General features: G+C 65.3%; 53 protein-coding genes and 1 riboswitch (2 of these 54 only partly in view). Of the genes, 9 read left to right on the top strand and 44 right to left on the bottom strand.

What is annotated here, in order from left to right; all coding sequences use genetic code 11:
• The 3 genes from ASD94_RS02915 to ASD94_RS02905 all read right to left on the bottom strand — a co-directional run.
• Nucleotides 1–863, bottom strand: the 5' portion of a protein-coding gene (locus ASD94_RS02915) for an ABC transporter permease (protein ID WP_056638335.1). Its footprint begins 52 nt before the window's first position; only the first 863 of its 915 coding nucleotides appear in the window; its start codon is at nucleotides 861–863; its stop codon lies off the left edge, out of view.
• 182 nt (nucleotides 864–1045) lie between these two features.
• On the bottom strand, nucleotides 1046–2338 hold the full coding sequence (locus ASD94_RS02910; protein ID WP_056638332.1) for a PotD/PotF family extracellular solute-binding protein: 1293 nt from the start codon (nucleotides 2336–2338) through the stop codon (nucleotides 1046–1048).
• 60 nt (nucleotides 2339–2398) lie between these two features.
• Complete coding sequence (locus tag ASD94_RS02905) at nucleotides 2399–3469, bottom strand: ABC transporter ATP-binding protein (RefSeq protein WP_056638328.1); 1071 nt, start codon at nucleotides 3467–3469, stop codon at nucleotides 2399–2401.
• Nucleotides 3470–3717: 248 nt separating this feature from the next.
• On the opposite strand from ASD94_RS02905, the gene ASD94_RS02900 reads away from it, so the two are divergent.
• Nucleotides 3718–4851, top strand: coding sequence for a GGDEF domain-containing protein (locus tag ASD94_RS02900; protein ID WP_233247160.1), 1134 nt, complete (start codon nucleotides 3718–3720; stop codon nucleotides 4849–4851).
• Between the two features lie 21 nt (nucleotides 4852–4872).
• Here the strand turns inward: ASD94_RS02900 and cobT are convergent, their stop codons facing one another.
• Nucleotides 4873–5937 (bottom strand): nicotinate-nucleotide--dimethylbenzimidazole phosphoribosyltransferase, encoded by a 1065-nt coding sequence (cobT, locus tag ASD94_RS02895; protein WP_056638325.1) that lies wholly within the window; start codon nucleotides 5935–5937, stop codon nucleotides 4873–4875.
• Between cobT and ASD94_RS02890 the strand changes: the two genes are divergently transcribed.
• Nucleotides 5936–6724, top strand: a complete 789-nt coding sequence (locus tag ASD94_RS02890; RefSeq protein ID WP_056638323.1) for a class I SAM-dependent methyltransferase — start codon at nucleotides 5936–5938, stop codon at nucleotides 6722–6724. The genes cobT and ASD94_RS02890 overlap by 2 nt on opposite strands.
• A gap of 28 nt (nucleotides 6725–6752) precedes the next feature.
• On the opposite strand, the gene ASD94_RS02885 is transcribed toward ASD94_RS02890, so the two are convergent.
• The 12 genes from ASD94_RS02885 to ASD94_RS02830 are packed head-to-tail and all read right to left on the bottom strand — an operon-like array spanning nucleotide 6753 to nucleotide 18764.
• Nucleotides 6753–8207 carry a cobyric acid synthase gene (locus ASD94_RS02885; protein WP_056638320.1) on the bottom strand — a complete coding sequence of 485 codons (1455 nt, stop codon included), beginning with the start codon at nucleotides 8205–8207 and terminating at the stop codon, nucleotides 6753–6755.
• Between the two features lie 35 nt (nucleotides 8208–8242).
• Entirely contained in the window at nucleotides 8243–8635 is a 393-nt protein-coding gene (locus ASD94_RS02880; protein WP_056638317.1) for a DUF3037 domain-containing protein, read from the bottom strand.
• Nucleotides 8622–9416, bottom strand: coding sequence for a HipA family kinase (locus ASD94_RS02875; RefSeq protein WP_056638473.1), 795 nt, complete (start codon nucleotides 9414–9416; stop codon nucleotides 8622–8624). The genes ASD94_RS02880 and ASD94_RS02875 overlap by 14 nt, the downstream gene beginning before the upstream one ends.
• Nucleotides 9413–10486 carry an aminotransferase class I/II-fold pyridoxal phosphate-dependent enzyme gene (locus tag ASD94_RS02870; RefSeq protein WP_056638314.1) on the bottom strand — a complete coding sequence of 358 codons (1074 nt, stop codon included), beginning with the start codon at nucleotides 10484–10486 and terminating at the stop codon, nucleotides 9413–9415. Before ASD94_RS02870 ends, ASD94_RS02875 begins: the two co-directional genes overlap by 4 nt.
• Nucleotides 10483–11460, bottom strand: a complete 978-nt coding sequence (gene cbiB, locus ASD94_RS02865) for an adenosylcobinamide-phosphate synthase CbiB (protein ID WP_056638470.1) — start codon at nucleotides 11458–11460, stop codon at nucleotides 10483–10485. The genes ASD94_RS02870 and cbiB overlap by 4 nt, the downstream gene beginning before the upstream one ends.
• Before the next feature lie 39 nt (nucleotides 11461–11499).
• Nucleotides 11500–12069: a cob(I)yrinic acid a,c-diamide adenosyltransferase gene (gene cobO, locus ASD94_RS02860; protein WP_056638310.1), complete on the bottom strand. Its 570-nt coding sequence runs from the start codon at nucleotides 12067–12069 to the stop codon at nucleotides 11500–11502.
• A gap of 21 nt (nucleotides 12070–12090) precedes the next feature.
• Entirely contained in the window at nucleotides 12091–12897 is an 807-nt protein-coding gene (locus ASD94_RS02855) for an ABC transporter ATP-binding protein (RefSeq protein ID WP_056638307.1), read from the bottom strand.
• Entirely contained in the window at nucleotides 12898–13980 is a 1083-nt protein-coding gene (locus ASD94_RS02850) for an iron ABC transporter permease (RefSeq protein ID WP_082576728.1), read from the bottom strand.
• Nucleotides 13980–14903, bottom strand: coding sequence for an ABC transporter substrate-binding protein (locus ASD94_RS02845; RefSeq protein WP_056638300.1), 924 nt, complete (start codon nucleotides 14901–14903; stop codon nucleotides 13980–13982). Before ASD94_RS02845 ends, ASD94_RS02850 begins: the two co-directional genes overlap by 1 nt.
• Entirely contained in the window at nucleotides 14903–15505 is a 603-nt protein-coding gene (locus ASD94_RS02840) for a bifunctional adenosylcobinamide kinase/adenosylcobinamide-phosphate guanylyltransferase (RefSeq protein ID WP_056638295.1), read from the bottom strand. Before ASD94_RS02840 ends, ASD94_RS02845 begins: the two co-directional genes overlap by 1 nt.
• Nucleotides 15502–16884 (bottom strand): cobyrinate a,c-diamide synthase, encoded by a 1383-nt coding sequence (locus ASD94_RS02835; RefSeq protein WP_056638467.1) that lies wholly within the window; start codon nucleotides 16882–16884, stop codon nucleotides 15502–15504. The genes ASD94_RS02840 and ASD94_RS02835 overlap by 4 nt, the downstream gene beginning before the upstream one ends.
• Nucleotides 16881–18764 (bottom strand): TonB-dependent receptor domain-containing protein, encoded by a 1884-nt coding sequence (locus ASD94_RS02830; protein ID WP_056638292.1) that lies wholly within the window; start codon nucleotides 18762–18764, stop codon nucleotides 16881–16883. Before ASD94_RS02830 ends, ASD94_RS02835 begins: the two co-directional genes overlap by 4 nt.
• An 84-nt stretch (nucleotides 18765–18848) precedes the next feature.
• A riboswitch (cobalamin riboswitch) is annotated at nucleotides 18849–19088 on the bottom strand.
• A 163-nt stretch (nucleotides 19089–19251) separates the two neighbouring features.
• On the opposite strand from ASD94_RS02830, the gene ASD94_RS02825 reads away from it, so the two are divergent.
• The 3 genes from ASD94_RS02825 to ASD94_RS02815 all read left to right on the top strand — a co-directional run bounded on the left by ASD94_RS02825 (nucleotide 19252) and on the right by ASD94_RS02815 (nucleotide 21068).
• Entirely contained in the window at nucleotides 19252–19476 is a 225-nt protein-coding gene (locus ASD94_RS02825) for a hypothetical protein (protein ID WP_056638289.1), read from the top strand.
• Nucleotides 19473–19847: a cell division protein ZapA gene (locus ASD94_RS02820; protein WP_056638286.1), complete on the top strand. Its 375-nt coding sequence runs from the start codon at nucleotides 19473–19475 to the stop codon at nucleotides 19845–19847. Before ASD94_RS02825 ends, ASD94_RS02820 begins: the two co-directional genes overlap by 4 nt.
• A 405-nt stretch (nucleotides 19848–20252) precedes the next feature.
• Entirely contained in the window at nucleotides 20253–21068 is an 816-nt protein-coding gene (locus tag ASD94_RS02815) for a sulfite exporter TauE/SafE family protein (protein WP_056638283.1), read from the top strand.
• 61 nt (nucleotides 21069–21129) lie between these two features.
• Here ASD94_RS02815 and ASD94_RS02810 read toward each other — a convergent pair whose 3' ends face one another.
• The 4 genes from ASD94_RS02810 to hemN all read right to left on the bottom strand — a co-directional run bounded on the left by ASD94_RS02810 (nucleotide 21130) and on the right by hemN (nucleotide 27235).
• Nucleotides 21130–23574 (bottom strand): EAL domain-containing protein, encoded by a 2445-nt coding sequence (locus ASD94_RS02810; protein ID WP_056638280.1) that lies wholly within the window; start codon nucleotides 23572–23574, stop codon nucleotides 21130–21132.
• The gene (locus ASD94_RS02805) at nucleotides 23571–24875 is read right to left on the bottom strand and encodes an HD-GYP domain-containing protein (RefSeq protein ID WP_056638276.1); all 1305 of its coding nucleotides are present in this window, start codon (nucleotides 24873–24875) and stop codon (nucleotides 23571–23573) included. Before ASD94_RS02805 ends, ASD94_RS02810 begins: the two co-directional genes overlap by 4 nt.
• Nucleotides 24876–25109: 234 nt before the next feature.
• Nucleotides 25110–25847: a sulfite exporter TauE/SafE family protein gene (locus ASD94_RS02800; RefSeq protein ID WP_056638272.1), complete on the bottom strand. Its 738-nt coding sequence runs from the start codon at nucleotides 25845–25847 to the stop codon at nucleotides 25110–25112.
• A gap of 5 nt (nucleotides 25848–25852) precedes the next feature.
• Nucleotides 25853–27235 (bottom strand): oxygen-independent coproporphyrinogen III oxidase, encoded by a 1383-nt coding sequence (gene hemN / locus ASD94_RS02795; RefSeq protein ID WP_056638269.1) that lies wholly within the window; start codon nucleotides 27233–27235, stop codon nucleotides 25853–25855.
• A gap of 189 nt (nucleotides 27236–27424) precedes the next feature.
• On the opposite strand from hemN, the gene fnr reads away from it, so the two are divergent.
• Complete coding sequence (gene fnr, locus ASD94_RS02790) at nucleotides 27425–28147, top strand: fumarate/nitrate reduction transcriptional regulator Fnr (RefSeq protein ID WP_015014806.1); 723 nt, start codon at nucleotides 27425–27427, stop codon at nucleotides 28145–28147.
• Nucleotides 28148–28253: 106 nt separating this feature from the next.
• Here the strand turns inward: fnr and ASD94_RS02785 are convergent, their stop codons facing one another.
• From ASD94_RS02785 to ASD94_RS02745, 9 genes are all read right to left on the bottom strand, one after another.
• Nucleotides 28254–28547 (bottom strand): hypothetical protein, encoded by a 294-nt coding sequence (locus ASD94_RS02785; RefSeq protein ID WP_056638267.1) that lies wholly within the window; start codon nucleotides 28545–28547, stop codon nucleotides 28254–28256.
• A 59-nt stretch (nucleotides 28548–28606) separates the two neighbouring features.
• Nucleotides 28607–28885 (bottom strand): FixH family protein, encoded by a 279-nt coding sequence (locus ASD94_RS02780; protein ID WP_056638263.1) that lies wholly within the window; start codon nucleotides 28883–28885, stop codon nucleotides 28607–28609.
• Between the two features lie 64 nt (nucleotides 28886–28949).
• The gene (gene ccoG / locus ASD94_RS02775; protein WP_056638260.1) at nucleotides 28950–30395 is read right to left on the bottom strand and encodes a cytochrome c oxidase accessory protein CcoG; all 1446 of its coding nucleotides are present in this window, start codon (nucleotides 30393–30395) and stop codon (nucleotides 28950–28952) included.
• An 83-nt stretch (nucleotides 30396–30478) separates the two neighbouring features.
• Nucleotides 30479–31393, bottom strand: a complete 915-nt coding sequence (ccoP, locus tag ASD94_RS02770) for a cytochrome-c oxidase, cbb3-type subunit III (protein WP_056638257.1) — start codon at nucleotides 31391–31393, stop codon at nucleotides 30479–30481.
• A gap of 24 nt (nucleotides 31394–31417) precedes the next feature.
• A complete protein-coding gene (locus ASD94_RS02765; protein ID WP_056638254.1) occupies nucleotides 31418–31555 on the bottom strand; it encodes a cbb3-type cytochrome c oxidase subunit 3 in 138 nt (45 codons plus the stop codon).
• A 16-nt stretch (nucleotides 31556–31571) separates the two neighbouring features.
• Nucleotides 31572–32204: a cytochrome-c oxidase, cbb3-type subunit II gene (ccoO, locus tag ASD94_RS02760; protein ID WP_056638251.1), complete on the bottom strand. Its 633-nt coding sequence runs from the start codon at nucleotides 32202–32204 to the stop codon at nucleotides 31572–31574.
• An 18-nt stretch (nucleotides 32205–32222) separates the two neighbouring features.
• Nucleotides 32223–33662, bottom strand: a complete 1440-nt coding sequence (gene ccoN, locus ASD94_RS02755) for a cytochrome-c oxidase, cbb3-type subunit I (RefSeq protein WP_056638247.1) — start codon at nucleotides 33660–33662, stop codon at nucleotides 32223–32225.
• A 64-nt stretch (nucleotides 33663–33726) separates the two neighbouring features.
• Nucleotides 33727–33864 carry a cbb3-type cytochrome oxidase assembly protein CcoS gene (gene ccoS, locus ASD94_RS02750; RefSeq protein WP_010460651.1) on the bottom strand — a complete coding sequence of 46 codons (138 nt, stop codon included), beginning with the start codon at nucleotides 33862–33864 and terminating at the stop codon, nucleotides 33727–33729.
• A complete protein-coding gene (locus tag ASD94_RS02745; protein WP_369818018.1) occupies nucleotides 33864–36368 on the bottom strand; it encodes a heavy metal translocating P-type ATPase in 2505 nt (834 codons plus the stop codon). Before ASD94_RS02745 ends, ccoS begins: the two co-directional genes overlap by 1 nt.
• Nucleotides 36369–36476: 108 nt before the next feature.
• On the opposite strand from ASD94_RS02745, the gene ASD94_RS02740 reads away from it, so the two are divergent.
• A complete protein-coding gene (locus tag ASD94_RS02740; protein WP_056638243.1) occupies nucleotides 36477–36920 on the top strand; it encodes a universal stress protein in 444 nt (147 codons plus the stop codon).
• Between the two features lie 122 nt (nucleotides 36921–37042).
• On the opposite strand, the gene ASD94_RS02735 is transcribed toward ASD94_RS02740, so the two are convergent.
• The 6 genes from ASD94_RS02735 to ASD94_RS02710 form a co-directional block, all read right to left on the bottom strand.
• On the bottom strand, nucleotides 37043–37756 hold the full coding sequence (locus tag ASD94_RS02735) for an ABC transporter ATP-binding protein (protein ID WP_056638240.1): 714 nt from the start codon (nucleotides 37754–37756) through the stop codon (nucleotides 37043–37045).
• Entirely contained in the window at nucleotides 37753–38523 is a 771-nt protein-coding gene (locus ASD94_RS02730) for an ABC transporter ATP-binding protein (protein ID WP_082576724.1), read from the bottom strand. The genes ASD94_RS02735 and ASD94_RS02730 overlap by 4 nt, the downstream gene beginning before the upstream one ends.
• Nucleotides 38520–39401, bottom strand: coding sequence for a branched-chain amino acid ABC transporter permease (locus tag ASD94_RS02725; protein ID WP_056638235.1), 882 nt, complete (start codon nucleotides 39399–39401; stop codon nucleotides 38520–38522). The genes ASD94_RS02730 and ASD94_RS02725 overlap by 4 nt, the downstream gene beginning before the upstream one ends.
• A gap of 12 nt (nucleotides 39402–39413) precedes the next feature.
• Nucleotides 39414–40289, bottom strand: a complete 876-nt coding sequence (locus ASD94_RS02720) for a branched-chain amino acid ABC transporter permease (protein ID WP_056638232.1) — start codon at nucleotides 40287–40289, stop codon at nucleotides 39414–39416.
• A gap of 87 nt (nucleotides 40290–40376) precedes the next feature.
• Nucleotides 40377–41597, bottom strand: coding sequence for an ABC transporter substrate-binding protein (locus tag ASD94_RS02715; protein WP_056638229.1), 1221 nt, complete (start codon nucleotides 41595–41597; stop codon nucleotides 40377–40379).
• Nucleotides 41598–41639: 42 nt separating this feature from the next.
• Nucleotides 41640–42872, bottom strand: a complete 1233-nt coding sequence (locus ASD94_RS02710) for an amidohydrolase family protein (RefSeq protein ID WP_056638226.1) — start codon at nucleotides 42870–42872, stop codon at nucleotides 41640–41642.
• A gap of 224 nt (nucleotides 42873–43096) precedes the next feature.
• On the opposite strand from ASD94_RS02710, the gene ASD94_RS02705 reads away from it, so the two are divergent.
• Nucleotides 43097–44071 carry a LysR substrate-binding domain-containing protein gene (locus ASD94_RS02705; RefSeq protein ID WP_056638223.1) on the top strand — a complete coding sequence of 325 codons (975 nt, stop codon included), beginning with the start codon at nucleotides 43097–43099 and terminating at the stop codon, nucleotides 44069–44071.
• A 45-nt stretch (nucleotides 44072–44116) separates the two neighbouring features.
• Here ASD94_RS02705 and ASD94_RS02700 read toward each other — a convergent pair whose 3' ends face one another.
• From ASD94_RS02700 to ASD94_RS02675, 6 genes are all read right to left on the bottom strand, one after another.
• Nucleotides 44117–45682, bottom strand: coding sequence for a malonyl-CoA synthase (locus tag ASD94_RS02700; RefSeq protein WP_056638220.1), 1566 nt, complete (start codon nucleotides 45680–45682; stop codon nucleotides 44117–44119).
• A gap of 82 nt (nucleotides 45683–45764) precedes the next feature.
• Complete coding sequence (locus ASD94_RS02695; RefSeq protein ID WP_056638464.1) at nucleotides 45765–46568, bottom strand: enoyl-CoA hydratase/isomerase family protein; 804 nt, start codon at nucleotides 46566–46568, stop codon at nucleotides 45765–45767.
• Between the two features lie 147 nt (nucleotides 46569–46715).
• On the bottom strand, nucleotides 46716–47705 hold the full coding sequence (locus tag ASD94_RS02690; protein WP_056638217.1) for a tripartite tricarboxylate transporter substrate binding protein: 990 nt from the start codon (nucleotides 47703–47705) through the stop codon (nucleotides 46716–46718).
• A gap of 67 nt (nucleotides 47706–47772) precedes the next feature.
• Nucleotides 47773–49272, bottom strand: coding sequence for a malonyl-CoA decarboxylase (locus ASD94_RS02685; RefSeq protein ID WP_082576723.1), 1500 nt, complete (start codon nucleotides 49270–49272; stop codon nucleotides 47773–47775).
• Nucleotides 49269–49937, bottom strand: coding sequence for a GntR family transcriptional regulator (locus ASD94_RS02680; RefSeq protein WP_056638214.1), 669 nt, complete (start codon nucleotides 49935–49937; stop codon nucleotides 49269–49271). Before ASD94_RS02680 ends, ASD94_RS02685 begins: the two co-directional genes overlap by 4 nt.
• A 375-nt stretch (nucleotides 49938–50312) precedes the next feature.
• Nucleotides 50313–51230 carry a LysR family transcriptional regulator gene (locus ASD94_RS02675; protein ID WP_056638458.1) on the bottom strand — a complete coding sequence of 306 codons (918 nt, stop codon included), beginning with the start codon at nucleotides 51228–51230 and terminating at the stop codon, nucleotides 50313–50315.
• A 123-nt stretch (nucleotides 51231–51353) separates the two neighbouring features.
• On the opposite strand from ASD94_RS02675, the gene ASD94_RS02670 reads away from it, so the two are divergent.
• Entirely contained in the window at nucleotides 51354–52271 is a 918-nt protein-coding gene (locus tag ASD94_RS02670) for a DMT family transporter (RefSeq protein ID WP_056638211.1), read from the top strand.
• A gap of 9 nt (nucleotides 52272–52280) precedes the next feature.
• Here the strand turns inward: ASD94_RS02670 and ASD94_RS02665 are convergent, their stop codons facing one another.
• The 3 genes from ASD94_RS02665 to ilvD form a co-directional block, all read right to left on the bottom strand.
• Nucleotides 52281–53771 (bottom strand): M20 family peptidase, encoded by a 1491-nt coding sequence (locus ASD94_RS02665; protein WP_056638455.1) that lies wholly within the window; start codon nucleotides 53769–53771, stop codon nucleotides 52281–52283.
• 299 nt (nucleotides 53772–54070) lie between these two features.
• Nucleotides 54071–54898, bottom strand: coding sequence for a prolipoprotein diacylglyceryl transferase (gene lgt, locus ASD94_RS02660; protein WP_056638452.1), 828 nt, complete (start codon nucleotides 54896–54898; stop codon nucleotides 54071–54073).
• A gap of 256 nt (nucleotides 54899–55154) precedes the next feature.
• Nucleotides 55155–56197, bottom strand: partial view of a dihydroxy-acid dehydratase gene (gene ilvD, locus ASD94_RS02655; RefSeq protein WP_056638208.1) — the 3' portion only. It continues 817 nt past the right edge of the window; 1043 of the gene's 1860 nt are visible here — the last part of the coding sequence; its start codon lies beyond the right edge, outside the window; it ends in the stop codon at nucleotides 55155–55157.

Below are 56197 nucleotides of genomic sequence, written 5' to 3'. Positions count from 1 at the left end.
AGCACCACGGCCAGCAGGATCACGGCATTGGCCGCTGCCAGCGGGAACTGCAGGTACGACGTCTGCACCTGGACGATCTTGCCGATGGACGCAATCTGCTGCCCGCCCATCACGCCGATGGTCACGAAGTCACCCATGACGATGGTGATCACAAAGATCGAGCCGATGATGATGCCGGTGCGCGACAGCGGCACGATCACGTTCCACAGCGTCTGCCAGCCACTCGCGCCACTGTCGCTGGCGGCTTCGATCAGGCTGCGGTCAATGCGCGTCATGCTGTTGAAGATGGGCACGATCATGAACATGGTGTAGAGGTGCACAAAGGCCAGCACCACCGAAAAGTCGGAGAACAGCAGCCACTCGATCGGCGTCTCGATGAGGTTCATGCCCATCAAGGTTTGGTTCACCAGCCCATTGCGCCCCAAGAGCGGCACCCACGAGATCATGCGGATCACGTTCGATGTCCAGAACGGAATGGTGCACAGGACGAACAGCAGCGTCTGCATGCCCGACGAGCGCACATGGAAGGCCAGGAAATAGGCCACGGTAAAGCCGATCACCAGCGTGATCAGCCACACCAAAAAACTGAACTTGAGCGTGGAGTAATACGTCTTGAGCGTGACGCACAGCCCCTCTGACGCATCACCACAGCCCGCAAAGATCGACACGTAGTTTTTGAACGTGAAGCCGGGCAACAGCTCGTACTCGTTGAAGTCCCAAAAGCTGACCATCACGATCAGCGCCAACGGGATGAGGAAGAACAGCGCGAACACCAGCGTGAACGGCGCGGCCTGCCACCAAGCGGCTATGGTGCGGCCAGGAACGGCGGCAGCGGGTAAGGACGGTGTGGTGGTCGTGCTCATGGTGTTTGCAATCAATGAATCCAACGGTCTGAAGTTCGGCGCTAATCGTTAAAACTGGCGCTGCCCCAGACCAGTGCTCCCGCGCAAGGGCCGCCCCGCCGCGCTGGGAGCGTCCCCCTCCCGACCCGCGCAGCGGGTCGAGAGAGGGGTGAAGGCGCGCAGCGCCTCAGGGGGTGCACTCCTTATGCAGCGACGAATTCATTCCATTTTTGAACCATGTAGTTGTTCTCATCCATCAGCGCATTCCAGCAAGCAATACCGCCCATGCGCGACTCGTAGCTGCCGCCGTCGCGCACGGCACCGGCCTTTGCCAGCACGTCGCCGTTCGGGCTCTTGATGTCTTGCGTGGCGGGCTTGCCTTCCATCCAGTAGGCCCACTCGTAGGCTTCCATCTTGGACTTGGCGGTCTCCAGCACGGCGCTGTAGTAGCCCTGGCGGTTCAGGTAGGCACCGGCCCAGCCGTCCAGGAACCAATTGATGAACTCGTATGCGCCATCGAGCTTGCGGCCGCTCAGCGTGGTGGGCAGGCCAAAGCCCGCAGCCCAGGCACGGTAGCCTTCCTTCAAGGGCTGGAAATTGCAGGCAATGCCCTTGGTGCGCACCGCCGTCACAGCCGGGCTCCACATCGACTGGATCACGACCTCGCCCGAGGCCATCAGATTCACCGACTCGTTGAAGTCCTTCCACAGCGCGCGGAACTGGCCCTGCTTCTTGGCCTCGATCAGGGTCTTGATCGTGAGATCAATTTCCTTCTTGGTCATGTTGCCCTTGTCGGGGTACTTGTAGATGCCCATGGCCTCCACCACCATCGCGGCGTCCATGATGCCGATGGAGGGGATGTTCAGGATGGCGGTCTTGCCCTTGAACTCGGGGTTGAGCAGCTCGGCCCAGGAGTTGATGGGGCGCTTGATCAAATCGGGGCGGATGCCCAGCGTGTCGGCGTTGTACGTCGTCGGAATCAGCGACATGAACTGCGTGGGCGCGGTGGCGAACTTCTTGGACTTTTCGCCTTCCAGGTAAATCACTTTCTTGGGCGCCGTACCCTGGTCGCCCACGGCCTTGCCCGCCACCATGCCGGTGGTGAACAGCGTGGTGATCTTGTCGGCGTTCTTGATGCGCTTGGTGTCAATGCCCTTCAGGTTGCCGGTGGGCACGATCTTCTTGAGCGAGAAGTATTCGGTGTCGATGAGGTCAAAGCTGTTGGGCGCCGTGACGGCGCGCTTGGTCACGTCGTCCGTGGTCACAGCCACGTACTGGATCTCGATGCCGGTGTCGGCCTTGAATTTCTCGGCAATCGCCTTGTCCTGGTTCACGGCCGTTCCCAGGTAGCGCAGCACGATTTTTTCCTGCGCATGCACGGCCGGAAACATGCCAGCGGCCAGGATGCCCGCTGTGCCCTTGAGCAGCGAGCGGCGCGCCACACCAGTGGCTTCGGGGACAACAGCAGGGGAATCAGCACGGAAAGCATCGGACATGGGAAAACTCCTTGGGTTGCGGAAGGGGACGGGTGAAAAAGGGGTTGCGTGGCGACACGGTCAGGCGGCTTGCGCCATGGCAGAAGCAGGCACGGACAACGGGTGCGCCTGGTCGGGCGTCCAGTGCAGTTGCACGCCCTGCCCCACTTGATAAGGGTGCGCGGCAAAGGCGGCTTCTGACACCATGACCGAATAGGCCGCCGTGGCGTTGGCCGACAAGGCCACGCCCTGCTTTTGCAGGCCCACCAGCACGTAGGTGCCTTGGTATTCCACATCGGTCACCACGGCCAACATGTGCTGGGCACCCCAGGGCAGCTCGGCCTGGGTAGGGGCGATCTGCAGGTGGTCGGTGCGCACGCCCACCTTGCCACCCTCGGTCTCGATCACGTTGTGGCCGCCCATGAAGCGCGCCACAAACTCGCTGGCGGGCCGGTTGTAGACCTCGTGTGGGCTGCCCACCTGTTCGATCACGCCGTGGTTCATCACCACCATGGTGTCGGCCAGGGCCATGGCTTCTTCCTGGCTGTGGGTGACGTGGATGAAGGTCAGGCCCAGCTCCTTTTGCCATCGGCGCAGCTCGGCGCGCATCTGGATGCGCAGGAAGGGGTCGAGCGCGGACAGTGGCTCGTCGAGCAGCAGCACGCGCGGCTGGGTGATGAGGGCGCGTGCCAGCGCCACGCGCTGCTGCTGCCCGCCCGAGAGCTCTGCCGGTTTGCGTTCGGCCAAATGACCCAGCGCCACGCGCTCCAGCAGGTCGCGCGCCTGGGCCTGGCGCTCGGCCTTGCCCACGCCTTTCATCTTCAGGCTGAAGGCCACGTTATCGAGTGCCGAGAGGTGCGGGAACAGCGCAAAGCTCTGGAACATCATGGCCGTGCCCCGCGCGGCGGCGGGCAGATCAGTGATGTTGCGGTTCTCCAGCAGGATGTCGCCGCTGGTCACCGACTCGTGCCCCGCAATCATGCGCAAGGTGGTGCTCTTGCCGCAACCCGAGGGCCCCAGCAAACAGCAGTAGCTGCCGCTGGCAATGCGCAGGTTGATCGCATCCACGGCGGGCTTGCCGCTGGCATAGCGCTTGGTGAGCGCGATGATTTCAATGGCGGCGGGGGTGGGCGCAGGGTGGGTGCTTTGCATGGGTATGCCCTACGCAAAGCCCATGCCAACTTTGTACACAATGTTTTATGTACTTTGCATACAAAATGCACCAACAAGGCGCACCTTGCCGCCCCATACCGGCCCACACCCGTCCTGCCCCCAACCCTACCCCGGGCAAACCATGCACCGAAACAGCGCTGTGCCCGCCAGGTGCGTGGCTATACTGGCTTCGCATCTGAAACAATTTATTACGTCAGCGCGTCCTTCCTCCTTCTCCTGCCTGCCGCATGACGAACCTCGACCCGCGCTCCATGATCGCCCTGGCGGGCTTCATGTCTGCCGTCATGGCCATGGTGCTGCTGTTCATGCGGCGGCACTACCCGCCCAGCATTCGCGGTGTGGGGGGCTGGGCGGCGGCGCCACTGCTGTGGCTGTTGTCCACCGTGCTGTTTGGCGCGCGCGGCGCCATCCCTGACTGGCTGGGCCTGGTGCTGGCCAATCAGCTGCTGGTGCTGGGCTCGGTCACCTACTACATGGGCACGCGACAGTTCATGGGCCAGCCCGCCACCTGGCGCACCTGGAACTGGGTGATGGCGGGCACCACGGTCGTGTTTGCCTGGCTGACCTACGGGTGGCCCAACTATGCGGTGCGGGTGGGGTTTTTCACCGTGGTGATGGGGGCGTTGTATGCCGCGCAGCTGCGCTTCATGCTGCACCACGGTGGGCGCAACTTCCCCGTGCGGCTGGTGGAGGTGATGCTGGGCCTGCACATGCTGGTGCTGGGCGTCAGGCTGGTTTCGATACTGGCTGGGCACGCAGGCAACGACCTGATGGAGCCATCGCTGTTCCAGACCCTGTACATCGGTGCCTATGCGCTCACCGTGCTCATGCTGTCCATCGGCGCGGTGCTGATGGCCACCGACCGCTTGCGCACCGAGCTGGAACACCTGGCCACCTACGACTCGCTGACCCAGGCCCTCAACCGCCGTGCCTTGCTGCAGCGCTGTGAGGACGAGCTGGAGCGCGCGCAGCGCTACGGCAACGGGCCGTCCATCATGATGGTGGACCTGGACAACTTCAAAGCAGTCAACGACACACGCGGCCACCAGCACGGCGATGCGGTGCTTGTGCACTTTGCCGAGCGCACCCGCCAGGTGCTGCGCCGCGCCGACCGCCTGGGCCGCTATGGGGGCGAGGAATTTATAGTGCTGCTGCCGGGAGCCGACGCCCAGGCCGCCCTGGGCGTGGCCCAGCGCATCCACGCCACACTGGCCACGGGCCACCCGCTGGACTGCGAGGTGAGCATCGGGCTGACCAGCTGGACCGGGCCACAGGAGACCCTCGACGCCATGCTCTCCCGCGCCGACGCCGCCCTCTACCGCGCCAAGGAAGAAGGCCGCAACCGCACCGTGGTGGGCTGAAACCTCTTCCAGTACGGCGACTCAGGCCGTCTGCGTGGCCACACCGGCCGATTCAAAACTCGCCATCTCGCGCAGCACGGCACAGGCCGACTGCAGCAACGGCCAGGCCAGCGCCGCACCCGACCCTTCGCCCAGGCGCAAGCCCAGGTCCAGCAGAGGCTCGGCCTGCATCTGCTCCAGCATCAGGGCGTGGCCCCGCTCGCCCGAACGGTGGGCGAACACGCAGCGCTGCAGCACCTGCGGCGCGATGCGGCTGGCCACCAGCACGGCCGCGCTGGTGATGAAGCCGTCCACCACAATCACGCGCCGCTCGGCCGCTGCCTGCAGCACCGCACCCACCAACGTAGCCACCTCGTAGCCGCCCAGGGCGGCCAGAGCATCCAGCGGGCTGGTGGCGCCGGCATTGGCGTCCAGCGCCTGCTGAAGCACCGCGCGCTTGCGTTCGATGCCCGCAGCATCCAGCCCTGTGCCCGCGCCCGTCACCTCGGCCAGCGGCAGCCCCGCCAGGCGCGCCAGCAGCAGCGATGCCACCGAGGTGTTGGCAATGCCCATCTCGCCCAGCAGCAAGGCGTTACCCGGCAGCTCACGCACGACCTCCACCCCGTTGGCCAGCGCCTGGGCGCATTGCTCGGCACTCATGGCCGGGCCGACGGAGGCATCCTTCGTGCCGGGTGCCACCTTGCGCAGCAACAAGCGGGGCTGGCCGGGACCCGCATCGCGCGCAGTAATGGGCTTGGCCACGCCACAGTCCACCACCGTGAGGCCCAGGCCGTGCTGGCGGGCCAGCACGCTCACGGCCGCGCCACCCGCCAGAAAGTTCTCCACCATCTGCCAGGTCACATCGCTCGGGAACGCCGAGACACCCCGCGCGGCCAGGCCATGGTCGCCCGCGCACACCAGCATCTGGGGGGCGTGCAACACAGGAGATTCGGTGCCCAGAATCACGCCCAGGCGCAGCGCCAGGCGCTCCAGCAGGCCCAGCGAGCCCAGGGGCTTGGTCTTGTGGTCAATGACGTGCTGCAGGCGGTTGGCCAACGCGGCATCATGCAGGTCAGCAACGGATGGAAGTACGAAAGATGAGGTCATGGTGATCGAGAACACAAAGAACGCCGTGCACAAAGCGGCACAGCAAGGTTTTGAAAAAGAAGCGCAGGCCTACGCGCGCGGCAGGCCGGACTACCCGGCGGCGCTGTCGGCCTGGCTGGCACAGGCCTTGGGCCTGGGCCCCGGCCGCGAGGTGGCCGACGTGGGTGCGGGCACCGGCAAGTTCACCGCCCTGCTCGCAACCACCGGGGCCACGGTGGTGGGCGTGGAGCCCGTGGACGCCATGCGCGCCAAGATCGATGCCTTGCAACTGCCTAAGGTGCGTGCCGTGGCGGGCACGGCGCAGGCCATTCCGCTGCCATCCGGCACACTCGATGCCGTGGTCTGTGCGCAGGCCTTTCACTGGTTTGCCACCCGCGACGCCCTGGACGAATTTCACCGCGTGCTGCGCCCGGGCGGCACGCTGGGCCTGGTGTGGAACGTACGCGATGAATCGGTGGACTGGGTGGCAGAGCTCACCACCATCATCACGCCCTACGAGGGCGATGCCCCGCGCTTCTACAAGGGCGACTGGCGCAAGCCCTTTCCGCACCCCGGCTTCAGCCCATTGGTCGAGACCCGGCTGACCCATGAGCATGTGGGGCCACCCCAACAGGTCATCGTGGACCGCTTCATGTCGATCAGCTTCATCGCGGCCCTCCCCGATGCCGAACGCACCGCAGTGCGCGCGCAGATCGAGGCCTTGATAGAGCGGCACCCCGCACTGCACGGACAAGACACCGTGCGCTTTCCGTACACCACCCTCGCCTGCCATTGCGAACGACTGTGAGGCGTTGAGACGCACGGTGGCCGGTTCCCTACCGCGCCACCAGCGCATCCAGCACGCCCGGTGTGAAGCTGCTGCCCAGAAAACCCGCCAGGCCGTCAAACACGCTGTCCAGCGTGGGCACCTGCGCACCAAACAGCGCGTGCAGCACCGCCGCGTCCTCGAACAGGCCGTGCAGGTACACGCCCAGCACATTGCCCGCCGGGTTCTGCCAGGCGATGCCGGGGATGACCTCGCGCGCCACATCGCCCTTGGCGGCCATGGCCGGGTGCTGGGCCGTCTGGCCATGGTGGATTTCGTAGCCGGTGGCGGGCACACCGGCCAACGCAGCCCAGGCGCCCTGCATGGCACTAAACTGCGCCTGTGTGCGTTGCACGGTTTTGGCGACCTCGAAGGTGGTGACCAGGGGCAGCAGGCCCAGGCCCGGCGCATTGCCGTCGATGCCTGCGGTGTCAATGAGTGCCTCGCCCAGCATCTGCAGGCCGCCACACACGCCCAGCACCGTGCCGCCCTGCCCCGCGTGATGGGCAATGGCCTGGTCCAGGCCCTGCGTGCGCAGCCAGGCCAGGTCGGCGGCGGTGGACTTGGAGCCGGGCAGCACCACCCAGTCGGTGGACTTGAGCCCCGCCAGATCGGCCGGGCTGCGGGCCCACAGCAGGCGCACGCCGGGCACGTTCTTGAGCGGCTGGAACTCGTCCAGGTTGCTGATGCGCGGGTAGGCCAACACGGCCACGGTGGTATGCACAGCGCCTGCGGACAAGGTGCGGTCGTCAAACACGCCGTCTTCTTCGGGCAGTCCGTGGCGCCACTGCATGGGGATGGTGGCCACGGTGGGCACGCCGGTCAGCTCTTGCAGCATCTGCGGCGCAGGCGCCAGCAGACTGGCATCGCCTCGAAACTTGTTGAGCACAAAGCCTTGGATAAGCGCGCGCTCATCCTCGGGCAGCAGTGCCCAGGTGCCATACAGGTGGGCAAACGCGCCGCCCCGGTCAATGTCCGTCACCAGCAGGCAGCGTGCATCGGCATGGCGCGCCACGCGCATGTTGACGATGTCGCTGGCGTGCAGGTTGATTTCGGCGGGCGAGCCTGCGCCCTCGATCACGACCACGTCGTTCTCGGCCCGCAGCGCATCGAGCGCTGCGGCGATCTGCGGCCACACCTTTTCGCTGCGGCCGCGCCAGGGCATGGCCGTGAGTTCGGCACTCACCTGCCCCATCAGCACGACCTGGCTGTGCGTGTCGGCCTCGGGCTTGAGCAGCAAAGGGTTCACGCGCACTTCAGGCTTGGCACGCGCAGCCAGCGCCTGGAAATACTGCGCGCTGCCGATTTCGCCCATCACGCCAGCCGGGCCCGGCACCACGCGTGCGTTGTTGCTCATGTTCTGCGCCTTGAACGGCGCAACCTTGAGGCCCTGGTTGCTGTAGTAGCGGCACAGCGCGGTGGTGAGCCAGCTTTTGCCGGCGCCGCTGGTGGTGCCCAGCACCATCACGCAGCGGGCCAGTGGGGAGGATGTGGTCGAAGTCACGGCAGTGGGCGGACCATGCGGTTCATGATGTGTTCGAGGGCTGCCGCTGCATCGGTACAGCGGCCGGTGTGCACGGGCGATGTCTGGATGATGGCGCTGCGCTTGGCGGTGAGCCAGTGAAAGCGCTGGCGGTACGGCAGGCGGGCAATCGGGCCACAGGCTTCGTCGCCCGCACAGATGGCCACGATGGCGGCCAGGTGGCGGTGCACGGTGTCGATGTCGGCGTGCGGGTCCATGGCCAGCAGGCGCGCTTCGTCGAGCGCGATGGCGGCTTGCAGAAAGCCGGTGCGCTGGCACGACAGGATCACGCCCGCGTTGATGAACTCCTCGCGCTCCACGCGCGGCACCACGCGCACGATGGCGTAGTCGTACACCTCAGGCGCGTGCATTGACGGCCTCCTTCAACGCATTCACCCAGGTGGCGCGCCCGGCCAGGCGGGCGCAGAAGTAGTCCACATAGGCCTGGCGGTGGGTGGCGGCGGCGGTCAGCAGACTTTCTTCGTGGTCGGCACCGGCCAGCAACAAGAACTCGTCGGGCACCTCGGCCAGGATGCTAACCACCACTTCGGGCGTGAGGCGTGCGGCCAGCTCCGCATCCACCTGCGCGAGCTGCGTGGCCCGGGCCAGCAGCACATGGTCGGCAATCGGTGCAAAGGGTTTCGCGGGCTGCGCCACCGTGCCGTTCCACGCATGGTGAAAGGTCAGCGCCGCGCCATGGTCGATGAGCCAGGGCTGGCGGTGCCACATGAGCAGATTGGTGTTGCGCGCGGTGCGGTCCACATTGCCCACCAGCGCGTCGAACCACACCAGGCGCGACGCGAAGTCATCCGACACCACATCCACCGCCGGGTCGAAATTGAGCGCGCCCGAGAGGTAGTCCAGCCCCACGTTCAGGCCACCGCTGGCGCGCACCAGGTCCTGGATCTCCGGGTCGGGCTCGGTCTGCGCCAGCGCGGGGTCGAGCTGGGCCAGCACGATCTCGGGCACGGGCAGGCCCAGCGCACGGGCGATGCCGCCCGCGATCATCTCGGCCAGCAGCGCACGCACGCCCTGCCCGGCGCCACGGAACTTGAGCACATAGGTACCCAGGTCGTCGCCTTCGACGATGGCAGGCATGGAGCCACCTTCACGCAGCGGCGTGACGTAGCGGTTGACGGTGATGGTTCTCACAAGGTCTCCCATGAACCGGTTGAAACGCAGCTCGGGATGGTACGACCCGGCAGAGCCTGCCATGCAGCCCGCAGCGCGTCTTGTGCGGCGGGCGCCAGCACCCCCAGGCGCACGGTGCCGGGCAGGCCGAACGAAGTGGTGTCGCGCAGCTTGATGCCACTGGCGCGCAGCGCCGCCAGGTTGCTTTGCAATGTGGTGGTGGCGGGCTGCGCGCAGAAATAGTTGGCTAGGCTGCCCGCATGCACGGCCCAGCCCAGGTCGGTGCACAAGTCCAGCTGGCGCGCCTTCCAGTCGCTCAGCGTGCGCAGGCTGTGCACCAGCCATTGCTGCACGGTGGCTTGCATCCACGCCTGCAGCAGGGCCACGCCATGAGCACCCACGGGCCAGGATGGCGCCAGGGCTGTGAGCGCACGCGCCTGCTCCTCGCAGTCCGGAGGCGCAATCGCATAGGCGGCGCGCACGCCGGTGAGCCCCAGGGCCTTGTTGGGGGTCCAGAGTTGCCAGCAGGCCGAGGGCGTGCGCCGCGAAGGCGCGCCCGTCCATGTGCCCTCAGGGTCCAGCCGCAGGGGGACATACGCGCAGTCGAGCACACGCCATACGGCATCCACATCCCCCTGCCGCCAGGCGTGCAGGCGGGGATCCTCCAGGCCCAGCGGGCTGGACGGCTCACACGCCCACTGCAAACCCACCGCACCATCACCCCGCAGCACTTCCAGCCCACGCACCTGCGCGGCCTGGGCGTAGTCGCCATAGCTGTGTGGCGGCACGGCCACCTGCACGGCGCCCTGCTGTGCGGCCAGCGCGGTGATGCGGTGGATGAACTCGCTGGCACTGGCCGCCAGCACGATGCGGCCGGGGTCTACGCCGTGGAAGGCGCCCAGGGCCTCGCGCAGCGCTGTGTAGGCCGGGTCGGGGTAACGCGTGGCGTCGGCCGCCTGCACGGCGTGCAGCGCCTCCGGGCATGGCCCACAGGCATTGCTGTTGGTCGAGAAATCCAACAGCGGGATGCCCGCCGCGTCTGGGCCACCATGCAATGGTGCGGACGTGGAGAAACAACTCGGGGAGGTCATGGGTGCGCCCAAGCGACTGCAACCAGGACCAGCAACTGCAGGCACGCCACCACGGGCACCATGGTCAGCACCACCTGCGTGCCCAGGCGCGCAGCGCGCCGCGTATCCAGCGGCCCCGCCCTGCGGCCCTTGCTGTGCAGCGTGTACACACCGGGCTTGGCCAGGCGCACATTCAACGCCAGCGCCATGGCCGCCATGGGCCAGCCGCTGTTGGGGGATGGCGTCTTGCGCGCCTGGCGGGCCAGGGCAGAAAACGGCAGGCCCTTGGCCACCACGGCCAACAACAGGGCCGTAATGCGGGCAGGCACCCAAGACAGCACATCGTCCGCCCGCGCCGCCCATTTGCCCGCCCATTGCCAGTAGCGCCCGCTGCGCATACCGGGGTAACCCCACATGGCATCGGCCGTATTGGCCAGGCGGTAGAGCGCAGCCCCCGGCAGGCCCAGCAGCGCAAACCAGAACAGCGGCGCCACCACGGAATCATTCAGGTTCTCGGCCAGTGACTCGATGGCCGACTCGCGCACCTGCACGGCGGTGAGTGCGCTCACGTCACGGCTCACCAGCCGGGCCAGCTGCGCGCGCCCGGCGGGCAGCGACTGGCCCAGCGCCACCTCCACCGCCAGCACCTCGTCGTGCAGCATGCGCCAGGCCAGCAAGGGCTTGAGCAAAAACGCCAGCATCATCACGGCCAGCCAGGCCATCAGCATCAAGGCCGCATGCTGCAGCCACCAGGAAACTATCAAAACAATAGCAGCCAGGGCAATCCACACTAGCGCCCCCAGCCAAAAACGCCGAAAGTCCCGTGCCACAGGCTGTAGCGGGGCCACCCACTCGCCCCCCCGGTGCAAGGCCGAGCCCATCCACACCACCGGATGCCAGCGCGCCGACGGCTCGCCCAGCCACCAGTCGATGGCCAGCGCCAGCAGCGGCACGCCCAGGCCCACCGCCGCAGCGGGCCAGGCCCAGGTAGGCATCAGCAGGAAAAGCCAGGGGGTGGACACGAGGGCCAGGCCCTAGTCTTCAATGCCGCGCTGCGCGGGAATGCCCGCCTTGAACGCGTGCTTGACCATCTGCATCTCGGTCACGGTGTCGGCCAGCTCGATGATCTCGGGCGGGCAGCGGCGGCCGGTGAGGCACACATGCACGTCCTTGGGCCGCTCGCGCAGGGTCTGCAGCACGCCATCGAGCGGCAGCCAGCCGTAGATCAGTGGGTAGGTGATCTCGTCCAGCACCACCAGAAAATGCTCGCCCGACAGGATGGCGGCGCGCGCCTTTTCCCAGCCGTCGCGTGCGAGTTTGGCAGAGTGCTCCAGGTCCTTGCTCTTCCAGCTGAAGCCGTCGCCCAGGCCCTCGATGGGCAGGCCGATCTGCTCGAACATGCGGTGCTCGCCAAAGCGCGCGGTGGGCACCTTCATGAACTGGAAAATCTTCACGGCCTTGCCCCGGCCATGGGCGCGCAGCGCCAAGCCAAAGGCGGCCGTGCTTTTGCCCTTGCCGTCGCCGGTGTTGACGATGATGAGCCCCCGGCGTTCGCCTTCGGCCTTCTCGTAGCGTTTTTCGGTGGGGGCGGCTTCGATCTGCATAGCTTGTCTTTCAATCAGAGGTCATTGCTCCGCCGGGGGGCGGCGGGGCAGCAAACGGGGCAAGGCCAGCCACTGGCCCTCCACCGGGTGGATGGCAATGCGGTCGTCAAACACCTGCTCCAGCGCGCGGTGGGTGTGGGTGTCTTGGGTGGAGCCATGGTGGCGCAGGCGGCCGGCTGCAACGATAGCCACATCATCCGCCTGCAGCGCAAACGAGACTTCGTGCAGCACGCTGACCACCGTCTTGCCTTGGGCCACCAGGTCGCGCACCAGCAGCAGCCAGTCGGACTGGTGGGGCGGGTCGAGGTTGGCCAGCGGCTCGTCCATCAACAGCACCTGCGCCTGCACGGCCAGCGCGCGGGCCAGCAGCACGCGCTGGCGCTCGCCGCCCGAGAGCTGCGAGAGCGCGCGGCGGCGCCAGTCCCAGGCCTGGGTGGCGCGCAGGGCCTGCTCCACGGCGGCGTGGTCGGCCTCGCTGGGGGGAGACAGCCAGGGCTGGTGCGGCAGGCGGCCCAGCATGGCCACGTCGTACACCAGCAGGTCGTCGGCGGCCACCTCGTTCTGGCCCAGCCACGACAGGGCCCGCGCCCGGTCGCTGCGGTGCCAGGCGGCCAGCGGCCGGCCCAGCAACTGCACGCTGCCAGTGCAAGGCAGCAGGCCCGCCAGTGCCCGCAGCAGCGTGGACTTGCCGGCGCCGTTGGGGCCGACGATGCTCGTCCACCGGCCCGCCGCCAGGTGCAGCGTGATGCCGTGCAATATGGGGTGTTTTCCGATGCTGGCGCTTATTAAATCTGCGCTGACAGCTATGTTTTCAGGAGCATTGCGCATTTACAGCACGCCTCCCGGTCCGGTGCGCCGGTGCATCAGCCACAGCAGGTAGCCGCCACCCAGCACGGCGGTGAGCACGCCCACAGGCAGCTCTTGCGGCGCGATCAGCCCGCGCGCCAGCAGGTCTGCGCCGGCCAGCAGCACACCACCCATCAGGCTGGCCAGCCCCATCAGACGGCCATGCGGCACCTTGACCGCGGCGCGCACCAGATGGGGCGCGGCCAGGCCCACAAAAGCGATCAGCCCCGTCTGCGCCACAGCCGTGCCGGTGGCAAGGGCCAGCACCGCCACCAGCGCGGCGCGCAGCGGCGCCAGCGGCAAGCCCAGGCTGTGGGCCGTGGACTCGCCCAGCGCCAGGCCATCCAGCACCCGCGACAGCGCCCAGGCGGCCACCACGCACAGCAGCCACACCCCGGCCATCAACAGGCACGAGGTCCAGCCCACAAAGCCGGTGGAGCCGAGCAGAAACGCCTGCATGGCCTGCAGGGAATCGGGCGACAGCAGCAGAATGAGCGAGGTGAACGCGCCCAGCACCACGCCCACGATGACCCCGGCCAGCAGCAGGCGCAATGTGTGCTGCACGCCGCGCGCCAGCGCGAGCGTGAGCAGCACCGCCAGCACGGCCCCGGCAAACGCCGCGCCGGTCAGGCCCAGGCGCACCAGCCAGTGGCCCGAGAACACCATGGCCACGGCCGCGCCCTTGGCGCTGCCCACCATGCCCGCAGCGCCGCCCATCATCGCCAGGGCCGTGGCCACGCCCAGAGAGGCGCCCGAGGCGCTGCCCAGCAGGTACGGGTCGGCCAGCGGGTTGCGAAACAGGCCTTGCGCCACGGCACCGGCCAGGCCCAGCAGCGCACCGGCGCACCACGCGCCCAGCGTGCGCGGCAGCCGGATCTCCCACACGATCTGCCAGGCCATGTCCCGTGCGGCATTCCCGGCGGGGTCGACGCTGCGATCCCACAGCGCGGGCCACAGGTTCTCCAGCCCCACGCTGCCCACGCCGGTGCCCAGCGGCACCAGCAGCGCACTGGCCAGCAGCAGCAGGCCCGCCAGCCAGCGACCGCGCTGCACCACCGATCCCATCATGGGCGCACCGCCGCAGGCGCCTTGGCACCGGGCGCGGCCTTGCTGGCGAGGCAGCGTGCCATGATGCGCGCGCCTTCCGCCATGCGCGGGCCGGGCCGCACCAGCACGTCAGCATCGTCGGGCGGGAACACGCACAGCCGCTGCTCGCGCAGGGCGCGCAGGCTGCTCCAGCCCGGCCGCTCGGTCAGGCCCTCCACGCTGCGCGCGCCCACCATGATCAGATCGGGGTCGGCACGCACCACAAACTCGGGGTTGAGCTTGGGAAACGGCCCGAGCGACGCGGGCAGGATGTTGCGCGCGCCCAGCCGGGTCAGTGTCTCGCCGATGAACGACGAGGCCCCTGCCCCGTACGGCCCCCGGTTCACCTCGAAGTACACGCGCACGCCCCGTGCCGCTGGCGGCACGGACTGCGCGGCGGCCTCGACCGCTGCGTCGATATGGCGCCACACGCGCTGGGCATCGGGCACGGCCAGCACCTGGCCCAGCTTGCCCATCACGCGCTGCACGTCGGCGTGGGTCTTGGGCTCCAGCGCCACCACAGCCAGGCCCAGCTGCTCCAGCCTGGCCGAGGCGCGGGACGATGTCGCCATCAGCACCACATCGGGCCGCAGGGCGACGATGGCCTCGATGTTGGGGTCCAGCCCACCGCCCACCTGCGGCAGGCGGGTGACGGACTCGGGCCAGTTGGAATAACGGTCCACTCCCACCAGGCGGTGGCATTGGTCCAGCGCACAAATCGTTTCGGTGAGCGAAGGCAGCAGGCTCACGATGCGCTGGGGCGGGCGCGGCAGCGTCACCGCGCGGCCCCGGTCGTCGGTAACCTGCACCGGCTGCGCCCGCGCCAGCCCGGCCATGAGCAGGCCCAGCACGATGAGGATGGCGATCACCCAGAGGATGCGGCGCACGGGGGTGGGTTTCATCAACGGGGTTCTTTCAAGGTAAGCGGCAGGCCTGCGGCCATGAGCGTAACGCGGGGGCAGACCTGCGCCACCTGCTGGTTGAGGGCGCCCAGCGCATCCACAAAGGCGCGCACCTCGCGCCCCATCGGGATGACCCCCAGGCCTATTTCGTTGCCCACCAGAACAACGGGCCCGGGGGATTGCCGAATCGCTTCTAAAAACATAGCAGCTTGGGCATGCCACTCTAGCGCTTGCGCCTGTTTTTGCTCTGAATTCATGGTTTCGAACCCCAGCGGCATGGTCCAGGAGGTGAGCCACAGCGTGAGGCAGTCCACCACCACCAGGGTCTGCGGCGTGCTGAGCCGCGTGAGAGCCGCCGCTACATCGCGCGGCTCTTCCACCGTCCGCAGGCCGGGCACGCGCTCGGCGCGGTCGCGCTGGTGGCGGGCGATGCGCTCGCGCATTTCGTCGTCCCAGGCTTGGCCCGTGGCGATCAGCACGGCGCGGCGGTCGGCAGACTGCGCCAGCCAGTCGCGTGCCAGCAGTTCGGCGCGGCGGGATTTGCCGCTCTTCTGGCCGCCCAGGATCAGCTCGGTGGTGATGGGGTGCGGGGCCAAAGTCATGCGTGGCCCTCGCCGCCCAGCAGGTGCGCCACCGCCTCGGGGCTGGACGGGAACCAGGCGTGGAAGTAGCTGGCGTGGAAGCTGCCCTGCTGGTACAGCGCCTCGCCCGCGTCGGGCGCCACGGCCTCGTGGGGGCGCGCCGTGCGGGCCACCACGGGGGCGCTGCTGTCGCTGGTCGAATAGTGAAAGGTGTGGCCGCGCAGCGTGTGCCCGGCCACCGTCAGGTGCTGTGGGCCCAGCGCTGCCAGGCGCTTGTGCATGGTCACGCGTCCGGGCAGCAGGCCCCACAGCGGGGCTGCGCTGCCGTCCGCGAGGGTGATGGATTCAAACAGCGCCATCATGCCGCCGCACTCGGCCCACAGCGGCTTGCCCGCCTCCGCATGGGCCCGCAGGCTGGCCTGCATGCCGGTGTTGGCCGCGATCTGCGCAGTGTGCAGCTCGGGGTAGCCGCCGGGCAGCCACACGGCATCGCACTCAGGCAATGCGGCATCGTGCAGCGGCGAGAAGAACACCACGCGCGCGCCCATCTGCTCCAGGCACTGCACATTGGCGGCGTAGATGAAGCAGAACGCCGCATCGCGCCCCACGGCCACTGTGCGGCCTGCGAGCAGCGCAGGCACTGCAATCTTCGACGCGGGCGCCGGAAAGTCCACGGTCCAGCCCTGCAGGTCATCCAGCGTCATCTGACCCAGCGGCGTGGCGGCCAACGCGTCGGCCGCTGCATCCAGCCGCTGCAGGCTGTCGTCCAGCTCGTGTGCGGCCACCAGACCCAGGTGGCGTTCGGGCAGCAGTGCCGCACCGGCCTTGGCGGCTGCTGGTGCGTTGCCGGGCTGCACCCGCATCAGCGCGCCCATCCAGTCATCGGCATCGTGCAGGCCGTCCCGCAGCATGTCGGCATGGCGCGCGCTGCCCACGCGGTTGGCCAACACACCGGCCCAGGGCAGGCCCGGCCGGTAGTGGCGCAGGCCATAGGCCAGCGCGCCAAAGGTGCCCGCCATCGCCGAGGCATCGACCACCGCCAGCACCGGCACGCCAAAGTGCCGCGCCAGGTCGGCCGCGCTGGGGCTGCCGTCAAACAGGCCCATCACGCCCTCGATGAGGATCAGGTCCGAATCACGCGCAGCATCGTGCAGGCGCTGCGCGCAGTCGGCCTCGCCGTTCATCCACAGGTCGAGCTGGTGCACGGGTGCGCCGCTGGCCAGCTGATGCCAGTGCGGGTCCAGAAAGTCCGGCCCGCACTTGAACACCCGCACACGCCGCCCCTGACGCGCATGCAGGCGTGCCAGGGCGGCAGTGACGGTGGTCTTGCCCTGCCCGGAGGCCGGGGCCGCAATCAGCAGCGCCGGGCAGCGGGCAGCAGTGGCCGTCGCCAGGGTCACTGCGGTGCCCACTTCACACCCACGTAGACCGTGCGGCCTGCGGTGGCGTAGGTGCGGGCCAACTGGTAGTCCTTGTCGGCCAGGTTGTCGATGCGGGCCAGCAGCGTGTAGTCGCGCGCAAGGCGCGTGCTGGCGTACAGGTTGACCAAGGTGTAGCCGCCCAGCACGGTGGTATTGGCCGCAGTGTCGAAGCGGCGGCCCGAGGCCTGCACCTCGGCGCCCACGGTCCAGCCTGCCAAGCGCGTGTCGGCGCCAAAGGTGGCGTGCTGCTTGGCGCGGCGCGCCAGCTGCTTGCCGGTGTCCAGGTCGCGCGGGCGCTGCAGGTCGATGGAGCCATGCAACTGCACGTCGCCCACGCGGTGCGAACCGGCGAACGTCACGCCCTTGTATTCAGCCCGGGCGGTGTTGGCATAGCAACCAAAGCTGGAGGCACAAGTGCCCGCGCCGCCAAAGGAGATCAGGTTACTCACACGGTTGCGAAACAGCGTGGCCGAGAAGGTGCTGTTGCCCTGTGCGTAGCGCAGTGCCACTTCGGCGTTGCGGCTGCTTTCGGGACGCAGCGTGGCCACGCCGTATTCGCTGAAGCGGTGGTACAGCGTGGGCGCTCGGAAGGCCGTGCCCACCGAGGCCGTGGCACGCCACTGCGGGGTGATCGCATAGCCATAGGCCACGCTGCCGGTGCCCTTGCCCCCGAACTCGCTGTCGGAATCGTGGCGCAGGTTGAGCTGCACGGTGTGGCCTGCGGCGTTGTAACCGTAGCCCAGCGCCAGCGCGTCTTGCGAGCGCTTGGCGTCGATGGGCTGGTTCTCCAGGCGGTCTTCGCGGCGCTCCAGCGCGGCCGTGACCAGGTGCGCGCCCTGGCGCCATTCGTTCTGGAACAAGTAGCCGCGCAGACGCGTTTCGCTCAGGTAGGGCGAGGGGCGGGTTTCGTATTCGTCGCGCGAGTCGGTGATGGAAAAGCGCGTTTTGTAGGCACTGTTCCACTGGGCTGTCCAGTTGAGGCCCAGCGCGTGCAGGGTGTGCAGGTTCCGGTCGTCCTTGCCCAGGCCGCTGTCGTAGCCGCTGTTGGTGTCGTTGACCATCAGCGTGCCCTCGAGGCGGTGCACGGCGTTCACCTGCAGGCCTACCCGCGCGTGCCCCGCCGTGTTGCGGTAACCATCACGGTCGGGGTTCTGCCCGGCGATGGGGCGGGCGTTGAAGCCCTGGCTGTTCTCTCGGGCCAGGCCCAATGCGTAGTCCACAGTACCGCTGGCACCGCTGATCCCGGCTTCCACCTTGGTGGTGTTGTGGCTGCCCACGCCCACACCCACGTAGGGTGCCGTGCCGTTTTCACCGCGCTTGGTGAAGATCTGCACCACGCCACCGAGGGCATCCGAGCCGTACACGGCACCCGCCGGGCCGCGCAGGACTTCAATGCGGTCGATAAGGCCGAGCGGAATGCTCTCCCAGGGTGCGCCGCCCGTGGACTGCGAATCGATGCGCACCCCGTCGATGTACACCGCTGTGAAGCGGGACTCGGCGCCACGCAGGAACACACCGGTCGTTGTGCCGGGGCCGCCATTGCGCGAAAACTCGACGCCGGGCAGGCGGGCCAGCAGGTCGGCCAGGCCGGTGGCGCCACTGCTTTCGATGGTTTCGCGGTCCACGATGGAGATGTCGGCCACCAGATCGGCCAGCGGCTGCGGCGTGCGCGTGGCGGCCACCACGGTTTCAGACAACGACGGGGCGCGCAGGTTTTGCGCCACCAACTCACCGGAGGCCGGAGCGCTCTGGGCCAAAGCGCTGCAGGCGCTGCCCGCAACCAGGGACAGCATTGCCAAGCGGGGTACGGACAGGCGCAACGACGCCACAGGGCGCGCACGAAGGGTACGGATTTTCATGGGGATCAACGTCAACAAACAACCCGGGCCGGCCTCCCGCCAGCATGTGGGTGATACAGCTGCGCAGCGCCGGACCAAGCGGGCGCACGCAGCCACCGTGTTGGCCGGTATCCGGGCTGGCGGAACACCCCCCCAATACCTTCCCATGCGCTTGTTCAAGGCGCTCAGTGGCTTATGGATGGAGAGAGAATCAGACGATTCGTCCGCTGACCGTTGCGGGGGCAGCGCAGGCTGGGCAAGTACCGGTGGTACGGAGCCTTCCTGCTTCCCGTTGAACTGCGGCATGTGAACCACGCCGCGAGCACCAACAGCGGGATTTTACGACCGTTTACAAGCGTCTTTTTTGCGGCAGAACAGGCAAGCAACTCGGCAGCGCACCCGCGCGGCCGGTGATGCACTTTGATCTGTTTTGTGTTGCGTTATGCACACCACCGCAAACTGGGGCCAGGGGCCGCTCGGTGTCACACCGCCTACAATCCGAGGCTGTATGGCAATACCGTCCCCCACCGACCAGATCGCCGAACGCGTAGAGCGCCTGCTGCTGCGACACGCGGAGTTGCAGCGCACCAATGCCCTGCTGACTGACCAGGTAGCGGCACTGACCCAAGAGCGCGATTCGCTCAAATCCCGCTTGAGCGCAGCACGCGCCCGGGTGGATGCCCTGCTCGAACGCCTGCCCGCCGCCGCGCCGCTCACGAAAGAAGCCGAATGAAGCAAATCGAGGTGCAGATCCTGCAGCAAAGCTATCTGCTGACCTGCCCCGAGGGGCACGAAAGCCGCCTGCTGGATGCCGTTGAGCGCGTAGACACTGCCATGACGCGCATCCGCGATGCGGGCAAGGTTCGCGCACGGGAACGCATCGCCGTGCTGGCGGCCCTGAACCTGGCTTTCGAGATCGCCGATCGCGAAGCGGCAGACCTTGCGGCCGCAGCCCTTCCGGTTGCAAGCCCCTCCCCCAGTGCCAGCCCCAACACAACCGCAGGGCACCAGGAAAGCCTTCTGCCCGACAGCGACCAACAGCGCCTGCAAAGCCTGGTGCATCGCCTGGACGATGCGCTGGGCGACGACGGGCGCCTGCTCTAGGTCTCGCCTTTTCGGCGCCTCCCTCTCACCGGGGGATGCTCAGCAATCCCGCTGGTCACAGTCGCTTGCGGGCTTTACATGGCCCCATGCCCACCGAGCACGCAGGCAGCCCCTACAATCAACAGGTCTGCGAAGCTGTCGGGCTTTATATTTCCTTGAACCAATGCTCATTGAGCTCGGGCTTGGTACATCGTCCGGTGAGCGTGATCATCTCGCGTCAGATGAACCCAACGCCAGGCTGCCCTCGCCCACCTGAACCCCCGGTTCAGGATGAGGGTCCGGTGGCATTCGCAGACACCCTCTTTCTCGTGCCCCTGTCACCGCAACCACCCGCTGCTGCGCCTGTGACTGGGCATTTCCTCGCGGCCCTCCGCGTGCTCCGTCCCTCTTGACTGACATCCCACCATGCTGGACCCCCTGCTGATTGTTGAACTCGGTGTGCTCGGCCTGGCCACAGGTTTTCTCGCCGGGCTGCTGGGGATTGGGGGCGGCATGCTGCTGGTGCCGTTTCTGACCTATATCCTGGGCGCGCGGCAAGTAGCGCCCGACCTGGCCGTGAAGATGGCGATTGCCACGTCAATGGCCACCATCATGTTCACTTCCATCTCCAGCGTGCGGGCTCACCACCGGCGGGGTGCAGTGCGATGGGACATCGTCAAGCGCCTGGCGCCTGGCATTGTGCTGGGCGGCTTCATCGCCAGCCTGGGCGTGTTTGCGCTGCTCAAGGGCTCGTTCCTCGCTATCTTCTTCGCGCTGTTCGTGAGCTTCTCGGCCACGCAGATGTTTCTGGACAAAAAGCCTGCACCCACCCGCCAGATGCCGAGTGGCGCAGGCCAGGTGGCAGCCGGCGGTGTGATCGGCTTCCTGTCGGGCCTGGTTGGCGCGGGCGGCGGCTTTGTGAGCGTGCCCTTCATGACCTGGTGCAATGTACCCATCCACAATGCCGTCGCCACCAGCGCAGCGTTGGGATTTCCGATCGCGCTGGCGAATGTGATTGGCTACGCCATTGGCGGCCAGAACGTGAGCGGCCTGCCGTCTGCGTCCCTGGGCTACATCTGGCTACCAGCATTGGGGGTGATTGCCAGTTGCAGCGTACTGACGGCCCCACTGGGAGCCAAAGCGGCGCACAACCTTCCCGTCAAGCAACTCAAGCGCGTGTTTGCATCGCTGCTGTTTGGCCTGGCAGCCTACATGCTGTGGAAAGGCGTATCGGCCGCCTGAGGCTGACGCAGAGGCATACTCCCGGCAGTCCGCCTCGTCGCAATATCTGAGCGCTGGCGCTTCAGGTGTTCAGAGGTCGGTGACGACCCTGGGCCTTGAGCGGCAGGGGCTTGCTCAACATCGCGCGGAACTGGTCTGCCGGCAACCCGGGCGCGCACAGAAAGCCCTGGTAGTGCTCGCACTGCATTTGTTGCAGCACGGCCTGCTGGGTTTCAGTTTCCACCCCCTCGGCCACCACTTCGATGTGCATGGCGCGGCCCATGCTGATGATGGCGCTGACGATGGCCCGGTCGCCGTCATCGTCGGGCAAACCACGCACAAAAGACTGGTCGATCTTGAGCTTGTGAATGGGGAGCTTCTTGAGATAGGCCAGGCTCGAATAGCCCGTGCCGAAATCATCGATGGCCAGCCCAATGCCCAGGTCAGCCAACACGCGCAGACGCTGCTCCATCTCCTGCGCGTCCTGCAGCAGGATGGTTTCCGTCAGCTCCAGCTCCAGCAAGGTGGGCGGCAACTGGTGCACCGCCAGCAGCCTGGTAATGCGGTCCACAAAGTCGGGCTGGCGAAACTCCAGCGCCGACACGTTCACCGAAATCATGATGGGCGTGCCGCCGTGCATCCAGAGTGCGGCCTCTCGCACCGCCTGCTCCATCACCCAGGCGCCCAGGGTCACGATGTAGCCTGACTCTTCGGCCAACGGGATGAACACGGCGGGCGACACTGCTCCGAACTCGGCGTCCGTCCACCGCAGCAGTGCCTCCGCCCCAGTAATGCGCCCGGTCGCCATGTTGACCTGGGGCTGGTAGTGCACGGCCATGCGCTGCAGGCCCAGCGCCTGGCGCATCGCATGCTCCATCTGCATGCGCGCCAGCAGGTTGGCGTTCATCTGGGGCTGGTAGAAGCCATAGCTGCCACGCCCCCGCTCCTTCACACGATACATCGCAGTGTCGGACTGCTTGATGAGGTCGTCGAGGGTGGTGCCATCTTGCGGATACAGCGCGATGCCAATGCTGCACTGGATCGAAAAACCCATGCTGTCGAGCATGAAGGGCTTGAGCATGTCGTCCAGGATCCGGCGTGCCACGCTCTCGGCCACGGATGCGTCTCCACCGTGCAGATAGATGACAAATTCATCACCCCCCAGGCGGCACAGCATGTCGGTCTGCCGCAAGCAGGTCTGCAGACGCTCGGCCACGAGCTGCAGGACCCGGTCACCGAACGGATGCCCCAGGGAATCGTTGATGATCTTGAAGCGATCCATGTCGAGGAACAGGATGGCAAAGCCCGTGTCGCTCTGGCGCGCCCCCTGGATGGCCGTATCCACGCGTTGCGACAGCAGCAAGCGGTTGGGAAGACCGGTGAGCACATCGCTGTAGGCCAGCTCTTCAATGCGTTTTTGCGCAGCATGCTGCAGCGTGAGATCGCGCATGAAGCCAATGCTCTGCACCAGCCGCCCTTCGTCGTCGCGCAGGGCGACCCAGGACAACTGGACCGCGCAGTACGCGCCGTTGTCACGGGGCAACCACAGCTCGCCCTCCCAGAAACCATCCTGGCCCCAACCTTGCAGTACCTGCTCCATGAACGAGGCATCCGAGCCGCCGCCAAACAGCGAGGCCGCCACACAGCCTTCAAAATCCTTGGCGGTAGGCCCCACCAGGCGCTCGCACCCGGGGTTCATGCGCATGATGTGGTGTTGACTGTCTGCGATGAAGATCGCATCCAGGCTGGACTCGAACACACGCGCCGCCAGTCGCAGGCTGGCCTGGATCTCCGTCTGGCGGGTAATGTCCCGGAACGAATACACCCGCCCCACCGCACGGCCCTGGCTGAACTGCGGCACCGTGCGCATCTCCAGCACCACGCCATTGCGCAGTGCGACGATGTCAGTGCTCTCTTGCATGGGCTCTCGGTCGATAGCGGCCAAGCGCTCCGCATACAAGCGGGCGTCAGCCACCTGGCCCGCCATGAAGGCGTACACCGCAGCATCGTCACGCTCGAGCAGCAGTTGGCGCGGCAGGCTCCACAGTTGTGCCAGACGCTGGTTGAAGGCGCGCACCTCGCGGTCGAGCCCACACACCAGCATGCCGTCAGCGGCGGAATCGAGGGTAGCGCGCAGCTCCGAAAGCAGCGTCTCCAACTCACGCTCCGTGGTCTCCTGGCGGCTGCGGTCCAGCATGGTCAGCAGCAGCGCGCTTCTGCCCTCGCTCCCCCACGGCACGCGCCTGACACAGCGCTGCACCGGCACCAAGGTGCCGTCGGCACGCAGCAAGCTGGTGTGGGCAGTAATGCCCTGGGCAATCACGTCGGCAGGCTCGGACCAAAAAGCCAGCTCTTGGGGCGTGCTGGCCAGATCAAGCACAGACCGTCCCTGCATGGCGGCTACGGAGAGGCCTGTCAGGCGCTCCGCGCCCGCATTGGCCTGCAGAATGTGCAGGCTCTCCTCGTCCAGCAGCCAGACAGCCTCTTGGAGGCCATCGAGCCAACCATGCGCTTGCAAATCGCTCACGCCGCAGCCTCGTCAGAGCCCGGACTGACCGCTCGCTCAAAGAAGTAACAGATCCGCTGCCGGGGAGATAGGTAGTCGAGCGCGTCGCGCGGCAGCTGCGCAGGCTTCAGGCTGCGCCGTATGCCCAGTTCAGGTACGGTTTCCAGGTCCAGTATCGGCGCCTCATCCTTGGGAATCCGGGGATCGTGCACGATGACCTTGGGCCGCAGCGGTCGCGACGAGTTGACCGACGCCACGATGGCATAACGATCATTGACCAACTGCACGATGGAGCCGGGCGGGTAGACACCCATCATGCGAATGAAAGCCCCCAGAACCACCGAATCGAACCGCGCCTTGAGCTGGGCAAAGATCACGGAGAGCGCCTCATGCGGCGTGAGCGCCGTCACGCCCATGGCGGGGTTGCACATCCGGTCGTATTGGTTAACCAAGGCCAGAACCTGGCTCGTGCGCCCCAGATCAGGCCCCTTCAGGCGCAGGGGAAACCCGCTGCCGTCACACATCTCATGGTGCCGGGCAACCGCAGTCAACACCGCTTCGGTAAACCCCATGCGTTTGGCCAAGGCTACGGACTCCGCCACATGGGTCTCATAGCGTGTGCGCTCCATCGGGATCATGGAAGGAGTAGGCTGTCGCAGGTTGGGCGGCAGCTTGAGCTTGCCGATGTCGTGGATCAAGGCAGCGACACCCAGATCGTGCAGCTCCTCGCTTTTCATGCCCAGAGAGCGTCCTAGCAACAGCGAGATCACCATCACGTTGATCGGGTGCAAACCGTTGCGTTCGCCCACACCTTCGGACAGCAGCCGGATGACGGAGTCACCGTTCTCCAGCAGTTCCGTGACACAGCCCGAAACCAGTGCCTCACCCTTGGCCCTGGCCTGGTCCGGGTGCTCGGACACCGTACGCTCCATGGACTGGTACTGCCGTGTGGCCTCTGAAAAACGCTGGTTGCAGGCAGCCAGCGCCCGGTTTTGTGCCTCCAGCAGGTCCCGGCGCCGCTGCGCTTCGGGGTCCACGGCGCCGGCCGTACCAGCGCCAGGTGAATCCAGACCATTGGGAGGAGATTCCGTCATCTCTGGCACGCTCCACGCGGCTGGCACCAGCTCCTGCAGCTCAGGATCGCTCTTTTTGGGCACATAACGCACCTCTGTCAGCCCCAGTTGCCGCAGGGTGGATATCTGCTCCATCGTCGCCACCCGGAAACTGCTGGTCGGGAACGGATGGTGCATCCAACCCACATCGAGCTGGATGTACATGCCGACACGCAGTTGGCTGATGTCGATGAGGATGGATGAGTTCACTTCAGGCGCACGCGATACAAGGTGACATCAATGCCACCAATAGTTACGCAGATTATCACCAGTTCCAGCTGCGCGACGAAGAACCGGCTGGCACCGCAGCGATAAGGCAACACTTTGCGAACACCGGCCCCTCAAAGGCAACTGCAGTCTCCCGTCGGAGGGGCCGCCCGGTCTTGAACTGCCGCGTTGATCACTCCTGCCGACGCAGCCAATGACCGCTGCGTTACGCCGCAGTCAACGGCACCAGAGCGATGGCTTGTAAATGAGATCCATCCACAGCGCCCAGGCGGCCACTGCGCACAGCATGCCACCTGCAGCTCGCGTCCCCCAATCGGACCGCACCAGGTTCAAACGGCTGCGAAGCCTGCTCCATGCCCAGGGACCACTCACCAGCCATACCCCGCTGCCCACGGCAAACAACGCCATGGTCAGCGCGCCCTCCAAGGCTCCACCGCTGAGCGCCGCCACCAACAAGGCCGAATACAGCAGTCCGCAAGGCATCAGGGCCCACAAAGCACCGGCCGCCAGCACCCCGCCTGGAGCACCCACCAGCGGACGAACACGGCCCCACACCAACCGGCCGGCCTGCTCCACCCAGGCAGGCTGACGCGACTGCACCATCATCATGAGACCCCAGGCCATCACCGCCACATGCATGAGCGTCCAGGCAGGACGCAGGGCCGTGGTCTGCTGGGTCAGCCATGCCAGGCTGCCCATAGCCAAGGCAGCCGCTGCCCCCGCACCCGCATACCCCAGAATGCGCCCCGCATGAAAAGCCACGGTGCGATGCACCACGCCGCCACGCGGCGCCCAGCGCACCACCTGTTCAGCTCCCTCCGGTGACTGCCCCGCACCTGCAATCGCCCCACCCTGCCCCACCAACGCCCCACAGGGTGCGGAGCACATGGCCAAGCAGTGGGACCCTCCAGCGAGTCCCATGAACAATGCAGTCCAGCCAACCGTTGCAAGCATAGGTGTCAGATGATGCGCGAAAACCGAGCCCGGTTGCGGTCTGCCTGTAGATAGCGATCAAACACCATGGCTATGCCGCGCACGAAGAACCAGCCGGTAGCGGTCACTTCAATACCCTCTGGCCCCACCCGCACCAGCCCTTGCTCCTGCATGCCCTCCAGCTGAGCCAACTCCGCTGCGAAGTACTGACGAAAATCGATCAGCCACGCTTGCTCCATCGGCTCGAACAGCAACTCGCCCTGGCACATCAAGGCCATGATGGCTGCACGACGCACCAAGTCGTCCCGCGTCAGGGCCAGCCCGCGAACCACGGGCAAGCGCCCTTGGTCCAGGAAGTCGTAGTACTCGTCCAGTGTCTTCGAGTTCTGGCTGTAGGTGGCACCGACCCGGCCGATGGCCGATACACCGAGGCCAATCAGGTCGCAGTCTGGCTGCGTGCTATAGCCCTGGAAGTTACGGTGCAGACGCCCCTGGCGCTTGGCCACGGCCAGCGCGTCCGTAGGGAGAGCAAAGTGGTCCATGCCCACATACACATACCCAGCGTCCATGAACGCATCCAGCGAACGTGACAGCATGGCCAGCTTGCTCCCGCCAGTGGGAAGCTCGGCGGAGACAATGCGCCGCTGTGGCTTGAAGCGCTCCGGCAAGTGGGCATAGGCATACAAGGCAATGCGGTCAGGCCGCAACTGCGCAACCTGTGCCAGCGTGCGGTCAAAAGACTCGGGTGTCTGGCGCGGCAAGCCGTAGATCAGGTCGACGTTCACCGAATCAAAACCCAGCGAACGAGCGGAGTCCACCAGCGCAAAGACCTGTTCGGCCGGCTGGATGCGATGAACGGCCTTTTGCACTTCGGCGTCAAAGTCCTGCACACCAAAACTCAAGCGATTGAACCCCAGTTCGGCCAGCAGCGCCAATCGATCCGCGTTGACAGTACGCGGATCCACTTCGATCGAGTATTCCCCTCCCGGCGCAAGCGTGAAACTGCGTTTGAGCATGGCCATCAGCTCTCGCAAGCCAGCGTCCGAGAGAAAGGTGGGCGTTCCGCCGCCAAAGTGCAACTGACTGACCACCTGCCCCACCCCGCAGTGGGCCGTGTGCAGGTCAATCTCACGGCTCAGATAGCGCAAGTAGACGTCAGCACGGTCATGGTGCTTGGTAATGATCTTGTTACAAGCGCAGTAGTAACACAGCGATTCGCAAAACGGAATGTGCACGTACAAAGACAGCGGCATGGCCTTGGCCACCGTGCCTGAACGGCGTTGCTCCAGCGCCAGCACATAGTCTTCCTCACCGAACGCCTCCACAAAACGGTCGGCCGTTGGATACGATGTATAACGGGGCCCTGGCACGTCAAAACGGCGCAGAAGATCTTGCGAAACAGCAGTCATGGGAGAATTTCCTTGCGTACACCTTGACTGTGCCGTAGGCTCCAGGACACGTCCTTGACCTGCATCAAGTGAACCCATCGGCCATACGGCGACAATTTGATGAAGGTCAGCCGCTGGCCCGCGCCATGCTCAAATGTCCATGCGCGGCAAGCGCGATATGCCCGGCCACCAACCCAAGTCCAAGTGCTTATGAATCCGCTCACCATCAAAGTCGCCTGCTCCAACTGCAACCTTCGGGAGTTGTGCATGCCTGTGGGCCTGAATGAAGAACAGCTGCAGCGTATCGACGAGGTCGTTGCTGTGCGTCGCAAGGTCAAGCGTGGCGGCACCTTGTTCCGCAATGGCGAATCCTTCACATCCCTTTATGCGATCCGCACAGGATTCTTCAAGACCTGCGTGGCCACCGAAGATGGTCGCGACCAAGTCACGGGGTTTCAGATGGCGGGCGAGATCATCGGGCTGGACGGCATCGTCAATGACCACCACACCTGCGATGCGGTGGCACTGGAAGACGCCGAGGTCTGTGTCATGCCTTTCGACCGTATCGAAGAGCTGTCACGTGAAGTCACGGCCCTGCAGCACCATGTGCACAAGATCATGAGCCGCGAGATTGTGCGCGAGCATGGCGTGATGCTGCTGCTCGGCAGCATGCGCGCAGAAGAGCGTCTGGCAGCCTTCTTGCTGAACCTCGTACAGCGCCTGCATGCGCGGGGCTTCTCGCAGTCCGAGCTGGTGCTGCGCATGACGCGAGAAGAGATTGGCAGCTACCTAGGCCTCAAGCTCGAAACGGTCAGCCGCACGTTCTCCAAGTTTGTGGAGGAAGGTATCGTGGAGGTCAAGCAGCGCCATGTCCGCATCCTCGACACCGATGCCCTGCGGCGCATTGTGAATAGCCAGCAAACCTGCCACTGAGCAACGGCGGCACTCGCCCAGAGCCGGGCACTACACCAGGTTCGTGCAGTGCTGGCTCATTGCCGCCGGGCACGCAACGCGAGCCCAGACAGGCAACCGACAAAGTTCAGGAGCAAGAAGATGTCTTGCGGCAATCGTCGGGCCGCTCCGCATTGGGCACCGGACACCGGTTGACCTCAAAGGGTGACATGGACAGCAGTGTCGTCAGTGCGCTGGTGGCCATGGTGATGGCCCAGAACGCAAAAAAAGCAAGGGTGTAGACACCCTCCCTCGAAAACGCCAGAGGCTGCCCGAACCAGTGCAGGTCCTGGGGGTCCACCATGGCAAAAACAAGCATCTCCAGCACGCCCGCCATCAAGAAGGCGGGCCAGGCAATCCACATCAGGCGTTGCGTCCACATATCGATTTTGTCTCCTGGTGCTGCATGCGGTCACGCTCAGGCGTGAGACCGCAGGGTTGTCAGCGTGGTTGGTCCTGGACCGGGGTGGCCGCATGGTTGCGGGCCTTGAGGGCCGGCGCCAGACTCTTACCTGGAGCGACCAGGGTCTTGTTGATCTCGATACCCTGGCGGTAGTAGTCCTCGGCCACCACGGGATCGGGCCGCGAAATCGCGAGCCACAGGGTTACAAAGCCGGCCACGATCACGATCGCAGGCCCGGCAATCACCAGCCACACGTGGCCAAACTTCCACCAGGGCGGGGAAACTGCCGGCGTAGCGATGGCAGGGTTTGAAGGCATGGCGCTCTACTCCTCAACAAATTCGATCAAAGTGCGGTCCTGACGGGCCGCTCCGGGACGCCGCTCAGCGCGGCACGAGAAATACGGATTTTTCCGTCACATGGGTGGCAGCCCCTACGGCCTGCACGTCAAACTGGACCGCGTGCGATCCCGGCGTGGCCGAGCCATACGGAATCTGCAGGCGCACAGCCACCCAGCGGGACTCTGCAGGCCCAATATCCACATCGGCCTCAGAGGCTACCTCCAGCCCCTCCAACCCACGCGCGCTGATGCGATAGCGCTGCTCGCCCTCGGTGGCATTCATGATCTGCAACCGGTAAATGTTCTCCAGCTTGCCGCCCGACACAATGCGCGAGAGTGCAGCGCGGTCACGCACAACGTCCACTTTCAGCGGCGTACGCACCACCAGACTGGCCAGCATGGCCACGCAGAGGGCCACCAGAACTGCGCTGTAAATCAGTACCCTGGGGCGCAGCACTCGGCGGAAGATCTGAGATTGCGTCCAGCGCTTGGCCACCCCGTTCTGGGTGGAATAGCGGATCAGTCCGCGTGGATACTGCATCTTGTCCATCACTGTGTTGCAGGCATCCACGCACAGGCCGCAGCCAATACATTCGTATTGCAGGCCGTTGCGGATATCAATGCCCACCGGACAGACCTGCACACACAGGGAACAGTCAATGCAGTCGCCCAGCCCCTGGGCTTTGTAATCGACGTTCTTCTTGCGCGGACCTCGCTGCTCGCCCCGCTCTGGATCGTACGTGACGATCAGGGTGTCCCTGTCAAACATCGCACTCTGAAAGCGCGCGTAAGGGCACATGTACTTGCAGACCTGCTCACGCATGAAGCCTGCGTTGCCATAGGTAGCAAAACCGTAGAACAGGACCCAAAAAATCTGCCAGCCGCCCTGGAACGCCAGCAGTTCGCTGCCCAGTTCGCGGATAGGCACAAAGTACCCGACGAAGGTGAACCCAGTCCACAAAGCCACGGCAATCCATACGACCTGCTTGAAAAACTTCTTGCGAATTTTCTCGAACGTCCAGGGACCGTTGTCCAGACGAAGGCGTGCGCTGCGCTCCCCTTCGATCTTGTGCTCGATCCACATGAACATTTCGGTATACACCGTTTGCGGACACGCAAAGCCGCACCACAGACGCCCCGCCACGGCTGTGAACAGGAACAGCGACAACGCCGAAATGATCAAAAGGCCGGTGAGGTAGATGAAATCCTGCGGGTACAGCACCAAGCCGAAGATGTAGAACCTGCGAGCCCCCAGGTCAAACAGCACCATCTGGCGCTGCCCCCATTCGAACCAGGGCAATCCATAAAACACCAACTGGGTAAGAAACACCATGCCCCAGCGCCAGCGCGCAAACAAACCGCTGATGGAGCGCGGATAGATCTTTTTCTGCGCTTCGTACAACGAAATGATCTCCCCCGCGGAAGATGCATCGGGGGCGACTGGCGTGATCGGGATGACCTTGCGAGCGGGCTCGCTGGGTGTACTCATGGTGTCGCTTTATGGATAGGGAAGCAGGATGGGTCGCTCAGAAAAACACCGGAAGGCACCTACAGTGCCGTCCGGTTGCCAGGTCAACGCGCTGCCACCTGCTTGTTCGACAGACCCCAGACATAGGCAGAGAGTACGCCGATCTGTGCCTCAGTCAACTTTTCGGCCTGGGCAGGCATCTGGTTGACCTTGCCGTTGTTGATCATGGCAGTAATGGCCGCCTCACCCCAGCCATGCAGCCAGATGTCATCGGTCAGATTGGGAGCGCCGAGCGCCTGGTTGCCCTTGCCGTCCATGCCATGGCAGGCTGCGCAGGCTGCAAACTTGGGCTTGCCCAGCGAAGCACGCAGCGAGTCATGCGGGCTGCCCGACAGGCTCAGCACGTAGTGCGACAGATTGCGCACGTCTTCCGGGCTACCCACAGCAGCCGCCATGGGAGGCATGTTGCCGATGCGGCCCTTCTCCAGGGTCTCGCGGATCTTCTCGGGGGTGCCACCATGCAGCCAGTCGTTGTCCGTCAGGTTCGGGAAGCCCTTGCTGCCGCGAGCATCCGAGCCGTGGCACTGTGCGCAGTTGTTCATGAACAAGCGCTCGCCGATCGCATGGGCCTGGGGGTCTCCGGCCACGTCCTCGGGCTTCATGGAAGCAAAGCGGGCATACAGCGGCTCCAACTCCGTCTTGGCCTTGGCCATCTCGGCTTCGTACTCGCCCTTTTGCGTCCAGTTGAGCTTACCGGTGAAGCTGCCTAGGCCCGGGTAAGCGGCCAGGTAGCCGAGGCCAAAGACAATGGTGATGACGAACAGCCACACCCACCAGCGCGGCAGGGGGTTGTTCATCTCGACCAGATCCTCGTCCCAGACGTGGCCTGTGGTGTTATCGGAGGTGGCTGCCACCTTCTTGCGGCCTGCCATCCAAAGCAGAATGCCGCAGGCGATGATGCCGGCCAGGGTTATCGTGGTCACAAAGACCGACCAGAAATTGCTGGTGAAGTCACTCATGGGGTGTTCTCGTTCTGGTGAAGGTCAATCTTGGTCGAACGGCAGCTGGGCCGCCTCGTCAAACCGGGACTGGTTACGGCCCCGGTAGGCCCAGACCCAGATGCCAATGAAGCAGGCCATCGATGCCAGGGTGGCGACGATGCGCATGGTGGTGATGTCCATGGGATATCTCCTTCGCTTACTTGAGCGCACGGCCCATGACTTGCAGGTAGGCGATGAGCGCGTCCTGCTCCGTCTTGCCCTTGACCTCGCCCGCCGCAGCAGTGATCTGCTCGTCGGTGTAAGGCACACCCACGGTGCGCAGCGCTTTCATGCGAGGCGCCATGACGGCAGGGTCCACCTGGTTCTTTTCGAGCCAGGGGTACGCAGGCATGTTGGACTCGGGAACCACATCACGGGGGTTGTTCAGGTGGATGCGATGCCATTCGTCGCTGTACTTGCCGCCCACACGGTGCAGGTCAGGACCCGTGCGCTTGCTGCCCCACTGGAAGGGATGGTCATACACAAACTCGCCCGCCACCGAGTAGTGGCCGTACCGCAGCGTCTCGGCGCGGAAGGGGCGGATCATCTGCGAGTGGCAGTTGTAGCAACCCTCGCGGATGTAAATGTCGCGGCCAGCCAGTTGCAGCGCGTTGTAGGGCTCCACGCCCTTGACCGCCTCGGTAGTGGACTTCTGGAAGAACAGGGGCACGATCTCGACCAGCCCGCCAATGGCGATCACGATCAGGATCAGCACGATCATCAGAAAGTTGTTGGTCTCCACCTTTTCATGGGAGAAGCCGGTCGAAGCAGATGGGTTGTTATTGGACATGAATGATCTCCTTCGGACTCAAGCGTGGGCCGTATTCACTGCAGGAATGGCGACCTTGACCGAACGGCCCGAGATGGCAGTCAGCCACACGTTCCAGGCCATGACCAGCATGCCGCCCAGGTACAGCAAGCCACCCGCCACACGAATCACATAGAAGGGATAGGTGGCCTTCACGCTTTCCACAAAGGTGTAGGTGAGCGTGCCGTCGGGGTTGACCGCGCGCCACATCAGGCCTTGCATCACACCGGCGATCCACATGGCGGCGATATACAGCACGATGCCAATAGTGGCCATCCAGAAGTGCAGCTCGATCGCCTTGACGGAGTGCATCTTGTCCTTGCCGAACAGGCGCGGCACCAGGTAATACAGCGAGCCCATCGAGATCAGACCCACCCAGCCCAAGGCACCCGAGTGCACGTGGCCAATGGTCCAGTCGGTGTAGTGGCTCAGGGCATTGACGGTCTTGATGGACATCATGGGTCCTTCGAACGTGGACATGCCGTAGAACGACAGCGACACGATCAGGAAGCGCAGGATGGGATCGTCACGCAGCTTGTGCCATGCGCCCGACAGGGTCATGATGCCGTTGATCATGCCGCCCCAGCTGGGGGCCAGCAGGATGAGCGAGAACACCATACCCACCGATTGCGTCCAGTCGGGCAGCGCGGTGTAGTGCAGGTGGTGTGGGCCGGCCCACATGTAGGTGAAGATCAGCGCCCAGAAGTGGACGATGGACAGGCGATAGCTGTACACCGGACGGCCTGCCTGCTTGGGGATGAAGTAGTACATCATGCCCAGGAAGCCAGCGGTCAGGAAGAAGCCCACCGCATTGTGGCCGTACCACCATTGCACCATGGCATCCTGCACACCGGCATAGGCCGAGTAGCTCTTCATAAAGCCCGCAGGAATGGCTGCGCTGTTCACCAGGTGCAGCAGAGCCACGGCCAGAATGAAGGCACCAAAGAACCAGTTGGCCACGTAGATGTGCTTGACCTTGCGGGTTCCAATGGTTCCAAAGAACACGATGGCATAGGACACCCAGACCAGCGTGATCAGGATGTCGATGGGCCATTCGAGCTCGGCGTATTCCTTGCCTTGGGTATAACCCATGGGCAGGCTGACTACCGCGGCGGCAATGACCAGCACCCAGCCCCAGAAGGTGAAGGCAGCCAAAGGACCAGCAAAGAGCCGGACCTGGCTGGTGCGCTGGACCACGTAGTAGCTGGTGGCAAACAGCGCGCTACCGCCAAAACCAAAGATCACCGCATTGGTGTGCAAAGGTCGCAAGCGGCCATAGCTGAGCCAGGGAATGCCAAAGTTGAGTTCTGGCCAGGCGAGCTGGGCGGCGATGATGACGCCTACCAGCATACCAACCACCCCCACCACCACGGCCAGTATAGAGAACTGCCGCACTACCGTATCGTTGTAGTGCGCAGCATTTGTTTTTGGAAAATCCATCGGGCACCTCTTTATATTGCAGTAAGAGTTTGTTGCAGTCGCGGCTATCGGGCATTGACACAAGTCAACCGTCTCGGAGAATGCGCTCCCCCTCTTGTTCGACGCTTTCGAACTGCCCGTGGTACACCGCCCACCACAGTCCTCCCAGGATCAGAAGCACCAACATCACGGACAACGGAATCAGCAAATACAGGATGTCCATCAGACGGGCTCCAGTGGGTTTTTGGAAAGATCGAGAGGCTGCGGCGGCGGGCTGCCAGCCAAGGAGTCTGGGCGCACAGGCACCGTGCCCTCCCTCGGCTGCGATCCCTGCCATCCTGGCAGCGAAGGCAGGTCGCGCGCCAGGCGCGCTGCATTGAGCACGACCAGCAGCGAACTGAGCGCCATGCCCAGCCCGGCCAACCAGGCGGGCATCCAGCCCACCACCGCCAGTGGCACACACAGCGCGTTGTAGCCCGCAGCCCACCACAGATTCTGCCGGACCACGCGTAAGGTGCGGCGTGCCAGCAACACGGTCTGCGGCACCAACGCCAGGCTGTCACCCAGCACCACAAAGTCCGCCCGCGACTGTGCCAGCGGCACGGAACGCCCAAAGGCAAACGACACATGGGCACCTGCGAGCACGGGGCCATCATTGAGGCCGTCGCCCACCATGGCCACATGGTGGCCCTGCACCTGCAGCGCCTGCAAGGCAGCCAGCTTGCCCTGAGGCGTGCACTCGCCCTGGACGCGGGCAATGCCCGCCTGCGCGGCCACCCGCTGCACCGCCCCGCGGCGGTCACCCGAGAGCAGTTGCACGGCGACGCCGTCTTGCTGCAACGTCTGGACCACGGCCGAGGCCTCGGCCCGCAAGTCTTCCATCAGATCGAAGCGGGCCAGCTCACGCAGGGCTCCATCCGACGCTTGTTCCGAGAGCACCACCTGCAGCGCAGCACCACTGTCATCGCTGGCAACACCCGCATGGTGGGCCGAACCCAGGCGGATCGTCCGCGCGACCATTCCCCCGGTGACGTCCTCCACAGTGGCGGTCAGCCCCTGCCCCGCATCTTCCTGCAGGCCCTTCACCTGCCAGCGTCCCAACGGGGCCTGCCGTGCAGCCGCCGCAGCCAGGGCCCGCGAAGCCGGGTGCATCGACTGGCGCGCGAGCGCGGCTGCTAGGTCCAGCGCCTCTTCTGCGCTGCAACTGCCGGCAGGACGCACGGCCTGCAGCGCCATACCGTCCCGGGTCAGCGTGCCCGTTTTGTCAAACACCATGGTATCCACCTGGGCCAGCGCTTCCAGCCCCTGCAGATTGCGCACCAGCACGCCATGGCGCGCCAGCGTACCCGCGGCGGTGAGCATGGCCACCGGGGTGGCCAATGACAACGCGCACGGGCAGGTGACGATAAGCACCGCCACCGCCACCATCAACGCATGCCCAGGGTCCGACGGCCACCAGTAGGCAGCAGCCAGCGCTGCCGCCAGCAATACGGCCACCAGGAAAGGCCGTGCAATGCGGTCAGCCAGTTGGGCCAGGCGGGGCTTCTGCAGCGACGCGCTTTCCATCAGGGCCACAATTTGCGCAAAGCGGGTCTGCCCACCGGTGCCTTCCACCAGCACCTCGACGGGCGACTGCAGGTTGTAGCTGCCCGCTGTCACGCTGCTGCCCACAGGGCGTGCCACGGGAGTGGACTCGCCCGTCAGCAAAGCCTCGTCGGCGTGGGTGCTGCCCGCCGTGATGCGGCCATCGGCTGGGAAAGCCTCCCCTGGCAGCACGCGGATGGTGTCTCCCGCCCCAATCCGCCGCGTGGCCACGCGGGTGAAGCTGCCATCCGCCGCGCGGCGCTCCACACTGTCGGGCAGGCGGTTCATCACGGCCTCCAGCGCGCCCGCCGTGCGGTCGCGCAGGCGCAGCTCCAGCCAGCGACCGGTGAGCAGGAAGAACACGAACATGGTCAAGGAGTCGTAGTACACCTCCTTGCCAAAGATGCCTGCGGGATCAAAGGTGCCTGCGGTGCTGACCACAAAAGTGATCGCCATGCCGAGTGCCACGGGCAGGTCCATGCTGACCCGGCGCAGGCGGATGTCACGCAGCGCACTGGCAAAAAAAGGACCGCAAGAAAAGACCACCATGGGCAGCGTGATGACCCACGAAGCCCAGCGCAACAGCTGCTCCATCTCGCCCGACAGGTCGCCCGGCTGCGCCACGTAGGCAGGCCACGCGTACATCATCACCTGCATCATGCAAAAGCCTGCCACCAGCCAACGCCACAGCGCGCGGCGGCTCTCGCGCAGGCGCTGGTCGCGCGCAAACGCATCCATCGCCGGCATGGCGCGGTAACCCGCTCGGCGCACAGCCTCCATCCACTGCGACGGCACAACCCGGCCAGGTTGCCACACCACGCGGGCCCGACGTGTGGCGGCGCTCACATCGGCCTGCACCACGCCCGGCACGGCCCGCAAAGCATCTTCAATAGTGAGGGCGCAGGCAGCGCAGTGCATGCCCTCCAGCACCACCTGGGAGTCCCAGGCTGTGGATGCGGGGTCTGCCGAAGCGCTGTCCGCCGCGCTACCGGCCAATGGGGTCCCTGCCGGTGTGCAAGGGCGGCCAAACGCCAGCCACTCCTGGGGGTCGTCCAGCAGCTCCACCCGCTGCATCGGCAACGGGTTTGTCACGCTGTCAGGCTGGAGCGCCGGAGATGCAGCCGGCGCACCGGGTTGAAACATGGACATGGGTCAAGCCTATCTGCGGGACATCGCCAGTACATTGACGTGGATCAAGCCCCAGAACATGATTCATCCTAAGCTTGTTCCATCACTTTGAGGAGCCCTTTTATGTACAAACGCATCCTGATCGCCACAGACGGATCCCCTCTGTCAGACAAAGCGGTGGAACATGGCCTGTCGCTGGCCGCACTGACCGGCGCTACCGTGGTCGCCCTCAAGGTGGTGCCCCGCTATCCCCGCAGCTACTTTGAAGGCGGCATGCCGGTGGACATGAACGATGTCAAACGCATCGAAGCCCAATGGGGCGATTCCGCACAGGCCATGGTTGATGGCGTGAAGGCCCAGGGCGGCACGCAAGGCGTGACCGTGAAGGCCGTGGTCGCCAAGTCCGACCTGGTGGCCGAGGCCGTGATCGCAGCCGCCAAGAAGCACAAGTGTGATTTGATCGTGATGGCCTCGCACGGCCGCAAGGGCATCAAGCGCTTGCTGCTGGGCAGCGAAACCCAGCATGTGCTGACGCATTCGCACATCCCGGTGCTGGTGCTTCGTTAAGCATAAAAACGGCCGCTAGTGCTAGTCCATCAAGCATCAATAGCTATTAAATAGGTAGCAAAACACCGAGCAGGCTTGCCGCCTCCTCGGTGTTCTTCATTCAGGGCTGTGTGCCCTGCGGCTCAGTGGTTGCCCAGGTAAAGTTGCGCCATCCGCTCATCGGCCAGCAGACCCTGCGCCGGGCCCTGCAACACGCAACGACCCTGGTCCAGGATGTAGCCCTGCTGGCTGATCTGCAGCGCCTGGCGTGCGCGCTGCTCTACCATCAGCACCGCCACGCCTGCGGCGGGCAGCTTCTGCACCATGTCGAACACCTTGCCCACCAATGACGGTGCCAGCGCTGCCGTGGGCTCATCGAGCACCATGATGCGGGGCGACGGCATGAGGGCCCGCGCAAAGGCCAGTTGCTGGCGCTCGCCGCCCGAGAGGTTGCTGGCGGGCTGCGGCAAGCGCTCCACCAGCGCCGGAAAATCAGCCAGCACCTCGTCCATGCGGCGCTTGATGTTTGCCACGCCCCGCACCACCAGCAGGTTCTCGCGCACGGTGAGCGACGGAAACACGTTGGCCACCTGCGGCACATAAGCCAGGCCCGCGTCAAAACGGTCTTCGGCTGACAGGGCCGTGATGTCGCGTCCGCCCAGGTGGATAGTGCCTGCCACACGCGGCAGCAAGCCCAGCAGCGCCTTGACCAGGGTCGACTTGCCCGCACCGTTGGTGCCCGCAATGGTCACGATCTCGCCCGGCGCCACGGCCAGATCGATGCCGTGAATGATGTCCACCTCGGCATACCCACCGCGCAACTGCGCGATCTGCAGCAAGTTGTCTGCGCCGCTCATACCACCCCTCCCATATAGGCTTCCTGCACACGTGGGTCGTCCAGCACGGTGTGCGGGTCGCCCTCGGCCAGGATGCTGCCCCGGTCCATCACGATCATGCGGTTCGACAGCGACTTGAGCGCCTGCAGGTGGTGCTCGATCACGATGAACGCGATGCCCTGCCCGTTCAGCTCGCGCACGCGGTCGCAAATCTCTTCGATCAGCACCGGGTTGACCCCGGCAAACGGCTCGTCCAGCAAGATGCAGCGCGGGTCCAGCATCAGCACCCGGCCCAGCTCCACCAGCTTCTTTTGCCCACCCGAGAGGCCACCCGCCTTCACATCGCGCACCCGCGCCAGGTTCAAAAACTGCAGGATGCGGTCTGCCTTGATGGAGAGCTGTGCCTCATGCTCGCGGCGGGCGCGGGTCTGGAAGAAGGCGTTCAGCAGCCGCTCTCCCTGCGGGTTGGCAGCGGCAGCCATCAGGTTTTCGTGCACCGTCAGGCTCTTGAACTCCCGCGGAATCTGGAACGTGCGCACCAGCCCCAGCCGGGCCCGGCGATATGGGGGCATGCGGGTGATGTCCTGTCCCTCAAAGTGGATCTGCCCCGCATCCGCGGGCTGCTGTCCGGCAATGGCCGCAAACAGCGTGCTCTTGCCCGCACCGTTGGTGCCTGCAATGCCGAGAATCTCGCCCGCGGCCAGTTGCAGTGACACCCCGTCCACCGCTTTAAAGCCCCCAAACTGCCGCGTGACGGCGCCCACCTTCAGCATCGTTGTTGCAGTCATTGGGATTTGCCTCCAAACAGGCCGTTGGGCTTGTACAAGGTGACCAGGATCAGCGCCAGGCCCACCGCCGCCAGGCGCAGGCTGGCCATGCCAACCTCCGACACACCCGGCACCCAGTCCTTGGCAAAACGCGAGCCCTCCAGAAACACCATCAGCAGCAGCGATCCAAACACCGCGCCGCGCACGGTGCCCGAGCCGCCCATCACGAGGCCCATCCACACATAAAACGTGATGAGCGGGATGAACTGCTCGGGCGTGATGAAGGTGATGAAGTGGGCATAGAACGCGCCAGCCAGCCCGGCCAGCGCAGCCCCCAGCATGAACACCTGCACCTTGAACCAGGCCGGGTCCTTGCCCAGGGCCGACAGTGCGGGCTCATCGTCCCCAATGGCCTTGAGCAGGCGCCCAAACGGGCTGGCCGCCAGGCGCACCGTGCCCCATGCCACCACCGCAACCACCGCCAGCAGCGTGACAAAGATCGCCATGTCCGACGTGCCACTGCCCCAGGACGCAAACAGCTTGGGCAGACCAGGCAAGCCCTGCACGCCTTTGGTCAACCAGCTCTCTTGCTGGATGGAGATGCGCACCGCCTCAGAAAAACCCAGCGTGACGATGGCCAGGTAGTCATCCCGCAGCCGCAGCGACAGCAAGCCGATGGGCAGCGCCAGCACACCAGCGAGCACGCCAGCCGCCACAAAGCACAGCACCAGCGGCACGCCTTGCAGCGCCAGCAGGCCCGAGGTGTAGGCGCCCACGGCAAAGAACGCCACGACGCCAAAGTTGACCAGCCGGGTCAGGCCGAACTGCAGGTTCAGGCCCAGCGCGAGCAAGCAATAGATAAGGGCAACAATGCCAATGGCACACAGATAAGCAATCATGAATCGGACTCCTTACCGCACCAGTTGCACGCGGCCCATGATGCCCGCCGGGCGCACCAGCAGCACCAGCGCCAGCACCACAAACGACAGCACCAGCTTGTACGACGGCCCCATCAGCGGCACCGCCAGCTCTTGCGCCACACACAGCAGCAGCGCACCCAACACCGCACCCACCGGGCTACCGATGCCACCCAGCACCATGGCGGCAAACGCGGGGATCAGGCTCTCCCACCCCATCTCGGGGCTGACCACGGCCTTCATGCCCAGCAGCACGCCGCCCAGCGATGACAGCGCCCCCACCAGCAACCACAGGCTCAGCATCAGCCCGTTGGCGCGGATGCCGCTGGCACGCGCCAGGTCGGCACTGTCCGCCACGGCGCGCAACTGGCGGCCAAAACTGGTGCGGTAGATCAGCACAAACACCACCAGCAGGCATGCGGCGGCCACCGCCGCAATTGCCAGGTCGGTGGGCAGGATGCGGATGCCGCCAAAATTCCAGGCACGCACCAGGGGCAGGTCAAACGTGCGCTGGTCGTGCCCGGCAAAAAAGCCGATCAGGCTGCGCAGCAAAAACCCCAGGCCAATGGCCGCGAGCATGGACGACACCATGGGCCGCCCGGCCAGCTTGCGAAAAATCAGCGTGTACGAGCCTGCAGACACCAGGGCCGTGACCACCATGCTGCCCAGCGCCGCCGCCCACAGCGGCCAGCCGCCCAGCAGCTGCACCGCCACGGCCGCGTAGGCGCCGGTGGTCATCATGTCGCCCGTGGCGGCGTTGGGAAAGCGGTTGACGCCCATCACCAGGGTCATGGCCAAGGCGGGCAATGCCACCACCAGGCCCTCGATCAATCCATTGATCAGTAGGTTTACAAAGTCGATCCAGGTCATTGCGTCATTCCGTGCATCTCTCGCCCTGCGGAGTCCAAAAATACAAAGCCCGGCGCCCGCACCCTGCGGCTACACCGGGCACAACCATCACAGGGTGATGGACACCACGTCGCGCCGCACCAGCTGGCCCTTTTCGATGATGAACACGCCAAAGTCCGGCGTCACGTCGCCCGCCTTGTCAAAGTCGAGTTTGCTGGAGGCACCTTCGTAGTTCACCTTGGCCTTCTTGGCCAGTTGGGCCTTGCCTTCGGCAAAGGTGGAGACTGCTGTACCGGGTGCGTTGGAGACATCGCGCATCTTGGCATTGACCTGCTCCACCGTGGCCTTGGGGCCAGCGGCCTCCATGGCCAGGGCCAGCGATATCACCATGTCGTAGGCCATGGCGGCGTAGATGTTGGTGGATGCGGCCTTACCCGTGGCCTTGGTGAAGGCGGCATCAAATTGGGCGTAAGACGCGCTCTTTTCGTTGGACACGGTATCCACCGAGATGATGCCTTCGCACACCTCCGCGCCCAGGGCCTTCACCAGATCGGGGTTGGCCGCCCAGCCCGGGATGATCCACTTGGTGTCTGCGCCATACTGGAACCATTCGCGCAGGATGATGGTGGTGTCGGGCAGGTACGAGCCCATCACGATCACATCGGGCTTGGCCGCCAGAATCTTCTGCAGCTCGCTGCGGTAGCTGGGGCGGTTGGGTTCGTAGGTGACGTGCGCCGCCACCTTGCCGCCCCGCTTTTCCCACACACGCGTGAAGCCTTCCACATTGCCCAGACCGGATGCGTTGTTGAACGCCATGGTGGCTGGCCGCTTGAAGCCGCGTTTGGTGCAGATCTCGGCAAACGCCGCGCCAAAACGGTCGTTGGTGGCCTGAAAGCGCCACACCAGGTCCTTGGTGTCCAGCGTGGAGATGGCGGGTGCGCCCGACACGTTCATCTGGATGATGCCCGCCGCATCGGTCAGCGGCATCACCGCCAGAGTCACGCCCGAGGCCCAGGTGCCCAGCACCGCCTGCACCTTGTTCACCTCGATCAGCTTCTTGGCGGCCAGCACGGCGGCGTCAGGCTTGGTCTGGTCGTCTTCGGTGAAGAGTTCGAGCTTGCGGCCACCTGCGCCGCCTGCAGCATTGACCTCGTCCACAGCCAGGCGAATGGCCTGTTGCATGCCTGGGCCGTAAGGGCTGCCCGCCCCCGTGATGGGCGTGAGCGAGCCAATGCGAAACACCTCGCCCTGCTGGCTGAACCCGATGGAGGGAAGGAACTGCAGAGCTGCTGCGGCGCCGCCGAGCTTGACGAAATTTCTACGTTGCATGGTGATCTCCGGTCTTTTGGGGGTGAGGGGGGTGAAAGGGACTCAAAGGGTGTTCTTGACCCACACGCCGTCCTTGGCGATGGCGCGAATGCGCTCGCCCTGGTTCAGCAGGCAGGTGATGTCGGTGAGCGGGTCGCCATCGACCAGCAGCAGGTCGGCAATGGCACCAGGCGTCACTTCGCCCAGCTGGCCTTGCTGGCCCAGGATCTCGGCGCCGATCAGCGTGGCCTGCTGCAGCACGGGCCCGTTGCCCAGCACGTCGGCGCGCAGGCGCAACTCGTCGGACTGCAGGTAGTGCGTTTCGGCCAACAGGTCGCTGCCCAGGCCCATTTTTACGCCTGCCTTGGCCAGAATCTCGATGGCCTGCTTGCCCTGCCCACGCACCGAGTCGATCTTGGCAATCGACACCGCGGGCAAACCATAACGCTCGCCCTCGTTGGCCAACCCTTCATAGGTGATGAGCGTCGGCACCATGAAAGCGCCCATCTCGGCCATGAACTCTGCCGTGGGGGCATCCACCAAATTACCGTGCTCAATGGTACGCACCCCGCAGCGCACCGCGCGGGCAATGGCGCGCGGCGTGTAGGCGTGGGCCATCACATAGGTATTGGCGTTGGATGCCTCTTCCACGATGGCGTGCAACTCGGCTTCGGAATAGCCCAGGTTGCCAATCGGGTCGTTGGGCGACGCCACGCCGCCCGAAGCCATCACCTTGATCTGTGTGGCGCCCTTCAGGATCTCTTCGCGCACCGCCAGGCGGCAGGCATCCACCCCATCCACCACGCGGCCAATGTTGCCCAGCTTGTAAGCGCACGAGCACACATCCAGGTCATCGTTGCGCTGACGAAAGTCCGCATGCCCACCGGTTTGCGACAGCGCCTTGCCCGCCGGGAAGATGCGCGGCCCCTGCACCAGCCCCGTGCGCACCGCTTCGGCCAGCGACCAGTCGGCGCCGCCCGCATCGCGCACGGTGGTGAAGCCCCGGTCCAGCATGCCTTTCATGATGGGCAGCGAGCGCATCATGGTGAACACGTTGGGCATCTTGGCCACCGTGCCCAGGTTGAACGACGAGGCCACCACATGCACGTGGCAGTCGATCAAGCCAGGCATCAGGGTCATGCCCTTTGCGTCCAGTGTGGCTGTACCTTCTGGCACCTCCAGGTCGGCGCCTACCGCCGCAATGCGGCCGTCCTGCACCAGAACGGACAAGCCGGTGCGCAAAGTCAGGGCATGCACATCCAGCACACGGCTGTTTTTAATCAACAAAGAGGTCATGAGGTTCGTCAAAGTGGGCGCAATGGCTTCAAAATTACTCATGGCCCATTTTTTGGGGAGCCATGATGACCATCAAGCATCCATCTGGTGCATTGCAGCATCTACAGAGTGTGACGCTTGACACGTTGCTGTCACAGGACGCATTTATCGGGCCAATTGCCCTTGGCCGCAACGCCTAAAATCTCACCCACCCATGAGCAGCACTCATATCAAGGGATAACCCTATGCGCCGCCTCTGCCCCACTATTTCAGAGCTGAACGCCTTTCACTCCGCCGCCAAGCACCAGGCCTTCACCATGGCTGCGCGCGAGTTATGCGTGACGCAAAGCGCCATCAGCCGCCACATTGCCGCGTTGGAGGACTACCTGGGCCAGAAGCTGTTCATCCGCAAGGCCACGGGGCTGGAGCTGACCGAGGCGGGCGCCACCTACCTCAACGCTACCCGCCCCGCCATGGCCGCACTGGAATCGGCCACAGCGCAACTCATGTCGTACGGGGGCGACGGCGGCTCGCTCAACCTGTCGGTGCCGCCCACGTTCGCGGCGCAGTGGCTCTTCCCGCGCCTGGGGCACTTCAAGCGCACGCTGCCGCAGGTGTCGCTGAACTTCGTGCGCTACCAGCACGCGCACGACTTTGCGACGCCGCACGAGTTCGACGCGGCCATCCAGTACGGCTACGGCAACTGGCCCAGCGCCAATGCCCGCTACCTGATTGGCAAAGAAACCAGCATCGTCTGCAGCCCCCAACTGCAATCCGCCCTGCCCCTGCGCACCCCACAAGACCTGATGCGTGCCACGCTGCTGCAGCACATCGAAGTACCCCTGGCCTGGCAAGACTGGATGGAAGCCCACGGCCTGGACACCAGCGCCAGCCGGTTCGGTCCGGGCTTCAATCTGTACTCGCTGATCATCCGAGCCGCCGTCTCAGGCTTTGGCGTAGGCATCGTGCCCACCTGCCTGGTGGAGGACGAACTGGCGGCGGGCACCCTGGTGGAGCCCCTGAAAGACCGCTTTGACAGCCCGCTGGGCTACTACCTGTGCGCACCCACGGCACGCACCAATCTGTCGGTGTACCGGCTGGTGGCCGGGTGGCTGGAGCACTGCTGCAACCATGCCGAGGGCGCCGCAGCGCCAGCCGCAACTCCCTGCATTTTCTGCAGCCCACAGGTCTCAGCGGCGGCGGGTCAGACGGCGGGGTGAGCGACCCCGCTCAGGAGGCGCAGCGCATCCCCCCTCGGGACCGCATCAGGCAAACAACCCCTTGTACTGATCCCGCAGCAGATTTTTCTGCACCTTGCCCATGGTGTTGCGCGGCAGCTCAGCCACCACAAAACACTTCTTCGGAATCTTGAAGTTGGCCAACTGCGACTTGAGCTGGGCCACGATGGCATCAGCGTCCAGGCTGGCGCCGGGCTTGGCAATCACCACGGCCACGCCCACTTCACCGAAGTCGGGGTGGGGCACGCCGACCAGGGCGCTTTCGGCCACGCCGGGCATGTCGTTGATGTAGCCCTCGATCTCTGCAGGGTAGACGTTGTAGCCGCCGCTGATGATGAGGTCTTTGCTGCGGCCCACGATGTGGACGTAGCCACGCTCATCGACCTTGCCCACGTCGCCGGTCTTGAAGTAGCCGTCTTTGGTGAACTCTTCGGCTGTCTTCTCGGGCATGCGCCAGTAGCCCTTGAACACGTTGGGGCCCTTGACCTGGATGCCGCCGATCTCGCCCACGGGCAGGTCTTTGCCGTCGTCGCCCTGCACGCGCAGGCTGACGCCCGGCAGGGGGAAGCCGACAGTGCCGCCACGGCGTTCGCTCTCTGGCCCGGTCTTGCCTTGGTAGCGCTTGTCAGCGCTGTAGGGGTTGCTGGTGAGCATGATGGTTTCGCTCATGCCGTAACGCTCCAGGATGATGTGGCCGGTGCGTTGCTGCCACTCTTTGAAGGTTTCGATAAGCAGCGGTGCCGAGCCTGCGATGAACAGGCGCATGTTCTTCACGGCCTGTTTGTTCAAGCCCGCCTCGGCCAGCATGCGCACGTACAGCGTGGGCACGCCCATGAACACGGTGGCGCGGGGCATGGCGGCGATGACGGCCTTGGGGTCGAACTTGGCCATCCAGATCATCTTGCTGCCGTTGATGAGCGCGCCGTGGATGGCCACGAACAGGCCGTGCACATGGAAGATGGGCAGCGCGTGGATGAGCACATCGCCCTTCTTCCAGCCCCAGTAGTCCTTGAGCATGACCGCGTTGCTGAGCATGTTGCCGTGCGTGAGCATGGCGCCCTTGCTGCGGCCGGTGGTGCCGCTGGTGTAGAGGATGGCGGCCAGGTCGTCGGCGCTGCGGGCCACGGCCTGGTGCTCGTCACCGTGGTGCGCGGCACGATCGAGCAGGCTGCCGGTGCGGTCGTCACCCAGGGTGAACACATGCTGCGTGCCCAGGGTGAAGGCGATTTTGCTGACCCAGCCAAAGTTACCGGGCGAGCACACCACCACGGCAGGCTCGGCGTTGCCGATGAAGTATTCGATCTCGGCGCTTTGGTAGGCGGTGTTGAGCGGCAAGAACACGTAGCCCGCACGCAGCGTGGCCAGGTACAGCGCCATCGCTTCGACCGATTTTTCGACCTGCACGGCCACGCAGCTGCCCTCAGGCAGATTGAGCGATGCGAGCAGGTTGGCGATGCGGGCGCTGGCACGGTCCAGGTCGCGCCAGGTGTAGTACAGCGGGGTGCCGTCGGCCGCTGTGGTCTCGACGGCAGTGCTGTCCAGGTCAGACGGGAACGCGGCGCGCAGGGCGCTGAAGAGGTTGTGTTGGCTCATGGCTCAGACTTCGATGGGCTGGGTAGCTGGGTTGAGAGTTTGGGACTGGCTGAATGGGAGAAAGCGGGGATGAAGGCGTCGGTCAGAACACCGGCGCGCGCTTGTCCAGAAAGGCTGCGATCCCTTCGCGGTGCTCGGCACTGGCGGCGTAGGCATAGGGATCGGCAGGGCCATTTACTATGTTTTCGATAGCAGACTGGGCATGATTTTCTAGCGCTACAGGCGCTTTTAATGCCCGAAACGTCTGTTTATTCATGCGGGCGGCCTGGGGCGCCAGTGCGGCGATGCGCTGGGCACTGCCCAGGGCTTCGGTGGCCACCATGTCGTCGGCCACCACGCGGCTCAGAAAGCCACGGGCCAGCATGTCGGGGGAGCTGAAGGTGGCGGCCTCCAGCAGCATCTGGCGTGCGGTGACGTCACCCACCGCACCGGCCACCAGTTGCGCCTCGCGCGGGGCCATCGGGAAACCCAGCTTGGCAATCGGCGCGCCAAAGCGCGCGCCACTGCCCGCCACGCGGATGTCGCAGCAGCTGGCAATCTCCACGCCAGCGCCCATGCAGGCACCGCTGATCTGGGTCACGATGGGCACGTCGCACTGGAGCATGGCGTTCAGCCCGCCCCACACGTCGTTTTCATGAAAGTCGCGCAGGGCTGCCGCGTCAAAACGGAAGCCGGGGTACTCTGAAATGTCTCCGCCCGCGCAAAACGCACCGCCTTCGCCAGCGATGAGCACGCAGCGCGCATCGGCACGGCGCTGCACGTCTTCAAAAACCGCACGCAACTGCCGCCACATGGGCCGCGACATGGCGTTCAGCCGCCCGGTGTGGCGCAGAGTGACATGCACCACTCCACCCTCACCGGCATTCATCAACACTTCACCAGACATCTTGCTATCCATCCCGTCCTACACTGCTCAACCCTTGCGGCTCTCGAAACCCGCGCGGCACCATCGCCAGCGCCACCGTGGAACTGGCTTTGCCAGGCCACGGGTGGCGTCCCCCTTCAGGGGGAAGGCGCAAAGCGCCACAGGGGGTTAGTCCAATTTGGCGCCAGACGCCTTCACCACGGCCGCCCAGCGCTTGACCTCGCTGCTCACAAACGCGCCGAACTGCTGTTGCGTCATGCCACCGTAGTCCGCGCCGTTGCTGGCCCACACGGCCTTGAGCTCTTCGGCCGTGCCCAGGCGCTTGATTTCTTCCACGATGCGGGCCTGCACATCAGCCGGTGTGCCTTTGGGCGCCCACAGGCCGTACCAGGTGGTCACGGTGTAGTCGGGCAGGCCCACTTCGGAGGCGCAGGGCACGTCGGGGAAGGCAGGGTTGCGCTTGGGGCCGGACACCATCAGCGCCTTGATGCGGCCGCTCTTGATGTGGTTGGCGGAGGACCCCAGGCCGTCGAACATCATGTCCACGTTGCCGCCAATCAGGTCCTGCAGCGCCGGGCCTGCGCCCCGGTACGGGATGTGGGTGATGAAGGTGCCCGTCTGCTGCTTGAACAGCTCGCCCGCCAGATGGTGCGAGGTGCCGGCCCCGGCCGAGCCGTAGTTGAGCTTGGCGGGGTTGCGCTTGACGTAGTCCAGAAACTGCTTGAAGTTGGCAGACGGCGTCTTGGGGTTGACCACCACCACCTGCGGCACATTGGCCAGCAGCGCCAGCGGGATAAAGTCTTTTTCGATGTCGTAGTCGAGCTTGGGGTACATCGACGGGGCAATGGCGTGGTGCACCGCCCCCATGAACAAGGTGTAGCCGTCGGGAGCAGCCTTGGAGGCAATGCTGGCGCCCAGCGTGCCACCGGCGCCCCCCCGGTTGTCGATCACCAGCGTCTTGCCTGTGCTTTTGGAAAACTGCGCGGCCAGCGGCCGGGCAAAGGCATCGGTACCGCCACCGGCGGGAAAAGGCACCACCACCGTCACCGGCTTGGTCGGCCAGTTGCTGTCGGCCCAGCTGCTGCCGCTGGCCAGGCCCAAACCTGCAGCCGCTGCGCCGAGCAAGACATCCCGGCGTTGGATTCGCGATTCAATCATTCGTTGTCTCCTGTCGTTGTAAAAATACGCTGTCTCTGGTCCACCCGACATCATGCCGGGCGCCCCGTCAGTCGCGGCAAAGGCTGTCGATGTCCCCCGACACTGGCACTTTGCCCTGCGCAAGCAAGCTGCGGTGCTTGTCGATGCGCTTCAAGTCGTACAGGTAGTTCACCATGAGCCCGTACGATTGTTTTTGCCCCTTGGTGGACGGGTCGCCCGCCCAGTTCAGGCGCTCTACCCGCGCGCCGTTACCCAAGTGGAAGCGGGCTACGGGGTCTGCCGGCTTGCCTTCTTGCAGCTCGCGGCCCAGATAGTACGCGGCGCATTCCAGCAGCATCTGGCGCACGGGGGATTTGGCGTCCAGCTCCAGCGCCTTGTCCACCGCGCCGAGAAAATGCGTGGCCTGCGGCGGCTCGAACCCCACCGCGCGGCCCAGTTCGCTGCGGCGCTTGTCGTCCAGGCGGTCCAGCATCGCACCCGCATGCTTGCCCAGCCAAGCGCGGAAACCCGGGATGGGCGACAGCGTGGCAAAGGTGCGCAAGCGCGGGAACTCGGCCGTGAGCGTTTCCACCACATGCTTGATCAGCGAGTCGCCAAAGCTCACGCCGCGCAGGCCCGTTTGTGTGTTGCTGATGGAATAGAAGATGGCCGTGGTGGCCCGTGTGATGTCCACGGGCGCAGCCGCCTCGTCCAGCAGCGGCGTGATGCTGGCCGAGATCTTGTCCACCAGAGCCACCTCCACAAAGATCAGCGGCTCGTTGGGCAGACGCGGGTGGAAGAAGCCATAGCAGCGGCGGTCGCTGTCCAGACGGTTCTTCAGGTCGGCCCAACTGCGGATGTCGTGCACGGCCTCGTATTTGATGAGCTTTTCAAGCAGCGAGGCGGGCGAGTCCCACGACAGGCGGCGCAGTTCCAGAAAGGCCACATCAAACCAGGTCGAGAACAGGTGTTCCAGCTCGGCATCGAGCGGCAGCAGGCGCTTGTCGGCCTTGAGCAGCGGCAGGATTTCTGCGCGCATGTCCACCAGAAAGCGCATGCCTTCGGGGAACGCCGAAAACCGCTGCAGCAACCGTGTGCGGGGCGACACCAAGGCGCGGCGCAGGCCGATCTCCGCCTGGCCTTCCTCCGCCGTGCCGGCCGCTGCCTCGTAGCGCTGGCGGGCCGACTTGAAGCGCGTGGCGTCCGGCGCAAACTGCTCGCACATCAGCAGCCACATGTCACGCCGCTCTTCGGGCGCGGCCTTGGCGTACCAGTCGGCCACCACCTGGGCGCGGCGGCCGCCTTCGATCTCGCTCACCTGCGGGGCCACCACCTCCTGCAGGTCGGCCAGCAGGCGGCGCAGCGCACGGGGCGACAGCGCCTCCTGGCCGCGACGCAGCGTGGCCTGCAGGCGCTCATGGGTAGAGCGCGGCACCGCGACCTTGGCAACCACGTCGATCACGGTTTTGTCGAGTGCAGCCTTGGCCGACTTGTCGGCCGCCTTGTCCCCCGCCTTGTCGGGGGCAGGCGCGGCAGTGCGCAGGCGTGACACACTGCGGGCGATCCATTCGGGGGTGCTGTTGATCATGGGGTCAACCTCGATTGCTGGTTGCGGGCTACGTCGCGCAGCGCATCACGCTGGCGCAACAAATGGGTGCGCATGGCTTCTTCGGCTGCATCGCAGTCGCGGGCCTTGAGGGCGGCAAACACGGCCAGGTGCTCCGCCAGGCTTTGCTGCATGCGCCCGGGGGCGTGCAGCGACTTGTGGCGTGCCAGCCGCAGGATCTTGCGCAGGTCGCCAATCACCTGGGCCAACCAGCGGTTGTCGGCCAGCGTGATGAAGGCCTCGTGGATGGCGTAGTTGGCTTCGTAGTAGTCGGTGACCAGCCCGTCGGCCGCGCATTGCTGCAGGCGTTCGTGCAGCAGCTCCAGCGCGGCAATGTCGGCCGCCACGGCTTTGCGCGTGGCCTCGTGCGCGGCGCGCCCCTCCAACAATGCGATGACGGGAAAGATGTTGTCCAGATCGCTCTCGGTGACCTCAGCCACAAAGCAGCCCCGGCGCGGCTCGTGGCGCAGCAGCCCCTCAGCCACCAGCACCTTGAGCGCCTCACGCAGGGGGGTGCGCGAGATTTCCAGCCGCTCGCACAAGGCGGCCTCGTCCAGAAAGCTGCCCGGCGGCAAGGTGCCCGCAAAAATCTGCTCCCGCAGCCGGGAGGCGACTTCGTCGTGCAGTGAATTCAGGACAGGACGCATGTGAAACAAGGCTCCAGGGCACCAACCCGCGAGGCATCAGCTACCAACTCCCAGTGGATTGCGCAGGCCGAATGCGTGCAACACCCCTCTATCAGCTGACAACAGTGGCTATTGCCTCGCCATGTGCGTAATTTCTCATAATTACGTGAAATGACAAAATGAAAACCCTGATTTGCAGGCTTTTGTTACACAAAAGATGGCAACTGCGGTGCTTGCGCAACGCCGCGTGCCAGAGAACGGCCAGGGTGGCGAACCTGCTGTTGGCCCGAAGGCGCCGTCATTTGTTGATCCGCCCCGGGCCAGATGAGCTGTCGAGGGTGCAACCCCTGCTGAGCCCACCGCAGGCTCGCCCTGCCCTCGCGCCCCTCTCCCGCTTCACTCCACGCCCGCAAAGCCTTCCACCAAGTGGTCGATCCACACCCGCAGCTTGGCGGGCAGAAAGCGGTGGGACGGGTACAGCACCCAGGCCGTGCCGGCGTACGACGTCTTGTGCTCCCAGTCGGGCAGCACGGCCACCAGGTCGCCCCGCTCCAACGCTGAACGTGCGGTAAAGCCCGGCAGGCTGGCAATGCCCAGGTGGCTCAGCGCGGCCTCCAGCCGCACCTCGCTGTGGTTAGCTACATAGCGACCGCGCACGGCCACCGTGGCGGCTTCGCCCGCGCGCTCAAAGCGCCAGTGCCGGTCGCGCTCGTCCTCGCCCAGGGTGATGCAGGCGTGGTGTTCCAGGTCGCGCGGGTGCTGGGGATGGCCCCGCTCGGCCAGGTAGCGCGGGCTGGCACAGGCCAGGTGGCGCAGCGTGGCCAGCGGGCGCCCGGCCAGGCCCGGGGGCGGCGTGTCGGTCACGCGCAGGGCCAGGTCAATCGGTTCCTCGAACAGGTCCACCGTGCGGTCGGTGATGAGCAGCTGCACATCGACCTGGGGGTACTTCTGCAAGAACGGCAGCACCAGCGGGTGCACCAGCTGGCGCCCTACCGCCTTGGCCATGCTCATGCGCACCATGCCAGAAGGCTCTGCAGAGTGCGTGTCACTCAGCGCCCACACCTCGCGTGCGGCAGACACCATGTCCTGGCAGCGGCTGTAGACCGCCGTGCCCGCATCGGTCAGCCGCAGCTTGCGGGTGGTGCGCTCCAGCAGACGCACGCGCAGCGCCCCCTCCAGCCGGGCCACCTGGCGGCTGACCGCCGACGGGGTGATGCCCAGCTGCCGCGCAGCAGCCGAGAAGCTGCCTGCGTCCACCACGCGGGCAAACACCGCCATGTCGGGGAGGCTGTCCAGGGGTTGATTGATGCGCATGAGGAACAAGTGCAGTTCTTTGGCAGCGATTATCAATCCAACGACGCAAATTGATAATTTCCTAACGCCCGGTCATCACCCGGCGCGGCGCTCCGCTGCCTTCCTCCAACCGACTGCATTCCCATGTCACACACCCTGCCCCTGTCCGCCCCCTCCCCGCTGGCCCCGCGCCTGTCTGACCTGGCCCTGCTGATGGTGGCCGTGGTGTGGGGCACGAGCTATGGCGTGGCCAAGGGGGCCCTGGTGTTCTACCCGGTACTGGGCTTTTTGGCCGTGCGCTTCCTCCTGACCTTTGCCGTGCTGCTCCCTGCCCTGCTGCGCGCCAGTGCGCCCGAGCGGCGCGATGCGCTGGTGGCGGGCCTGCCGCTGGGCGTGCTGATGCTGGGCATCTTTCTGTGCGAGACCTTTGGCCTGGCACTCACGCAGGCCAGCAATGCAGCGTTTCTGATCAGCCTGTGCGTGGTGTTCACACCGTTTGCCGAGTGGTGGCTGCTGCGCCAGCGGCCCGAGCGCGCGATGTTTGGTTTTGCTGCCGCATCACTGCTGGGCGCAGCCCTGCTCAGCGGGGGTTACACGGGCCGGTGGGGCTGGGGCGACGCGCTGATGCTGGCGGCCGCTGTGCTGCGCGCCATCACGGTGTGCCAAACCACGCGGCTCACCCGCCGCCGCAATGCGCCGGTGCTGGCCCTCACGGCGGTGCAGTCGGGCGTCATCGGAGTGGGCTGCCTGCTGCTGGCGCTGGCCTTGCCGGGCAAACTGCCCCCGCTGCCATCGATCACCCAGGCCAGCGCTTTCTGGTGGGCCTGCGTCTACCTGGTGGCGGGCTGCACGGTGTTTGCGTTTGTGGCCCAGAACTGGGCACTGCGCCACAGCTCGCCCACGCGGGTGGGCTTGCTGACCAGCAGTGAGCCCGCCTTTGGCGCGCTGTTTGCGGTGTTCTGGTTGGGCGAGCAACTCAGCACCACGGGCTGGGTAGGGGGTGGGCTCATCGTGGTGGCAGCACTGTGGACCATGGCGCGCCGCAGTGATCCACACGGTTAAGCCCCCGCGTCAGGGCTTGGGGTCCTTCTGGCTGATCTGCCCGATCAGCCGGTGGTAAAAGCGAATGGCGTCTGCGTAGTTGGCAATGTCCAGGCGCTCGTTGGTGCCGTGAAAGCGCTTCAGGTCTTCCGAATTCGCACGCACAGGCGAGAACTTGAAGATGTGGTCGCTGATGGCGCCATAGTGCTGCGAATCGGTCCCCGCCACCATGAGGCCCGGGGCCACCAGCACATCGGGAAAGATCTCCCGGATGGTCTGGTTGAGCAGGCGGTACTGGGTGGAGTCCGTGGGTGCTACCTTGGAGGCATCCACCGCGCCGGGCAACGTGCTCAGCTCGTACTGCGCCGCGGGTGCGCTGATCTTGCTGCGCACATGGTCCATCACCTGCTCCTTGGTATCGCCCGGCAGCAGGCGGAAGTTGACCGTGGCTTCGGCGCGACCGGGCACCACGTTGTCGCGGTTGCCGGCGTTCACGATGGTCAGCGCCGTGGTGGTGCGCAACATGGCATTGGTGCTGGAGGCTCCCTCGAGCTGCTTTTGCACCACCGGCCGGAACAACCACAGATTGGACAGCACAACACGGTTCACCCCGCCCATCTCGGGCGCCAGGGTGTCGAACATCTCACCCGCCACCCCGCGAATGCCGCCAGGCAACTGCTCCTCGTCAAGACGCCGCAGCGCGTCGCTCACCATGGCGATGGCGCTGCTGCCCTTGTGGGGCGGCATGGACGAATGCCCCGGTGTGCCCGACATCTTCATCACCACCGACATGTAGCCCTTTTCCGCCACGCCGATGAGCGCCGCAGGCTTGTCCAGCCCCGGCATCACGCCGTCGAGAATCAGCAAGCCCTCATCGATCACAAAATCGAGATGCACCTTGCGCTCCTGCAGCAGGGCGGCGATCTGGGCAGCCCCGCGCAGCCCGCCCACTTCCTCATCGGCGCCGAAAGCCAGATAGATGGTGCGCTGGGGCTGGAAGCCAGCCGCCAGAAGCATCTCCACGGCTTCAAGCTGGCTCATCAGGTTGCCTTTGTCGTCCCAGGAGCCACGGCCCCAGACGAACCCGTCCTTGATCGCGCCGGAATAGGGAGGCTGCGCCCAGTCGCCCTCGGTGCCAGGGGCAACAGGCACCACGTCCTGGTGGGCCAGCAGCATCACGGGCGCAGCACTCGCATCGCTACCAGGCCAGGTGTAGAGCAGGCTCAAGTCACCCACCACCTCGCGCTTGAGCTTGGCATGCACCAGCGGGAACCGCTCCTGCAGCAGCACGTGGAACTGCAAAAACTGCCCGGTACTGGCGGTGGCGTCGTCGCGCGAGGACTCGGTGCGCAGACGGACTGCCTCGGCCAAGCGCTGGGCGGCGGCGGCATCGTCCACTGGCAAGCGGGCAATGGGCGCCACCGCCATCTGGCGCGAGCCCTTGCGCAAGGTGTTGATACCCAAGGCCGCAGCCAGCAGCACCGCAAGAGCGAGCAGTCCCAGCAGTAGTTTTTTCATCATGTATGTCATGAGCCTCATGGAGGCACTTGGTTGAACTTGGTTGAACTTGGTTGAGAAGGAACGGCGGAGGGACCGGTTGCCGAGTGGCATCAGCGGCTGCGCCGAGATGCCAAGGCGCCGCGTTCCCTCGTCCACCCGGAAAGCAGGCGGGCGAGGTGTCGCCACCATGGTGCCGACACAGGGGACCGTGTCCACCCAATCGTCACCCATCACGCCCGCCTACCCTCCCCCGCAGGCAAGCCGCCCGGCCCGCTCAGCAAGCCCCTGCGCAAGTCAAGCCTCCTCAGGGTGGTTCAATTTCACCGCGAACCCGAAACCCGCGCAGGCTGACGTTCTGCCCACAGCCACAGCGCAACACCGCCCACGATCATGGGCACGCACAGCCACTGCCCCATGCTCATGCCCAGCGACAAGATGCCCAGGAAGGCATCGGGCTCGCGGAAGTATTCGGCAATGAAACGGAACACGCCGTAGCCGAACAGGAAGGCGGCGGCCACCTGCCCCTGGCGACGCTCCTTGCGCGCATACAGCCACAGCAGGACGAACAGCAGCAACCCTTCCATCAGGAACTGGTAGACCTGCGACGGGTGGCGCGGTTGCATGGAGCCGCTGTGCGCAAACACCATGCCCCAGGGCAGATCAGGGCTGGCAAAGCGGCCCCACAGCTCGCCGTTGATGAAGTTGCCCACTCGCCCCGCCGCCAGCCCGGTGGGCACGCAGGGCGCCACAAAATCAGCCACCTGCAGCCAGGGGCGCTGGCGCGAATGGGCAAACCACAGCATGGAGACCACCACACCCAGCAGCCCGCCATGGAAGGCCATGCCGCCCTGCCACACAGCAAAAATCTCGAGCGGGTGGCTCAGGTAGTAGCCCGGCTTGTAGAACAGGCAGTAGCCCAGCCGGCCGCCAATGACCACACCCGCCACTCCCAGAAAGAGGATGTCTTCGACATCCTTGCGCGTCCAGGCGCCGGGCCCTGTGATGGAAGCATAGGGCGGGTGCTGCAGGCGCCGGATGCCCAGCAACATGAACAGGCCAAAGGCCGCAAGATAGGTCAGGCCATACCAGTGCACAGCCAGCGGGCCGATCTGCAGGGCGACGGGGTCGATGTGGGGATAGGTCAACATGGTGGCGGGTATTGTGCCCGCGCTGGCGATGACCCCGTACGCAGGGCCGCATGCGCCGGGCAAGACCACCGGGTGGCCACTGCGGCGCCAGGGCGATCCGCTGGAGCCACACAACCCGTTTTTGAATAAAAAGCCGAGGAAGCGCTAGTCCATCATGCGCCGACAGCTATCAAAAGTAGAGCACCCATAAAAAAGCCGCGCTCTCAGGGCGCGGCTTCTAAGCGGCAGCAGGGCACCGGGCCCCGCAAAACCACCCTCAGTCGTCCAGCAGCGACAAATCGCGCACGGCGCCCTTGTCGGCGGACATCACCAGCTTGGCATAGGCCTTGAGCGCGGCCGACACCTTGCGCGGGCGCGGCTGGGCGGGCTTCCAGCCCTTGGCGTTCTGCGCTTCGCGGCGCTTGGCGAGTTCTTCATCGCTCACCAGCACATTGATCGTGCGGTTGGGAATGTCGATGCGGATGCGGTCGCCGTTCTGAACCAGGCCAATCGCGCCGCCCGCAGCCGCTTCGGGCGAGCAGTGGCCGATCGACAGGCCCGAGGTGCCGCCCGAGAAGCGCCCGTCCGTCAGCAGCGCGCAGGCCTTGCCCAGGCCCTTGGACTTGATGTAGCTGGTGGGGTAGAGCATTTCTTGCATGCCGGGGCCGCCCTTGGGGCCTTCGTAGCGCACGATGACCACGTCACCGGCCTTGACCTTGTCGGCCAGGATGTTGGCCACGGCCTCGTCCTGCGACTCGGTCACGTGGGCGGTGCCCTCGAACACCAGGATGCTTTCGTCCACACCGGCCGACTTGACCACGCAGCCGTCCACAGCGATGTTGCCTGTCAGCACGGCCAGGCCGCCTTCCTTGCTAAAGGCGTGGTCGTACGAGCGGATGCAGCCCTCGGCACGGTCCAGGTCCAGGCTGGGCCAGCGGGTGTTCTGGCTGAACGCCACCTGCGTGGGCACGCCAGCGGGGCCGGCCATGTAGAAGGTGCGCACAGCATCGTCCTGCGTGCGCACGATGTCCCACTGGTCCAACGCGTCTTTCAGCGTGGCGGTGTGCACGGTGGGCACATCGGTGTGCAGCTTGCCTGCACGGTCCAGCTCGCCCAGGATGGCCATGATGCCGCCAGCGCGGTGCACGTCTTCGATGTGGTACTTGTTGGTGTTGGGCGCCACCTTGCACAGCTGCGGCACGACGCGCGAGAGACGGTCGATGTCGGCCATGGTGAACGGTATCTCCGCTTCGCTCGCAATGGCCAGCAAATGCAGGATGGTGTTGGTAGAGCCGCCCATGGCGATGTCCAGGGTCATGG

The sequence above is a fragment of the Acidovorax sp. Root70 genome (genome assembly GCF_001428225.1).
In the GTDB taxonomy this organism is placed as follows: domain Bacteria; phylum Pseudomonadota; class Gammaproteobacteria; order Burkholderiales; family Burkholderiaceae_C; genus Acidovorax.
The sequence above is the reverse complement of the archived record's forward strand: the minus strand, read 5'-3'. Positions and strand labels throughout refer to the sequence as shown.

Coding starts and splice junctions, on each gene's coding strand:
- ASD94_RS02910 (WP_056638332.1), bottom strand. CDS start 2,338: ATGTCCGATGCTTTCCGTGCTGATTCCCCTGCTGTTGTCCCCGAAGCC.
- ASD94_RS02905 (WP_056638328.1), bottom strand. CDS start 3,469: ATGCAAAGCACCCACCCTGCGCCCACCCCCGCCGCCATTGAAATCATC.
- ASD94_RS02900 (WP_233247160.1), top strand. CDS start 3,718: ATGACGAACCTCGACCCGCGCTCCATGATCGCCCTGGCGGGCTTCATG.
- ASD94_RS02890 (WP_056638323.1), top strand. CDS start 5,936: ATGGTGATCGAGAACACAAAGAACGCCGTGCACAAAGCGGCACAGCAA.
- cobT (WP_056638325.1), bottom strand. CDS start 5,937: ATGACCTCATCTTTCGTACTTCCATCCGTTGCTGACCTGCATGATGCC.
- ASD94_RS02885 (WP_056638320.1), bottom strand. CDS start 8,207: ATGGTGCTGGGCACCACCAGCGGCGCCGGCAAAAGCTGGCTCACCACC.
- ASD94_RS02880 (WP_056638317.1), bottom strand. CDS start 8,635: ATGCACGCGCCTGAGGTGTACGACTACGCCATCGTGCGCGTGGTGCCG.
- ASD94_RS02870 (WP_056638314.1), bottom strand. CDS start 10,486: ATGACCTCCCCGAGTTGTTTCTCCACGTCCGCACCATTGCATGGTGGC.
- cbiB (WP_056638470.1), bottom strand. CDS start 11,460: ATGCCTACCTGGGCCTGGCCCGCTGCGGCGGTGGGCCTGGGCGTGCCG.
- cobO (WP_056638310.1), bottom strand. CDS start 12,069: ATGCAGATCGAAGCCGCCCCCACCGAAAAACGCTACGAGAAGGCCGAA.
- ASD94_RS02855 (WP_056638307.1), bottom strand. CDS start 12,897: ATGCGCAATGCTCCTGAAAACATAGCTGTCAGCGCAGATTTAATAAGC.
- ASD94_RS02850 (WP_082576728.1), bottom strand. CDS start 13,980: ATGGGATCGGTGGTGCAGCGCGGTCGCTGGCTGGCGGGCCTGCTGCTG.
- ASD94_RS02845 (WP_056638300.1), bottom strand. CDS start 14,903: ATGAAACCCACCCCCGTGCGCCGCATCCTCTGGGTGATCGCCATCCTC.
- ASD94_RS02840 (WP_056638295.1), bottom strand. CDS start 15,505: ATGACTTTGGCCCCGCACCCCATCACCACCGAGCTGATCCTGGGCGGC.
- ASD94_RS02830 (WP_056638292.1), bottom strand. CDS start 18,764: ATGAAAATCCGTACCCTTCGTGCGCGCCCTGTGGCGTCGTTGCGCCTG.
- ASD94_RS02825 (WP_056638289.1), top strand. CDS start 19,252: ATGGCAATACCGTCCCCCACCGACCAGATCGCCGAACGCGTAGAGCGC.
- ASD94_RS02820 (WP_056638286.1), top strand. CDS start 19,473: ATGAAGCAAATCGAGGTGCAGATCCTGCAGCAAAGCTATCTGCTGACC.
- ASD94_RS02815 (WP_056638283.1), top strand. CDS start 20,253: ATGCTGGACCCCCTGCTGATTGTTGAACTCGGTGTGCTCGGCCTGGCC.
- ASD94_RS02800 (WP_056638272.1), bottom strand. CDS start 25,847: ATGCTTGCAACGGTTGGCTGGACTGCATTGTTCATGGGACTCGCTGGA.
- hemN (WP_056638269.1), bottom strand. CDS start 27,235: ATGACTGCTGTTTCGCAAGATCTTCTGCGCCGTTTTGACGTGCCAGGG.
- fnr (WP_015014806.1), top strand. CDS start 27,425: ATGAATCCGCTCACCATCAAAGTCGCCTGCTCCAACTGCAACCTTCGG.
- ASD94_RS02785 (WP_056638267.1), bottom strand. CDS start 28,547: ATGTGGACGCAACGCCTGATGTGGATTGCCTGGCCCGCCTTCTTGATG.
- ASD94_RS02780 (WP_056638263.1), bottom strand. CDS start 28,885: ATGCCTTCAAACCCTGCCATCGCTACGCCGGCAGTTTCCCCGCCCTGG.
- ccoG (WP_056638260.1), bottom strand. CDS start 30,395: ATGAGTACACCCAGCGAGCCCGCTCGCAAGGTCATCCCGATCACGCCA.
- ccoP (WP_056638257.1), bottom strand. CDS start 31,393: ATGAGTGACTTCACCAGCAATTTCTGGTCGGTCTTTGTGACCACGATA.
- ASD94_RS02765 (WP_056638254.1), bottom strand. CDS start 31,555: ATGGACATCACCACCATGCGCATCGTCGCCACCCTGGCATCGATGGCC.
- ccoO (WP_056638251.1), bottom strand. CDS start 32,204: ATGTCCAATAACAACCCATCTGCTTCGACCGGCTTCTCCCATGAAAAG.
- ccoN (WP_056638247.1), bottom strand. CDS start 33,662: ATGGATTTTCCAAAAACAAATGCTGCGCACTACAACGATACGGTAGTG.
- ccoS (WP_010460651.1), bottom strand. CDS start 33,864: ATGGACATCCTGTATTTGCTGATTCCGTTGTCCGTGATGTTGGTGCTT.
- ASD94_RS02745 (WP_369818018.1), bottom strand. CDS start 36,368: ATGTTTCAACCCGGTGCGCCGGCTGCATCTCCGGCGCTCCAGCCTGAC.
- ASD94_RS02740 (WP_056638243.1), top strand. CDS start 36,477: ATGTACAAACGCATCCTGATCGCCACAGACGGATCCCCTCTGTCAGAC.
- ASD94_RS02735 (WP_056638240.1), bottom strand. CDS start 37,756: ATGAGCGGCGCAGACAACTTGCTGCAGATCGCGCAGTTGCGCGGTGGG.
- ASD94_RS02730 (WP_082576724.1), bottom strand. CDS start 38,523: ATGACTGCAACAACGATGCTGAAGGTGGGCGCCGTCACGCGGCAGTTT.
- ASD94_RS02725 (WP_056638235.1), bottom strand. CDS start 39,401: ATGATTGCTTATCTGTGTGCCATTGGCATTGTTGCCCTTATCTATTGC.
- ASD94_RS02720 (WP_056638232.1), bottom strand. CDS start 40,289: ATGACCTGGATCGACTTTGTAAACCTACTGATCAATGGATTGATCGAG.
- ASD94_RS02715 (WP_056638229.1), bottom strand. CDS start 41,597: ATGCAACGTAGAAATTTCGTCAAGCTCGGCGGCGCCGCAGCAGCTCTG.
- ASD94_RS02710 (WP_056638226.1), bottom strand. CDS start 42,872: ATGACCTCTTTGTTGATTAAAAACAGCCGTGTGCTGGATGTGCATGCC.
- ASD94_RS02705 (WP_056638223.1), top strand. CDS start 43,097: ATGCGCCGCCTCTGCCCCACTATTTCAGAGCTGAACGCCTTTCACTCC.
- ASD94_RS02700 (WP_056638220.1), bottom strand. CDS start 45,682: ATGAGCCAACACAACCTCTTCAGCGCCCTGCGCGCCGCGTTCCCGTCT.
- ASD94_RS02695 (WP_056638464.1), bottom strand. CDS start 46,568: ATGTCTGGTGAAGTGTTGATGAATGCCGGTGAGGGTGGAGTGGTGCAT.
- ASD94_RS02690 (WP_056638217.1), bottom strand. CDS start 47,705: ATGATTGAATCGCGAATCCAACGCCGGGATGTCTTGCTCGGCGCAGCG.
- ASD94_RS02685 (WP_082576723.1), bottom strand. CDS start 49,272: ATGATCAACAGCACCCCCGAATGGATCGCCCGCAGTGTGTCACGCCTG.
- ASD94_RS02680 (WP_056638214.1), bottom strand. CDS start 49,937: ATGCGTCCTGTCCTGAATTCACTGCACGACGAAGTCGCCTCCCGGCTG.
- ASD94_RS02675 (WP_056638458.1), bottom strand. CDS start 51,230: ATGCGCATCAATCAACCCCTGGACAGCCTCCCCGACATGGCGGTGTTT.
- ASD94_RS02670 (WP_056638211.1), top strand. CDS start 51,354: ATGTCACACACCCTGCCCCTGTCCGCCCCCTCCCCGCTGGCCCCGCGC.
- ASD94_RS02665 (WP_056638455.1), bottom strand. CDS start 53,771: ATGATGAAAAAACTACTGCTGGGACTGCTCGCTCTTGCGGTGCTGCTG.
- lgt (WP_056638452.1), bottom strand. CDS start 54,898: ATGTTGACCTATCCCCACATCGACCCCGTCGCCCTGCAGATCGGCCCG.